At 50.5% G+C, this 57,089-nt stretch carries 56 protein-coding genes, 2 tRNA genes, 1 pseudogene and 1 riboswitch (2 of these 60 only partly in view); of the genes and pseudogenes, 23 read left to right on the top strand and 36 right to left on the bottom strand.

The window, feature by feature from the left end; translation table 11 throughout:
- From dctP to GQE98_RS05245, 4 genes are all read right to left on the bottom strand, one after another.
- Positions 1-944 carry the 5' portion of a TRAP transporter substrate-binding protein DctP gene (gene dctP, locus GQE98_RS05260; RefSeq protein ID WP_161314575.1) on the bottom strand. It extends 82 nt beyond the left edge of the window, so 944 of the gene's 1,026 nt are visible here — the first part of the coding sequence; its start codon is at positions 942-944; its stop codon lies beyond the left edge, outside the window.
- A 501-nt stretch (positions 945-1,445) separates the two neighbouring features.
- The gene (locus tag GQE98_RS05255; RefSeq protein WP_161314574.1) at positions 1,446-2,051 is read right to left on the bottom strand and encodes a TetR/AcrR family transcriptional regulator; all 606 of its coding nucleotides are present in this window, start codon (positions 2,049-2,051) and stop codon (positions 1,446-1,448) included.
- A gap of 2 nt (positions 2,052-2,053) precedes the next feature.
- The gene (locus tag GQE98_RS05250) at positions 2,054-2,698 is read right to left on the bottom strand and encodes a DsbA family oxidoreductase (RefSeq protein ID WP_161314573.1); all 645 of its coding nucleotides are present in this window, start codon (positions 2,696-2,698) and stop codon (positions 2,054-2,056) included.
- A gap of 289 nt (positions 2,699-2,987) precedes the next feature.
- Positions 2,988-3,551, bottom strand: a complete 564-nt coding sequence (locus GQE98_RS05245; protein WP_161314572.1) for a carboxymuconolactone decarboxylase family protein — start codon at positions 3,549-3,551, stop codon at positions 2,988-2,990.
- Between the two features lie 853 nt (positions 3,552-4,404).
- On the opposite strand from GQE98_RS05245, the gene GQE98_RS05240 reads away from it, so the two are divergent.
- Entirely contained in the window at positions 4,405-4,650 is a 246-nt protein-coding gene (locus GQE98_RS05240) for an FAD-dependent oxidoreductase (protein WP_161314571.1), read from the top strand.
- An 11-nt stretch (positions 4,651-4,661) separates the two neighbouring features.
- Here the strand turns inward: GQE98_RS05240 and GQE98_RS05235 are convergent, their stop codons facing one another.
- From GQE98_RS05235 to GQE98_RS05225, 4 genes and pseudogenes are all read right to left on the bottom strand, one after another.
- Complete coding sequence (locus tag GQE98_RS05235) at positions 4,662-5,369, bottom strand: IS6 family transposase (RefSeq protein WP_161314570.1); 708 nt, start codon at positions 5,367-5,369, stop codon at positions 4,662-4,664.
- Positions 5,366-6,214, bottom strand: coding sequence for a hypothetical protein (locus tag GQE98_RS05230; protein ID WP_161314569.1), 849 nt, complete (start codon positions 6,212-6,214; stop codon positions 5,366-5,368). The genes GQE98_RS05235 and GQE98_RS05230 overlap by 4 nt, the downstream gene beginning before the upstream one ends.
- Positions 6,215-6,238: 24 nt before the next feature.
- Positions 6,239-6,415, bottom strand: a pseudogene (locus GQE98_RS18520) (DUF6538 domain-containing protein); the annotation flags it as partial.
- Between the two features lie 142 nt (positions 6,416-6,557).
- Positions 6,558-6,647 (bottom strand) — tRNA-Ser (locus GQE98_RS05225).
- Positions 6,648-6,842: 195 nt separating this feature from the next.
- On the opposite strand from GQE98_RS05225, the gene GQE98_RS05220 reads away from it, so the two are divergent.
- The gene (locus tag GQE98_RS05220) at positions 6,843-7,160 is read left to right on the top strand and encodes a hypothetical protein (RefSeq protein ID WP_161314568.1); all 318 of its coding nucleotides are present in this window, start codon (positions 6,843-6,845) and stop codon (positions 7,158-7,160) included.
- On the opposite strand, the gene lepA is transcribed toward GQE98_RS05220, so the two are convergent.
- The 10 genes from lepA to GQE98_RS05170 form a co-directional block, all read right to left on the bottom strand.
- Complete coding sequence (lepA, locus tag GQE98_RS05215; protein WP_161314567.1) at positions 7,157-8,959, bottom strand: translation elongation factor 4; 1,803 nt, start codon at positions 8,957-8,959, stop codon at positions 7,157-7,159. The two genes, GQE98_RS05220 and lepA, sit on opposite strands and share 4 nt — an antisense overlap.
- Positions 8,960-9,023: 64 nt before the next feature.
- On the bottom strand, positions 9,024-9,473 hold the full coding sequence (locus GQE98_RS05210) for a PaaI family thioesterase (protein ID WP_161314566.1): 450 nt from the start codon (positions 9,471-9,473) through the stop codon (positions 9,024-9,026).
- Between the two features lie 69 nt (positions 9,474-9,542).
- Complete coding sequence (gene pheT / locus GQE98_RS05205; RefSeq protein ID WP_161314565.1) at positions 9,543-11,945, bottom strand: phenylalanine--tRNA ligase subunit beta; 2,403 nt, start codon at positions 11,943-11,945, stop codon at positions 9,543-9,545.
- A complete protein-coding gene (gene pheS, locus GQE98_RS05200; protein WP_161314564.1) occupies positions 11,942-13,018 on the bottom strand; it encodes a phenylalanine--tRNA ligase subunit alpha in 1,077 nt (358 codons plus the stop codon). The genes pheT and pheS overlap by 4 nt, the downstream gene beginning before the upstream one ends.
- 92 nt (positions 13,019-13,110) lie before the next feature.
- Positions 13,111-13,473: a 50S ribosomal protein L20 gene (gene rplT / locus GQE98_RS05195; RefSeq protein WP_161314563.1), complete on the bottom strand. Its 363-nt coding sequence runs from the start codon at positions 13,471-13,473 to the stop codon at positions 13,111-13,113.
- A 12-nt stretch (positions 13,474-13,485) separates the two neighbouring features.
- The gene (rpmI, locus tag GQE98_RS05190; RefSeq protein ID WP_161314562.1) at positions 13,486-13,683 is read right to left on the bottom strand and encodes a 50S ribosomal protein L35; all 198 of its coding nucleotides are present in this window, start codon (positions 13,681-13,683) and stop codon (positions 13,486-13,488) included.
- Positions 13,684-14,361: 678 nt separating this feature from the next.
- Positions 14,362-14,790 (bottom strand): Hsp20/alpha crystallin family protein, encoded by a 429-nt coding sequence (locus GQE98_RS05185; RefSeq protein WP_161314561.1) that lies wholly within the window; start codon positions 14,788-14,790, stop codon positions 14,362-14,364.
- A 174-nt stretch (positions 14,791-14,964) separates the two neighbouring features.
- Positions 14,965-15,501 carry a translation initiation factor IF-3 gene (infC, locus tag GQE98_RS05180; RefSeq protein ID WP_425501095.1) on the bottom strand — a complete coding sequence of 179 codons (537 nt, stop codon included), beginning with the start codon at positions 15,499-15,501 and terminating at the stop codon, positions 14,965-14,967.
- Between the two features lie 115 nt (positions 15,502-15,616).
- Positions 15,617-17,548, bottom strand: coding sequence for a threonine--tRNA ligase (thrS, locus tag GQE98_RS05175; RefSeq protein WP_161314559.1), 1,932 nt, complete (start codon positions 17,546-17,548; stop codon positions 15,617-15,619).
- Between the two features lie 150 nt (positions 17,549-17,698).
- Positions 17,699-18,880, bottom strand: coding sequence for a glycosyltransferase family 4 protein (locus GQE98_RS05170; RefSeq protein ID WP_202526089.1), 1,182 nt, complete (start codon positions 18,878-18,880; stop codon positions 17,699-17,701).
- A gap of 46 nt (positions 18,881-18,926) precedes the next feature.
- Here GQE98_RS05170 and GQE98_RS05165 point away from each other — a divergent pair, with 46 nt between their 5' ends.
- Entirely contained in the window at positions 18,927-19,661 is a 735-nt protein-coding gene (locus tag GQE98_RS05165; RefSeq protein ID WP_202526088.1) for an alpha/beta fold hydrolase, read from the top strand.
- A gap of 322 nt (positions 19,662-19,983) precedes the next feature.
- On the opposite strand, the gene GQE98_RS05160 is transcribed toward GQE98_RS05165, so the two are convergent.
- Entirely contained in the window at positions 19,984-20,202 is a 219-nt protein-coding gene (locus GQE98_RS05160; RefSeq protein ID WP_161314557.1) for a DUF2842 domain-containing protein, read from the bottom strand.
- 170 nt (positions 20,203-20,372) lie between these two features.
- Here GQE98_RS05160 and GQE98_RS05155 point away from each other — a divergent pair, with 170 nt between their 5' ends.
- From GQE98_RS05155 to GQE98_RS05135, 5 genes are all read left to right on the top strand, one after another.
- Positions 20,373-20,957 (top strand): bactofilin family protein, encoded by a 585-nt coding sequence (locus tag GQE98_RS05155; RefSeq protein WP_161314556.1) that lies wholly within the window; start codon positions 20,373-20,375, stop codon positions 20,955-20,957.
- A 128-nt stretch (positions 20,958-21,085) separates the two neighbouring features.
- Entirely contained in the window at positions 21,086-21,658 is a 573-nt protein-coding gene (locus GQE98_RS05150; RefSeq protein ID WP_161314811.1) for an RNA polymerase sigma factor, read from the top strand.
- A complete protein-coding gene (locus GQE98_RS05145) occupies positions 21,655-22,107 on the top strand; it encodes a hypothetical protein (RefSeq protein ID WP_161314555.1) in 453 nt (150 codons plus the stop codon). The genes GQE98_RS05150 and GQE98_RS05145 overlap by 4 nt, the downstream gene beginning before the upstream one ends.
- Positions 22,094-22,573 (top strand): periplasmic heavy metal sensor, encoded by a 480-nt coding sequence (locus tag GQE98_RS05140; RefSeq protein ID WP_161314554.1) that lies wholly within the window; start codon positions 22,094-22,096, stop codon positions 22,571-22,573. The genes GQE98_RS05145 and GQE98_RS05140 overlap by 14 nt, the downstream gene beginning before the upstream one ends.
- The gene (locus tag GQE98_RS05135; protein WP_161314553.1) at positions 22,570-23,193 is read left to right on the top strand and encodes a DUF938 domain-containing protein; all 624 of its coding nucleotides are present in this window, start codon (positions 22,570-22,572) and stop codon (positions 23,191-23,193) included. Before GQE98_RS05140 ends, GQE98_RS05135 begins: the two co-directional genes overlap by 4 nt.
- Before the next feature lie 106 nt (positions 23,194-23,299).
- Here GQE98_RS05135 and groL read toward each other — a convergent pair whose 3' ends face one another.
- Positions 23,300-24,949, bottom strand: a complete 1,650-nt coding sequence (gene groL, locus GQE98_RS05130) for a chaperonin GroEL (protein ID WP_161314552.1) — start codon at positions 24,947-24,949, stop codon at positions 23,300-23,302.
- Positions 24,950-24,979: 30 nt separating this feature from the next.
- Complete coding sequence (gene groES / locus GQE98_RS05125) at positions 24,980-25,267, bottom strand: co-chaperone GroES (RefSeq protein WP_161314551.1); 288 nt, start codon at positions 25,265-25,267, stop codon at positions 24,980-24,982.
- Between the two features lie 290 nt (positions 25,268-25,557).
- On the opposite strand from groES, the gene argS reads away from it, so the two are divergent.
- From argS to GQE98_RS05105, 4 genes are all read left to right on the top strand, one after another.
- Positions 25,558-27,327 carry an arginine--tRNA ligase gene (argS, locus tag GQE98_RS05120; RefSeq protein ID WP_202526086.1) on the top strand — a complete coding sequence of 590 codons (1,770 nt, stop codon included), beginning with the start codon at positions 25,558-25,560 and terminating at the stop codon, positions 27,325-27,327.
- Positions 27,328-27,411: 84 nt separating this feature from the next.
- Positions 27,412-28,482, top strand: coding sequence for a class II fructose-bisphosphate aldolase (gene fbaA / locus GQE98_RS05115; RefSeq protein WP_161314810.1), 1,071 nt, complete (start codon positions 27,412-27,414; stop codon positions 28,480-28,482).
- A 95-nt stretch (positions 28,483-28,577) separates the two neighbouring features.
- Positions 28,578-29,021 (top strand): MarR family winged helix-turn-helix transcriptional regulator, encoded by a 444-nt coding sequence (locus GQE98_RS05110; RefSeq protein ID WP_161314549.1) that lies wholly within the window; start codon positions 28,578-28,580, stop codon positions 29,019-29,021.
- A 9-nt stretch (positions 29,022-29,030) separates the two neighbouring features.
- Entirely contained in the window at positions 29,031-30,761 is a 1,731-nt protein-coding gene (locus GQE98_RS05105; protein WP_161314548.1) for a SulP family inorganic anion transporter, read from the top strand.
- Between the two features lie 28 nt (positions 30,762-30,789).
- Here the strand turns inward: GQE98_RS05105 and ggt are convergent, their stop codons facing one another.
- From ggt to GQE98_RS05090, 3 genes are all read right to left on the bottom strand, one after another.
- Positions 30,790-32,379: a gamma-glutamyltransferase gene (ggt, locus tag GQE98_RS05100; RefSeq protein ID WP_161314547.1), complete on the bottom strand. Its 1,590-nt coding sequence runs from the start codon at positions 32,377-32,379 to the stop codon at positions 30,790-30,792.
- Positions 32,380-32,498: 119 nt separating this feature from the next.
- The gene (locus tag GQE98_RS05095) at positions 32,499-32,714 is read right to left on the bottom strand and encodes a DUF4170 domain-containing protein (RefSeq protein ID WP_161314546.1); all 216 of its coding nucleotides are present in this window, start codon (positions 32,712-32,714) and stop codon (positions 32,499-32,501) included.
- A gap of 100 nt (positions 32,715-32,814) precedes the next feature.
- Positions 32,815-33,402: a hypothetical protein gene (locus tag GQE98_RS05090; RefSeq protein WP_161314545.1), complete on the bottom strand. Its 588-nt coding sequence runs from the start codon at positions 33,400-33,402 to the stop codon at positions 32,815-32,817.
- A 56-nt stretch (positions 33,403-33,458) separates the two neighbouring features.
- Between GQE98_RS05090 and GQE98_RS05085 the strand changes: the two genes are divergently transcribed.
- Positions 33,459-35,327, top strand: a complete 1,869-nt coding sequence (locus GQE98_RS05085) for an adenylate/guanylate cyclase domain-containing protein (protein ID WP_161314544.1) — start codon at positions 33,459-33,461, stop codon at positions 35,325-35,327.
- Between the two features lie 7 nt (positions 35,328-35,334).
- Here GQE98_RS05085 and GQE98_RS05080 read toward each other — a convergent pair whose 3' ends face one another.
- Positions 35,335-36,156 (bottom strand): NifU family protein, encoded by an 822-nt coding sequence (locus tag GQE98_RS05080; RefSeq protein ID WP_161314543.1) that lies wholly within the window; start codon positions 36,154-36,156, stop codon positions 35,335-35,337.
- A gap of 103 nt (positions 36,157-36,259) precedes the next feature.
- Between GQE98_RS05080 and GQE98_RS05075 the strand changes: the two genes are divergently transcribed.
- From GQE98_RS05075 to fumC, 4 genes are all read left to right on the top strand, one after another.
- Positions 36,260-37,030, top strand: a complete 771-nt coding sequence (locus tag GQE98_RS05075) for an enoyl-CoA hydratase (RefSeq protein WP_161314542.1) — start codon at positions 36,260-36,262, stop codon at positions 37,028-37,030.
- 104 nt (positions 37,031-37,134) lie between these two features.
- Positions 37,135-38,334 (top strand): diguanylate cyclase, encoded by a 1,200-nt coding sequence (locus tag GQE98_RS05070; RefSeq protein ID WP_161314541.1) that lies wholly within the window; start codon positions 37,135-37,137, stop codon positions 38,332-38,334.
- Positions 38,331-38,504 (top strand): hypothetical protein, encoded by a 174-nt coding sequence (locus GQE98_RS05065; RefSeq protein WP_161314540.1) that lies wholly within the window; start codon positions 38,331-38,333, stop codon positions 38,502-38,504. The genes GQE98_RS05070 and GQE98_RS05065 overlap by 4 nt, the downstream gene beginning before the upstream one ends.
- Before the next feature lie 42 nt (positions 38,505-38,546).
- Positions 38,547-39,935 carry a class II fumarate hydratase gene (gene fumC, locus GQE98_RS05060; protein ID WP_161314539.1) on the top strand — a complete coding sequence of 463 codons (1,389 nt, stop codon included), beginning with the start codon at positions 38,547-38,549 and terminating at the stop codon, positions 39,933-39,935.
- A 10-nt stretch (positions 39,936-39,945) separates the two neighbouring features.
- Here fumC and GQE98_RS05055 read toward each other — a convergent pair.
- Positions 39,946-40,019 (bottom strand) — tRNA-Gly (locus tag GQE98_RS05055).
- Positions 40,020-40,093: 74 nt separating this feature from the next.
- Positions 40,094-40,171, top strand: a riboswitch (SAM riboswitch).
- A gap of 42 nt (positions 40,172-40,213) precedes the next feature.
- Here GQE98_RS05055 and metZ point away from each other — a divergent pair.
- The 4 genes from metZ (at position 40,214) to GQE98_RS05035 (ending at position 44,064) form a co-directional block, all read left to right on the top strand.
- Positions 40,214-41,431: an O-succinylhomoserine sulfhydrylase gene (gene metZ / locus GQE98_RS05050; protein WP_202526084.1), complete on the top strand. Its 1,218-nt coding sequence runs from the start codon at positions 40,214-40,216 to the stop codon at positions 41,429-41,431.
- 136 nt (positions 41,432-41,567) lie between these two features.
- The gene (gene apaG / locus GQE98_RS05045; protein WP_214646487.1) at positions 41,568-41,975 is read left to right on the top strand and encodes a Co2+/Mg2+ efflux protein ApaG; all 408 of its coding nucleotides are present in this window, start codon (positions 41,568-41,570) and stop codon (positions 41,973-41,975) included.
- Between the two features lie 33 nt (positions 41,976-42,008).
- The gene (gene folE / locus GQE98_RS05040) at positions 42,009-42,599 is read left to right on the top strand and encodes a GTP cyclohydrolase I FolE (RefSeq protein WP_161314537.1); all 591 of its coding nucleotides are present in this window, start codon (positions 42,009-42,011) and stop codon (positions 42,597-42,599) included.
- Between the two features lie 58 nt (positions 42,600-42,657).
- Entirely contained in the window at positions 42,658-44,064 is a 1,407-nt protein-coding gene (locus tag GQE98_RS05035; protein ID WP_202526083.1) for a potassium transporter TrkG, read from the top strand.
- Here the strand turns inward: GQE98_RS05035 and GQE98_RS05030 are convergent.
- The 8 genes from GQE98_RS05030 to GQE98_RS04995 form a co-directional block, all read right to left on the bottom strand.
- Complete coding sequence (locus GQE98_RS05030) at positions 44,061-47,192, bottom strand: efflux RND transporter permease subunit (RefSeq protein WP_161314535.1); 3,132 nt, start codon at positions 47,190-47,192, stop codon at positions 44,061-44,063. The two genes, GQE98_RS05035 and GQE98_RS05030, sit on opposite strands and share 4 nt — an antisense overlap.
- Positions 47,192-48,433, bottom strand: a complete 1,242-nt coding sequence (locus GQE98_RS05025) for an efflux RND transporter periplasmic adaptor subunit (RefSeq protein ID WP_161314534.1) — start codon at positions 48,431-48,433, stop codon at positions 47,192-47,194. Before GQE98_RS05025 ends, GQE98_RS05030 begins: the two co-directional genes overlap by 1 nt.
- A gap of 4 nt (positions 48,434-48,437) precedes the next feature.
- Positions 48,438-49,109, bottom strand: a complete 672-nt coding sequence (locus tag GQE98_RS05020) for a CerR family C-terminal domain-containing protein (protein ID WP_161314533.1) — start codon at positions 49,107-49,109, stop codon at positions 48,438-48,440.
- 121 nt (positions 49,110-49,230) lie between these two features.
- Entirely contained in the window at positions 49,231-49,824 is a 594-nt protein-coding gene (locus GQE98_RS05015) for a hypothetical protein (protein WP_161314532.1), read from the bottom strand.
- A gap of 98 nt (positions 49,825-49,922) precedes the next feature.
- Positions 49,923-50,828, bottom strand: coding sequence for an Hsp33 family molecular chaperone HslO (locus tag GQE98_RS05010; protein ID WP_161314531.1), 906 nt, complete (start codon positions 50,826-50,828; stop codon positions 49,923-49,925).
- A gap of 28 nt (positions 50,829-50,856) precedes the next feature.
- Positions 50,857-51,783 carry an ornithine carbamoyltransferase gene (gene argF / locus GQE98_RS05005; protein WP_161314530.1) on the bottom strand — a complete coding sequence of 309 codons (927 nt, stop codon included), beginning with the start codon at positions 51,781-51,783 and terminating at the stop codon, positions 50,857-50,859.
- The gene (locus GQE98_RS05000; protein WP_161314529.1) at positions 51,776-52,951 is read right to left on the bottom strand and encodes an aspartate aminotransferase family protein; all 1,176 of its coding nucleotides are present in this window, start codon (positions 52,949-52,951) and stop codon (positions 51,776-51,778) included. The genes argF and GQE98_RS05000 overlap by 8 nt, the downstream gene beginning before the upstream one ends.
- Before the next feature lie 116 nt (positions 52,952-53,067).
- Complete coding sequence (locus tag GQE98_RS04995; protein ID WP_161314528.1) at positions 53,068-53,907, bottom strand: ABC transporter permease; 840 nt, start codon at positions 53,905-53,907, stop codon at positions 53,068-53,070.
- Between the two features lie 150 nt (positions 53,908-54,057).
- On the opposite strand from GQE98_RS04995, the gene arsC reads away from it, so the two are divergent.
- Both arsC and GQE98_RS04985 read left to right on the top strand, forming a co-directional pair.
- On the top strand, positions 54,058-54,405 hold the full coding sequence (arsC, locus tag GQE98_RS04990; protein WP_161314527.1) for an arsenate reductase (glutaredoxin): 348 nt from the start codon (positions 54,058-54,060) through the stop codon (positions 54,403-54,405).
- A 164-nt stretch (positions 54,406-54,569) separates the two neighbouring features.
- Positions 54,570-55,754 carry an acetyl-CoA C-acyltransferase gene (locus GQE98_RS04985; protein WP_161314526.1) on the top strand — a complete coding sequence of 395 codons (1,185 nt, stop codon included), beginning with the start codon at positions 54,570-54,572 and terminating at the stop codon, positions 55,752-55,754.
- Positions 55,755-55,867: 113 nt separating this feature from the next.
- Here GQE98_RS04985 and GQE98_RS04980 read toward each other — a convergent pair whose 3' ends face one another.
- Together GQE98_RS04980 and GQE98_RS04975 are read right to left on the bottom strand one after the other, a co-directional pair.
- On the bottom strand, positions 55,868-56,740 hold the full coding sequence (locus tag GQE98_RS04980; RefSeq protein ID WP_161314525.1) for a 3-hydroxybutyryl-CoA dehydrogenase: 873 nt from the start codon (positions 56,738-56,740) through the stop codon (positions 55,868-55,870).
- 64 nt (positions 56,741-56,804) lie between these two features.
- Positions 56,805-57,089, bottom strand: the end of a protein-coding gene (locus tag GQE98_RS04975; protein WP_161314524.1) for an electron transfer flavoprotein subunit alpha/FixB family protein. The gene runs 645 nt beyond the window's last position; the window shows 285 of its 930 coding nt (coding positions 646-930); its start codon lies beyond the right edge, outside the window — the gene reads right to left on this strand; it ends in the stop codon at positions 56,805-56,807.

Below are 57,089 nucleotides of genomic sequence, written 5' to 3'. Positions count from 1 at the left end.
CAAAGCTCAGCAGCAGCTTGTTCCATTTTTGCCCACTCCTCCGCAGAAATCACAGAAATTTCTACGCCTTGTTTTTCCATTTCCTGCATGGCCTGTGCATCTTTCATATCAGCCTGAGCGATATAATCAAAAGATGATGCCACAGCAGCCTCTTTCAGGATTTCCTTTATGTTGTCAGGAAGTGCGGACCATGCGGCTTCATTAACTGCAAAGAAATTATTTGGAACCGGCATCGGAGAAGGCTGCACATAGTATTTGGCAACTTCTTGATAGGAATTGTTCAAATTGCCAGAGGGGCTTGCCCAACGGGCGGCATCTAGTACGCCAGTTGCAAGGCCTGTATAAATTTCACCGCCACCCATGAAAACAGGTGTCGCTCCCATAGATTCATACCATTTGGCCTCCAGACCAAATGACCTTATTTTCAGCCCTTGGAAATCAGCCATGGATGTGATTGGCTTCTTGGACATAATATCCCAAGGTGGAGAAAGTTGCGGCCCGAGATAGAAAATACCATACGGCTTGTAAGCTTTCCGGGCGATATCAATAAAACCTTCTTTGTAGAAGAAATTATACCGTTCAATCGGTGTCCTTAGAGAACCGGGAACGCCGCTTTCCAAATTCGCTATTGGCCCCATTTTACCAGAATAGTAACCACCTGTTAAAACAGCCATTTCCGTCAAACCCGCGCCGACTGCTTCCAGGCCATCCGCAATCGGGAAAAGGGCGCCTACCGGGTAGATTTCAAATGAAATGTCACCCCCAGACATTTTTTCAGAAAGCTTTGCAAATTTTTCTTCCAATGCAATGTAACCTGGCTCGCCTGCATTCAAGTTACTCTGAATGCGCCAGACAACGGCATCATCTGCCAAAGCCAAGTTACCAAGGCTGAAAAAGGCTGCAAAACCTAGGGCCAAGCGCTTTATCGGTCTCATTCCTAACATATTTACCTCCGAGATAAGTTTCGAAAATTAAAACTTTGTATCTATTTTCGAAATAATGACACGGAAAAAACTGAGATGTCAAGTGAAGTACCGAGAAATTAGTACATCTTCTGAACTGTCCTCTACAGTTAGAATAAATATCTTCTTATATCATCATAAAGTTCGATGGGATTTCACCACGCAACCGTCGATTATTTTAGAAAGAGTTCGTATGTTGCTACAGTCGGAAGTTTTTCTGGGGTTTTGCTAAATTAACTTTTTAGCAAGAATATTTTTACGAATTTAGGCGCTGACAGACAAATGCTACCTCGTCTCCGTTTGCAAAAAATACCTTCATTTTGTCGGGCGAATTTTCTGTCATTCTGTCAGTGCGGCATTTCGTTGAGACCTAAAAACTTGTCGGCTAATTAGGCAACTATCACGGTTGAGGTTGTTATGGACTGATGCGTAAACAGAAACAAATTCCGTAAAGTTCCGGAAATCCGCCACTAACTGGATTGATCATGAAGTTGCCGTTACCCGCAATCCTTCAATTTCCAACGCCATATCCTCGGCCAACTGGGTAAAATCCTCAGCCCCCATCCCCTGATGCAAAGCCAATCGCAGCGCGGTGACATTAGCCTGAAAACGGTGGGCCAGACGATTGGGGTCTGCACTGTCTGCCAACTCGCCTGCAGTTTGTGCGGCTGAAAAGGCAGCCCTAAACTCGTTATGCATCGCTGAAAGATAATTTCGTGTCGCGGCTGCAATGGCCGGGTCGGTCGTACGCGTGTCAACCATGGTTTTGGTCAACATACAGGCTTTTCGAGACTTGTCATTCGGCGCCAGCCGCGCATAGGCCCGAAAATGATCAGCCAGAGCATCCAGCGGCGAAGCCGCGCGCACGATCTGGTTGCGAAACATTGCGCGGGATTTTTCAAAATAGCGTTCAAGCGCTAGCATGTAGAGGTGCTCTTTGCTGGTAAACGCCGCATAGATGCTGCCGGGTTTCATCTGTAAGGCAGCTTCTAGGTCCTTGAGCGAGGTCGCGTGAAACCCTTTCTCCCAAAACAGCTTCATAGCTGCATCGAGAGCAGTTTCACGATCATAAGGTGCGGAACGGGACATGCTCAGGTGGTCTCTTTAGTCAGCTGCGCAAGGATTTTTGTGTAATTTTCGACACCTTGTGCGCCAGTGACAAGGTGCTTTTGATCAAACACCATTGCCGGAACGCCGCGTATACCCTGTTGGATCCAGAAATTCTGCTCTTGCCTAACGTCAGACGCAAAGCGTTGGTCGTCCAGAACCGCCAGAGCTTCGGCACGATCCAGCCCAATTTCTCCGGCGACATCAGCCAGAACTGTCACGTCAGACAGGTTACGCCCCTCAGTGAAATGTGCGGTGAATAACGCCATTTTCAGGTCATTCTTGCGCCCCTGTTTGTCAGCCCAATGAAGCATCTGGTGGGCATTGAATGTGTTGTGCATGCGCATGTCTTCAGTGAACCGGAAATCAAAACCCAGATCGGCACCAAGCTTTGTCATTTGCGCCCGACTCTGCGCCGAGTGCTCGGGGGTAGAGCCATATTTTTCGATGATATGCTCGCGAGTATTCTGCCCTTCAGGTGGCATCTCTGGATTCAGTTCAAACGGGTGCCAGTGGATGTCATGCGCCGTAGCGGTGGCCTCAAGAGCTTGTGCTAACTGGCGATACCCGATGATGCACCAAGGGCACATCACATCGGACACAATGTCGATACGGAGTGGCGTTGTCATGTGAACTTCCTTTCTTCATCTTCCAGTACACTTTGGTCGACTTCCAACCATATTCGCAAATTAATGACGCCATAGACCAGCGAAATCAGTTTCGCCGTTAAAAGTAACATCAGATGGGTTTCCTAGGCGCCCGTTGCATTAGGCCGGGCCAGGACTGGGATCTTGCGACTAATGTTAAAAATTGTTGCCCGGAACAAGGCACAGCCACCTTTAGTGTTTAACGCATTCATGATTTGGTCTTCACAAAGGATTTGGGGCAGAGAACTCTCCGCCCCAAATTTTGATTTACTTAAGCGACTTGAGAAGTTCTCTCCCATGCGAATTTTTGAAATACCTGATCAATTGGCGTCTGGGCAAAGTGATTGGTATAGTTGGACATCAGTTTCTGAGCCGCGCCCAGAATAACTTCCAGGATGTTTGTCTGGCTAAACCCAGCTGCCAAAAAGGCTTGCGTGTCGGCCTCATCCACAAAACCGCGATTGCGAATAACCAATAAGGTGAAGTCGCGCAGCGCTTCCAGCTTAGCAGTCGGTAGTGGAGTTTCGTTGCGCAACGCCTCAGTGATCGCGTCATCAACTTTCATCATTTTAGCAATGCCAGTGTGCGCCGGGACGCAGTAATGGCAATCCTGTTCGACATTCACAGTTTGCCAAACGACAGTTTTTTCCTCGTCAGTCAGGCTTGTGGCCATGAATTGTTGATGGGCAAAATTATAGGTAGCCAACAGACCCGGAGCATCAGCCATGATAGCATGAAGCCCAGGAATACGACCGTTGTTCTTCAGCGATGTTTCCAGATGTGGCTTAGAAGCTTCCGGGGCTGTTTCAATAGTGTGTTTGACGAAGTCAGTCATTTTCTTTCCTTTAAGTTTTCAGTTTATTTTATTCAGTTTCATGCGGGATTGATGCCAGAGGTACCCTCGGTGATCACTAGCCAGTCACCGCATTTCTGTTTCAACACCATCGTTTGGTATCCTTCACTACGTTGCGCTAGAGGAGAGATAATCTTATTTGAGCAATTACTCAATAGCGTATTTGAGTGATCACTCAAATGTGATGTCGACTTAAATTCCTGTAGAGAATTCCTGAGCTAACCCGCTAATGTGACTATAACCCACTGATCATGCCGCGTTCTTAGGTAGCGTACCCTGCCATCAAACAACAAGAGATCGACCTGAAATGTTCCCCTAATCGAACGCTATCCGATTACACAAACTCACACTAATAAATGGAATTGTTTTATGAAAAACATCGAGCCTCGTTCATAAATAAGGGTTCCGAAATTTCGAAGCGAGAGGGGGAAAATTAGACACACAACATTCCTACCAGGCGGATAATCTCGGATGACGTTATAAAAGAGCGAAACGAGTTCGAATTTTTGAGTCTCGCCCATGGTAAGAACACTGATTTATGCAGTCTGGACAAACTAACCTATTTAGCTGTTTGCCAGTAAAAGAAAGACCCTGGAAAGTATCTCTTCTTTGCAATTTATACGTACAAAAAAGGAGCACAAAAGCGGGTGTTAATCGAAGTATTTTCTTGGTTTTTAATTGTACTTTTTGACCAATTATACTATAAAAATCAAATTGATGAGCGAATTTGTAGCAACAGAATAAACCGGCCTAAGCTTACACCATTCCGCTTGGGTATTTGCTCTATTTTGTTTTGAAAATTATCACCTAATAATAATCGATTGGTGTAGTAAAAATGCTTAAGAATGAACTAGGCACCATCATTATCGGTGCAGGAATGGCAGCGGCTATACTTGCTAAAACCCTTCGCGATCTCGGCGATGAACGCTCAATCACAATTTTAGGAGACGAACCTTTCCCGCCCTATGATCGCCCGCCGTTATCGAAAGAAGTCTTAACCTCAAAATTAGAGCCCAAACCAGACTATAAGGTGCTGTCAGACGAATACGACCGCGTCTCCGTTTGGCGTAAAATGACATAATAGTGCCACTATCATGCCGCGCTGAGTTGCTGCCACTCGGCCAGTGCGGCATTTCTTTGAAGCTTGAATATTTTCCGCTTGGTTAAGTGACGCTCATGATTGAAATGATTGTGGACGGATGCGTGAATAAATACGAATTTTTGCAAACTTCGCAGGCGCCTGAATTTCAGCATCGCCTGCTCTCTTCGTCGAAATGGTAGATGGGAGTTTTCACAGCGATTGTTCTTCCACCGGCCAGCCTCTTGAACCTCGGCATTTCCGATGGTCTTCATAGCGGCACGATATGACCGTAATCTATCCGTTACTATTTCATTTGGTTTTCCATGCCGCTTCATAAGTTTCTTAAGGAACACCAAGGCTGCCTTGCGATCGCGGCGTTTAGAAACATAGACTTCCAGGACTTCTCCTTCATGATCAACCGCACGCCACAGGTAATGTGTTTCACCATTGATCTTCACAAATACTTCGTCCAAATGCCATCGCCAGTTGGAATAATTCTGGGAAGGAAAATTACGTTTCTTCCGGATCTCGCGCGCAAACAGTGGACCAAACCGGTTCCACCAATAGCGTACAGTCTCATGGCAAATGTCGATACCGCGCTCATGAAGAAGGTCTTCAACATTGCGAAGTGAAAGCGGAAATCGGACATACATCATCACCGCCAGCCGGATGATCTCAGGTGACGTCTTGAAATAACGAAATGAGTTCTGTTTTATCATGCTCGGAAGCTAGTCGACGAGCAAATGACCATCAAGCAATTTTCTTCTGACAGTGCCGAAGGGAGATATTCCTCCTCAACACACCAGTTTAAAAAGCCTTTCAGGGTTTTGAAGTATTTATCTGATGTTTTTGGGCTAATTTGGTTTCCCTCTACAAGTGCTTCCGCCGCCTGCAGGACATTCATGCCCGCATAATCTTTCTTTTTCTCGAAGCTACTGGGGACTCTCATCATCAGGTTCCGAAACTTTTCCACATTGCCCTTGGTGATGGAGCTTATGGATAAATCAGGACCAACGAGCAACTTAAACCAGTTCAGAACTCTTATATTATCCGCCGCTGTCTTCTTTACCCATTCATTACTACCAGACTTGAGTTTGATAAATTTATCTACCAATTCCCCGACCGTGATCTCTGATCCGACAAAGTTCGCCTTTTGCTCATAGGTTCCGTAGGCAGGTGCTTTGAAGAGGACATCCTTGGGCTCAATCTGATCATAGTCACCCGATAACATGGCGGCATATATTCGGCTTTGTTCAATTTTTGCTCGAAGAATTCCTTCACAAAGATCATCGAAACTGTCGGTTCCCTTTTTTGGAAAAAGATATCCGGAGTTTTCCGTCGCACCCTCCGCAATACCAATTGTCCCTAGCTGAAAATTTCGGCTTGCGAGTTCTAATTTCAGGGATTTCAGGAATTTATCGGTCCCAATGAGTTCTTGCGCAACATCAATGCCGGGATTGGGGCCACCAACACCATCTTTGACGATTTCCCGCACTTCCTGCATCGCGGTCGCGAAATACTCTTTAATGATTTTATCAATCACATTTGCTGGAAGTTCAGACATAAGCCCGCAATAGTCAAAAAACCGTTCGAAAACATTTGAAATTATCCGGCACCGCCTCCTTGCGATGTCCGGTTGGTTCGTTCGCAACGATAGCTTGATTTCTGATTTATTCAAATAGGGAATGACCACGGAAGGGATTGCCCTTCGGAAGTAAAACTGACGGCCTCGCCGAACCAGATAAACAAGTCGATATTCGCCCATGATCAGACCTTCCCTGTACCAGTTTTCTGTACTAGAGGCCCGCCAGCCGCGTTTTATACGCGATCAGGGTTTTGAGCTAAAACCAAAATTGATATAATTACCAACAGGTTAGGTAACTTAAATTCTTAACCTGAAGAAAAAGTGGCGGAGGGAGGGGGATTCGAACCCCCGATACGGTTCCCCGTATACACACTTTCCAGGCGTGCGCCTTCAGCCACTCGGCCACCCCTCCGCAGGGTGCGCCCCGCACAATCGGAGGCGCGCGGCGAATATACTTGAGAGTCGGGAGAATGCAAGGGGTCAAACCCCTCAGAAGGCAAATTTAATTACATTGCTATGACATTCAGCTGAAGAAGAGAGAGATGCTTTGAACTCCCCGCAGTTTAAACGTAACATATCCCAATCAAGCAACGGGGTAGACTAAAAAGTGATCATTGGACGTATTTTCGGCTGGATCCTGATCGGAAGCGCTTTTCTGGTTGTGGGCCATGACCTACTGCAATATCTAAACAACATGGTCTGGCATTCCATTTTGCTCGGTGAGCTCTGGTTTATTGTCAATCCGGAGGGGCTGAACCTGATGCAGGCTATTGTCCAGCGCTACATCTCGCCCACGCTCTGGGATCCGTTTATTCTCTCGCTTTTACTCTGGCCGGCCTGGATGGTCTTTCTTGTGCCCGGCATTACTCTTGCCATCCTATTCCGCAAAAGAAAGAAGAAGGAGGGACGGGGCTTTTTGGCCTAGTCATCCCCCATCTTAAGAGCTGCGAGAAAAGCTTCCTGCGGAATATCCACATTTCCGACAGAGCGCATCCGCTTCTTGCCTTTCTTCTGCTTTTCCAGAAGTTTCTTTTTACGAGTGATGTCGCCGCCGTAGCATTTCGCCGTCACGTCTTTTCGCAAGGCGGAAATAGTCTCGCGCGCGACAACTTTCCCGCCAATGGCCGCCTGCAAAGCAATCTTGAAAAGCTGACGCGGGATAAGGTCCTTCAGGCGCTCGCACAATTGACGGCCTCGCGCCTCCGCCTGGTCACGATGGACGACCATTGCCAGCGCATCAACAGGCTCGGAATTGACAAGAATAGACAGTTTTACAAGGTCACTCTCGATATAGCTGTCCATTTCATAGTCAAAGCTGGCATAGCCGCGCGTTACCGATTTAAGCCGGTCATAAAAATCAAAAACAACTTCGTTGAGCGGTAATTTATAGACAACCATCGCCCGGGAACCGGCATAGGTGAGATCCGCCTGCACACCGCGCTTATCTTCACAGAGTTTCAGGACCTGACCGAGATATTCGTCCGGCACCATGATCGTCGCCTTGATCCAGGGCTCTTCAATCCGGTCGATCTGCATGACATCTGGCATGTCCGCCGGGTTATGCATTTCAACCATCGTGCCATTACGCATGTAAAGATGGTACACGACCGACGGTGCTGTGGTGATCAGATCAAGGTCGAACTCCCGCTCCAACCGCTCCTGAACTATCTCAAGATGCAGAAGGCCGAGAAAGCCGCAGCGGAATCCAAAGCCGAGCGCAGCGGAAGTCTCCGCTTCAAAAGAAAAGCTTGCGTCATTCAGGCGGAGTTTGCCAAGGCTCGATTTCAATTCAGTGAAATCAGCGGCATCAATCGGAAAGAGACCACAGAAAACAACTGGCTGGTTCGGTTTGAACCCGGGAAGTGGTTCGGTCGCAGGCTTGCGGTCGTCTGTGATGGTATCTCCGACTTTCGTGTCCGCAACTTCCTTGATCGCCGCTGTCATGAAGCCGATTTCACCGGGGCCCAATTCGTCGACGATCAATCCCTTTGGCGTAAATACGCCGACACGATCGACAAGATAGCTTGCTCCCGTCTCCATCATGCGGATCTTTTGCCCCTTCTTGATAACGCCTTCGCGCACCCGGAACAGAACCACAACACCAAGATAGGCATCATACCAACTATCAATGAGAAGACCGCGCAACGGAGCGTTACGATCGCCCTTGGGCGGCGGGATATGAGCGACAACCGCTTCAAGCACTTCATCCACGCCCTTGCCGGTTTTTGCAGAAATCGGGATTGCGCCGCTGGCGTCAATGCCGATAACTTCTTCAATCTGCTCCACAACGCGATCCACGTCGGCCGCGGGCAAGTCGACCTTGTTCAGAACCGGTACAATCTCGTGATTAACCTCGATTGCCTGATAGACATTGGCAAGCGTCTGGGCTTCCACGCCCTGACTGGCATCAACGACAAGTACCGACCCTTCGCAGGCGGAAAGCGAACGGTTCACCTCATAGGCAAAATCGACATGACCTGGCGTATCAATCAGGTTTAAAGTATAGGTTTCCCCGTCCTTCGCCGTATAGAGCAGCCGAACCGTCTGCGCCTTGATGGTAATGCCGCGCTCCCGCTCGATATCCATGCTATCCAGCACCTGCTGATGCATCTCGCGATCATCAAGTCCGCCGCACATCTGAATCAGGCGGTCCGCCAGAGTCGATTTCCCATGGTCGATATGGGCGATAATCGAGAAATTGCGAATTTTATCGAGTTCGGTCATGGATGCTCTTTTAATTCTAGAATTCTGATCTTCCAACTAGCAGGTTTGCCGGTAATTTCAATCGCTAACTTTTCGATGGCAGCACAACATTGGAAAAGCTGCCTTTGCCTGAAGGAATCTTCATGATTCCTGAGCAGCTAAAAACCGTCTTGTCGTCAGCCGTCAGGATACAATTTGCAAATATCAAGGACCGGGTTTGCTTGACGAGCTGCGTCCGGCCCTCCAGCCAGGCACCAATCGGCGCCGGCGCGACAAAGTCACAAGACATCTGGACAGTCGGTAAAAACATCCGAAAACCGGCCAGGGCCTGCGCGCCGACCCCCAATTGCATATCCGCAAAAGTCATCAACATACCGCCATGACAGATATTTGCCGGATTGCAATGTCTTGGCTCGATCCGAAGACCAAGATAAGCGTCACTATCCATTTTCTTGATCATTAAGGGTCCGGTGATTTCGACAAACCCCATCGAGCCGGGAAACTCCCTAAATCCTTCTGGTACATTCATTGTCATTTCTTTTTCTCCAGAAACAGAACAAGGGGAGCAATTTCAGCTCCCCTTTTAAACTGACACTAATGCAGGCTATTGTCGCAAACTGCCACCCGTAGCTTTCTCAATACTCCCAATGACTTTTGCCGCCACGGCGTCAATCTCTTCCTCGGTCAAGGTTCGGTCTGTTGGCTGCAGGCGGACAGAAAAGGCAACGGATTTCTTACCCGCGGTGATCTTTTCCCCTTGGTAAATATCAAAAATTGACACGTCCGCAATCAGCTTCTTGTCACTTCCCCGTGCTGCGCGGATAATCGTGTCAGCGGTAATATCCACATCGACTTCAAAGGCGAAATCCCGCTCAACGGATTGATAATCAGAAACGGCTAACGGTGGCCGCGCGGTTTCTTTCGACTTGGGAAGCGGTATATTGTCGAGATAGATCTCAAACCCAACGATTGGGCCTTTCACCTTCATGGCTTCCAGTACACGCGGATGAATTTCACCAAAAGCCGCAAGCCGGTTCTTCGGGCCAAGCTGCATCACACCTGATCGGCCAGGATGATACCAATCCGGCGCGCCTGCTACAACCTGAACAGAGTTGGCCGGACCGCCCACAGCTTCAAGCAATGCCAGTGCGTCCGCCTTCGCATCATAAGCGTCAAACTTGCGACCACCTCCGGCCCAATGCCGCGAAGACGTTTGCCCTCCGCGAATACCGCCAGCCACCATGACCTGTCCTTCGGGCTGGTCGGAGTGATACTCGGAACCCACCTCGAAAAGGGAAATATCGGCAAAGCCGCGCGCATGGTTCCGCCCGGCCGCCGCAATTAGGTTCGGCAAAAGTGATGGACGCATCGCATCAAGATCCGCGCTGATCGGATTGACAAGAACGATTTCATCCGGAACGCCACCAAAAAGATCGGCATGGGCGCGCGGCAGGAAGGACCATGTTACCGCCTCCATCATACCGCGGTCGGCCAGCGCTCTTTTCGCGATCCGGACCCGGCGCTGTTTTGCGTTCACTGCCGGTTTTGCGACAACATTCTCCAGTGGCAGTGGAACAGGCTCAATATTGTCATATCCATAGATACGAAGAACCTCCTCGACCAGATCCGCCTCACCATCGATATCCATGCGCCAGGAAGGAACGTTTGTTCGGATTGCCTCTCCCATTTCTTCAGGCGCAAACCCAAGCTTGTTGAGAATTGTCATCATCTCAGCCACGGGAACGTCAATACCGCCAAGGTCCTTAACGCGGGACTTGCGAAGCTCAACAGTTTTATGCCAGTCAGGGCCCTCACCTGCGATCACAACCTCGCTTGGATCGCCTCCACACAGATCAAGGATCAGCCGCGTTGCAATTTCAACGGCGGGCTCAACAAAGGCCGGATCGACACCCCGTTCAAAGCGATAGCGGGCATCTGATTCAATCCCGAGCTTACGTCCGGTCGTCGCGATCCGTACCGGATCGAACAGCGCCGTCTCGATAAAGACATTGACCGTTTCCTCTGAACAGCCGCTCAATTCTCCGCCCATGATACCGCCAAGGCCAAGCGCATGCGTATCATCGGCAATGACGCAAGCGTCGCTATCAAGCTTGTATTCCTCGCCGTCTAGCGCGAGGAGCGTTTCCCCGTCCCTGGCCAGGCGAGCCTGAATATCGCCATTAACCTTGTCCGCATCGAACACATGAAGCGGACGGGCTAGATCAAAGGTGACAAGATTTGTGATATCGACCAGCGCAGAAATAGGACGCAACCCAATGGCAATCAGCTTTTTCTGCAGCCATTTCGGGCTTGGCCCATTCTTGACGCCGCGTATATACCGCCCGGCGAATTTGGAGCAGGGCAAAGGGTCAACATCGGTGAAATTCAAGTGAACCGAAATGGGGCTTTCGAAGGTTCCCGCAATTGCTGTCGTATTAAGCGGCTTCAGCGTTCCGAACCCACTTGCAGCCAGGTCCCGCGCGATACCATAAACACCGAGTGCATCCTGATGATTAGGAGTAATCGCTATCTCGATCATCGGGTCATCCAGCCCGGCGAGATGAACAAAAGAAGCTCCGATCTCTGCATCCTCCGGCATCTCAATGATACCGTCATGTTCATCCGAAATGCCCATCTCCCGTTCAGAGACCAACATACCGTTACTTTCAACACCGCGAATCTTCGTCGGCTTCAACAACAGGTCAGTCCCGGGAACGTAAGAACCAGAGGGGGCAAATACACCCTTCATCCCTGTTCTTGCATTCGGCGCGCCACAGACAACCTGCACCACTTCATTACCCGTATCGACCTTACAGACGCGCAGACGATCCGCATCCGGGTGCGGCACGGCTTCGATCACATGGGCGACACGAAAAGCGTCCAGCGTTTTGGAATGATCGAGGATGTCTTCAACTTCGAGACCTATGGATGTGAGCTTATCTGACAGCTCTTCGAGCGATGCGTCATAATCAAGATGTTCTTTCAGCCAGGATACCGTGAATTTCATCGTGATAACCCTCCGCCCAGCGTCGGAACATCCATCGGGACAAATCCATAATGTTTAAGCCAGCGTAAATCTGAGTCAAAGAAGGCACGCAAATCCGGAATGCCATATTTCAGCATGGCAATCCGGTCGATACCCATGCCCCAGGCAAACCCCTGATACTCCGCCGGGTCGAGACCGCAATGCGCCAGAACGCGAGGGTTGACCATGCCACAGCCGAGAATCTCCAGCCAGTCATCGCCCTCGCCGACCTTCACATGATCACCTGCGAAAGTGCAGCGAATATCCATCTCCGCCGACGGTTCAGTGAAGGGAAAATAGGATGGCCGGAAGCGCATCGTGACTTCATCAAGTTCGAAAAACGCCTTGCAGAACTCTGCAAGCACCCCTTTTAAATGGCCCATGTGACTTGTCTTGTCGATGACCAATCCTTCAATCTGGTGGAACATCGGGGTATGTGTCTGGTCAGAATCACTTCGGAACGTTCTGCCGGGTACGACAATACGATGCGGCGGTTTTTCCGAAAGCATCGTGCGGATCTGCACAGTCGATGTATGCGTGCGCAAAAGCTGCCGCGAGCCATCTTCCTTTTCTGGCAGGTAAAAGGTGTCGTGCATTTGACGCGCCGGATGCTCTGGCGGGATATTCAAAGCCGTAAAGTTATTAAAATCATTTTCTATATCCGGGCCTTCTGCAACATCGAACCCCATGCCCGCGAAAATCTCTGTTATTTCATCCATAACCTGGCTTATCGGATGGATACGTCCCGTTGTTTCCGGTCGCACCGGCAAGGTGATATCAATTCGCTCTTCCGCCAGCTTTGCATCAAGCGCCGCCGCATGAAGAGACGCTTTAGCTCTTTCAACAGCCTCGCCGACAGTGTTTTTCAACTTATTAAGTTTCGGCGCAACGGTCTGGCGCTCAGCCGGGTCCATCTGGCCCAGGCCGCGCATCATCAGGCTAACGCTGCCTTTCTTGCCAAGCGCGGAAATACGAAGTGATTCCAACGCGTCCAGATCGGTTACATTGCCAATCTCTATCAGCAATTCCTGTTCAAGCTTTTCAATATCCTGCATCACAACTCGCAAATAAAAAGGGGGCCACAAACTGGGCCCCCTTTTAATAAAGTGGTCTACGAAAATGTCTAGGTTTTCGAGGGCCCGGATTATCAGGCTTTGGCAGCAGCCTGTTGCGCTGCATCAACCAATGCCTTGAAGGCCTCAGGCTCGCGTACGGCAATATCGGCAAGAACCTTGCGGTCTACTTCAATGCCGGCCAGCTTGAGACCGTGCATAAAGTTTCCGTATGTCATGCCAAGTTCGCGCGAGGCTGCGTTAATGCGCTGGATCCACAAGCCGCGGAAATTCCGCTTCTTGGTCCGACGATCCCGGTAAGCGTACTGGCCAGCTTTTTCAACTGCCTGAACCGCAACGCGGAATGTATTCTTACGGCGGCCATAGTAGCCTTTGGCTGCCTTGATAACTTTTCTGTGGCGGGCGTGCGTTGTCACGCCGCGTTTTACACGTGCCATGGATCTCTCTCCTTAGCCGTAAGGCATGAATTTTTTGACGATGCGGGCATCCTGATCAGCAAGAATAGTCGTACCACGCTGATTGCGGATCTGCTTGTTGGTTCGCTTGATCATACCATGCTGCTTATTAGCCTGGTTGGCGCGAACCTTCCCGGACGCCGTGAGAGAGAAACGCTTTTTCACGCTGCTCTTGGTTTTTAACTTGGGCATTTTGGCTTCCTCTAAAATAACCGTTGAAGCGATTGAGCAAACTCGGCAGCCCCAATTGGCCGGAATGCTCAGCGAAGCGAGGGTTATACCTTCGCTTTCCGGCAAATTCAAGCCCTTTGAATGGCTTTATTTCAGCCGTTGTCACAAATGAGTTTCCCCGTCGCCTCCCATGCACTCAAGCAACCTTTTTCAAGCAGCAGAATTAACAGAAAAACGAGGAGAAGATGAGGATTATTTTATCGAAATTTGGCTGCTATGTGACTATTGCCAGTCTAGCCTTCCTGATGCTCGCCAACGCACACAGACGCGAGGGACAGGGCAAATCTGATCTGGCTGGACAGCGCCTTTGCCGAGGCCGCAAGAATTGGCGCTACCGCAATAGTCATCGCGACCCAAGCCGATGTAACGCGTCATAAATATCAGGCATCCCGCACGACGCAAGTTTGTCAGAAATGCAACGCATTCACTACATTTAGCCCGCGCCTAATAAATTTATCGGCGAAATATGCGAAGCCCGTTCTCCTGATGCATGGAGATACCAACACCCTTCCATTTCACCTCCCTTAGGGAAAAGAGCCCCATGACCGTGTTTGTTAATCTGGATATGATGCCTGTGATCTCGCATATAAAAAGGGCCGCCCTGAAATCTACTTCGAGGCGGCCCTGACACTTAACAATTCAACTTTTCTTGCTGATTGGGATTTTTTTTGTCGAACTGGCCGACCCTTTTAACTTCGGTATTTTAATCTGCAAAACCCCGTCCTCAAAATGCGCTTCAATAGCTTCGGCCTTGACCTCCGTCGGCAATCGAAAAGTTCTCTGGAAAGATCCATAAGTTCTTTCCGAAAAATATCTAGTTTCGTCTTTTTCTTCCTTTTTCGAATACTTCTCCCCTTTGATTGTAAGCATGTTGTCATCAAGAGAAATATCCACATCCTTTTCCTTAACGCCCGGCAACTCAATGGAAATATCATACCCATCTTCAGTCAAGCCAGCCTCTACCGTTGGAGAAAAGAAGTCACGAACCCGATAACCAAATGAGCGGAAGGGTTCATAAATATCTGTCCACCAATCACCATTATGCGATACTGGAACTTTACTAGACATATTGCACCTCCTCAGTTTGAATCAGCTATGAGTAGCGTGCAAAAAAATAAATTCTTTCAGTCAAATTTCAATGACTTCGATCAATCGCAGAAATAATATGCATATTTCAGCCACAAAAAAACCTGCGTTTGTTCAGAGAACCACGCAGGCTTTGATAATATAATTATTTCTAGTTTATTTCGTTGGCGCGATAACCATCGTCATCTGGCGGCCTTCCATTTTCGGGTGCTGCTCAACTTTCGCCAACTCTTCTGTCTCATCACGAACTTTATGCAGTAGTTTCATACCAAGTTCCTGATGGGCCATTTCCCGGCCACGAAAGCGCATGGTGACTTTTACCTTGTCGCCTGCTTCCAAAAACTTGTTCACTGCCCGCATTTTGACTTCATAGTCATGCTGGTCGATATTCGGCCGCATCTTGATTTCTTTGATCTCGAAGGTTTTCTGCTTTTTGCGAGCCTTGGCCGCTTTTTTCTGGGCTTCGAACCGGGCGCGGCCGAAGTCCATAAGCTTACAAACCGGTGTCTCTCCAGGGGAAACTTCCACCAGGTCCAAACCGGCTTCATCTGCTAAACCAAATGCAGCCTGAATGCTCACCAAACCAATATTGTCACCGTCGTCATTGATCAAACGGACATTAGCGACATTGATATCTTCATTGGTACGCGGCCCATCCTTCGTGGGCATCGTATTTCTTTGTGGTCGAGCTATTTACTTTCTCCTTAAATGATTGATCCAGTTTCCCTCCTCGATAGAGGGTTCAAGTATGATATTTTATATTTTTTAATGATTTATTGCCACAGCTAGTTTTAGCAATGGCTACAATTCATTGTCCTGGCACCTTCGCTTCCGCAACGAGCGCGGCAATTGCCTCATCAAGCGGCAGGACTTTCTGATGTTTTTCCCCTAACCGACGGACAGAGATAGTCTTCTCCTCCGCTTCGCGTTTTCCGGCGACCAGTAACGCAGGCACTTTCGCAAGACTGTGCTCCCGGACCTTGTAATTGATTTTTTCATTTCGCAGATCAAGGCTTGCACGAATCCCGTTGGCCTTCAACTCAGCCAACACTTTGCGGGCATAATCATCTGCCTCGTCTGTAATAGTCGCAACCACAACCTGCTCCGGTGAGAGCCACAACGGGAATCGGCCCGCATATTCTTCGATCAGAATGCCAATAAATCGCTCCATCGAACCAAAAATTGCCCGATGCAGCATAACAGGGCGATGCTTTGCGCCATCCTCGCCGATGTAATTTGCATTCAATCGCTCTGGCAGCACGAAATCGACCTGCAGTGTTCCGCATTGCCAATCCCGGCCAATGGCATCGGTTAACACAAACTCCAGTTTCGGGCCATAAAAGGCGCCTTCTCCGGGGTTCATGGTATAGTCAATGTTGGTCGCCTCGATCGCCTCCCGAAGGGCTCCTTCTGCTTTATCCCAGATCGCGTCCTCGCCTGCCCGAACATCCGGGCGATCGGAGAACTTAACCTTCACCTCCCTAAAGCCAAAATCTTTGTATATGTCGAGCAGAAGCTCACAGAAGACTTCCGTCTCCGACATAATCTGATCTTCGGTACAGAATATATGGGCATCATCCTGCGTGAATCCGCGGACGCGCATGATGCCATGGAGGGCACCTGAAGGTTCATAGCGGTGACAGGAGCCAAACTCCGCCATACGAAGCGGCAAATCCCGGTAGCTGGTAATGCCCTGATTGAAAATCTGCACATGACAGGGGCAATTCATCGGCTTGAGCGCGAAGGTCCGCTCTTCCGATTCGGTGGTGTACATATGTTCCCCGAATTTTTCCCAATGTCCAGAAGCCTCCCAAAGCTTGCGATCCACAAGCTGCGGTGTTTTTACTTCCTTGTAGTCGGCATTCTCCAGCTTAAAACGAATATAATTTTCCAGCGTGCGATAGAGTGTCCAGCCTTTCTCATGCCAGAACACCATGCCAACGGCTTCTTCCTGCAAATGGAAAAGATCCATTTCACGGCCGAGCTTACGATGATCTCGCCGCTCAGCCTCCTCCAGCCGATGGAGATACGCCTTCAATTCCTTTTCATTGCGCCAGGCGGTTCCGTAAATCCGCTGCAGCATCTCATTGCGAGAATCGCCACGCCAATAAGCGCCAGCAAGCTTCATCAGCTTGAACCCATGGCCCAGCTTTTTCGTCGACGGCAGGTGAGGCCCCCTGCACAGATCTTGAAAGTCGCCCTGGCGGTAAATACCAATTGGCTGGTCTTCGGGAATCGCGTGGATAATATCTGCCTTGTAATGTTCGCCACTGTTCTTAAAAAACTCGACGGCATCATTGCGAGACCATTCTTCCCGGATAATTTCCTCATCCCGGTCAACGATTTCATGCATCCGCTTCTCGATTTTCTCAAGATCATCCGGAGTGAAGGCTTCTTCGCGCGCAAAATCGTAGTAAAACCCGTTTTCGATAGCCGGACCAATCGTAACCTGGGTTTCTGGATAAAGTTCCTTCACAGCTTCCGCCATCACATGCGCGGCGTCGTGACGCAGCAGTTCAAGAACCGCATCATCCTCATCGCGAACCGTAATAATTTCGACGGCAGTATCTTGATCAAGGACCGTTTTGAGGTCCTTCATTTCGCCGTCTATACGAAGTGCCAGAGCTGCTTTTGCGAGGCCGGGACCAATATCCTGCGCCAACTCCGCGCCTGAGATCGGTTTATCAAATTCTCTCTTGCTTCCGTCGGGGAGCGTAATTTGTACTTGTCCGTTTACCATTCAATACCATCCATTCCATGACCGGCCCCGAACAACACCCTGTCCTGGATCCACAATCATGGCCGGAATGTAGAAAACTGACGGGTCATGTCAAGCGATAGACGCCCTAATGGAGAAATTAGCTTCCCTGACTTCATTTTTCGCGATTAATTAATGCCCGAGGATATCTTCATACAACGCAATTGTTGCGTTACACATATGCTCCACAGCGAAGTGAGTCATGACATGCTCTCTCGCATGAAGCGCAACCGCTTCGCGTTCATCGGTGGTGAGGTTTATCGCAGCGGCAAGGGCGTCCGACATTGTCTCGGCATCATCCACCGGCACTAGCCAGCCTGTCTGGCCATCAATAATCGTTTCCATGGACCCCCCATGAGCGGTGGCGATCACCGGACGCCCCATAGCCTGCGCTTCAACGGCAATGCGGCCAAATCCTTCTGGCACAGTCGTTGCCGATACGACAACGTCAGAGAGCATCAACGCCACCGCCATATCATCGCAATGTCCCTTTATCTGAACCCGGCCTTCAAGGCCATTGTCTTTCACAAGGTCGTTTAACTCTGCGCAATAGGCATCCCGTCCTTCGGTGCTGCCCACAAGCAAGGCTAAAAATTCCATGTCCTTAATCCGGGCCAGCGCCTTAATAAACGTTTGATGCCCCTTCAATCGGGTCAACCTGCCCGGGAGCATGATCACGGGGATTCCATCCGGCAATCCCCAATTACGCGCCATTTCAATGATCCGCTCCGCATGGATTGCGGCCGGATTGAATTTCCGGCAATCCACGCCGCGCGGGATGGTGACGACATTTCCTGGCGGAACATCATAATGACGGTGAATATGATCAGCGATAAAATCTGAAATAGCGATCACACGCTCGCCTTTGGTCATGATTGCATTATAGGCATTCTTGAAAAACCCACCGCGATTATATGCCGCATGAAAGGTCGTGATGAAATGCGCGCCGGTCTTTTTTGCAGCAAAATAACTACTCCAAGCGGGTGCCCGGCTGCGCGCATGGAGGATATCGACATCATACTCCCGTACAATTGCGGCAAGCCGCGCAATATTACGCCGCATCACGAAAGGGTTTTTCGAATCAACGGGCAAGGTGAGGTGACGGACCCCAATTCGTTTCAGTTCATGGATCATGATCCCACCCGAGGAGACGACAATCGGCGTCCATCCCTTTTCTTTCAGGGCAGAAGCCATCTCGATCGTGCCCCGCTCGACACCACCACCATGCAAACCCGGAAGGATCTGTAAAACAGTCGGATGACGCCTTTCGTTTAACGGTGAAGGAGTGCTATGCTCAGGATCCATATTATTCATCAACGGCTTCTACTATTCAAATATGACTTCGACTGACACACCTAGTATGCTGGCTCGGCCCGATGGTCAATCCCTCGCCTATCACCACACAGCCGGCTTTTCTCCCGGCGTGATTTTCTGCTCAGGGTTCATGTCCGATATGGAAGGGACCAAGGCGACAATCCTCGAAAAGGCAATGATCGATCGCCATCGTAGCTATACACGATTTGACTATCTTGGACACGGGCAATCGACAGGGAACTTTTCTGACGGCACCATCAGCCGCTGGACTGATGATGCATTGGCAATACTTGATAACTGCACGGCCGGACCACAAATCATCGTTGGTTCCTCTATGGGAGGCTGGATCGGATTGCGTATGGCGCTTCTCCGACCCGAACGTGTTGCTGGATTTATTGGAATTGCTGCTGCGCCCGATTTCACCGCGCGCATGTGGGACGACATGCCACAGGATGGAAAGGACGCCATCGAATCCAAAGGGTTTTGGGAACAGCCTTCCGAATATTCTGACGAGCCCTACATCATTTCCAGAAAGCTGCTTGATGATGGGCCACGTAACTTTCTTCTGGACGGCCCCATAAACGTAACCTGCCCCGTACATCTGTTGCAGGGGATGAAAGATGACAGTGTGCCCTGGCAAACCGCCCTGAAAATTCAGGAGGCCCTGGTCGGCGAGGATGTGACCGTCTCACTGATCAAAAACGGGGATCATCGCTTATCTGAGCCGGATGATATTACCCGCCTGATCCTGGCGACCGAGCGCATTGGTAATATGCTGTAGTTTACGGGGAAATCTGCATAATCTGCCGTAAAACGGTCATATTTTTCTAATATTAAAGAGACTATGCACTAACGGCTACTTGGCAGCTAACATATTATATTTTAGTCATTTTTTCTATTCTTGGCGATTCGGCCCAGCAGGCAAGAGCCGAACATGTAAAAAGAGTGATATTGATCACTGGAAATTATTAAAAAAAGCACCAGATAGGATGTATAGCTTAGTACAGACGCTATAAATCTTTTGCTGATCCTTGGGAAAGTCCCCCTCTCCCATTGAAAGGCAATGTAAAGCCGGATCGATCCCCCCTCTCGATCCGGCTTTTTTATTCCAGCTTTTCTTTATCCAAAGGCATCTGCATCCATTTGATAATTTTCGCCGCCGGGAAAATCCAGATGATACCTGCGAACGGATAAAATACCAGTTGCGCCACCTTATTGTCCGGCAGGAACTGAACAGCAATAAAGACGCAAATCGCGCAGTAAATTGTCAAAAGCGATAGTAGTCCGATTAGGCCAATTATTTTTCGAGAAGGTGTCATCATTTCACAAAATTTGCAGTTTTCGTTTCAAGAGATATGTTAAAGTTAGTGGTAGCCTATAAAAAGAAAACACACGGTTATTGCCATAGTTTTGACAAAATACCAACTCATGCCGGACACTATTCTATGGCCAACTCCGGCAAATTACGACTTTAGTACTATTGGGGAAAAATATGTTTCAAAAGAAACCGAAATTATCCGATGCACCGGAAACCAAAAAGGATACTCCCTCTCCTTCTGATCAAAAACTTGAAAGCAGAGTAAAACCAATGACAACAACTGGCGGAACAAGAAGCTTTGGTATTGATAACAACATGCGTTCGAAGCCTGCAACTTACGGCGGCGCGGCTGAGGCGAAAAAAGAAGGCAGTAAACTTCACGTTGGCGCAGATATCCACTTGAAGGGCGAAATTACAGCCTGTGATCGGTTGATCGTCGAGGGGAAGGTCGAAGCGTCAATGACCAGTAAGGAAATCGAGATCAGCGAAAGCGGGATGTTCAATGGGACCGTTGATATAGATACGGCCGACATTTCCGGTAAATTCGACGGCACAATGAAAGCTCGCAAACGTCTCGTGATACGCAAAACCGGTTGCGTGACGGGCACAATTAGCTATGGCGACATCGAGATTGAGCCGGGCGGAGAGATTGGTGGCAGCATGCAGAAGATTGCAGGAGAGCAGCCAAATCTGCTGACCGAAATGGAAAAAGAAAAGGATAAGGCCGAAGACGCCAAAGCCGAAAAAGAATCGGTCTAGCCACCAGACCTATTTCCCTATTTATAGTCGTAAAATAATTTATTGCGACGGAATCAGTCACGCCCTCCGTATAAGTAATAGTTGTGACGGATGGCGGACTGCCGTTCCTAAGGATCCATCGGGTGATAATGCATAAACCAGGCGAGATCGAAAAAGACGCTAAGCTTATGCAGGAAGTCGCCGATGGCAATGCTTCTGCAAGCCGTGTTGTTGCCGACCTGTATCTGGATCGGTCATATCGGTTGGCGTTTCGTATCCTGGGGGACAAAAGCCTTGCCGAAGATATAGCTCAGGAAGCCTTTATCAAGCTTTGGAAGCAGGCTCCGAAATGGCAAGCCAAAGCACAGATCAAAACCTGGCTGCATCGCGTCACACATAATTTATGTGTCGATTATTTGCGTTCGCAGAGGCGTTATAGTGATGAAGAAGTCCCGGATCTGGCAGATCCAAGCCCAGATGTTCTGGAAATAAAGGCACAACGGCAACTTGGTGACAAGGTCAACGAAGCCTTGCAAAACCTGCCATCTCGCCAACGCATCGCTATTTCTTTGGTGCATTTTGAGGAATGTGGAAATATAGAAGCAGCTGCCGTTATGGATATTTCAGTCGATGCGCTTGAGTCTTTACTTGCACGTGGTCGACGAAAATTAAAGAAATTGCTGATACCAGCCCGGCGGTTAATGGATGGAGAAGAGCTATGAAGGAAATCTTGTCAGCAGAGCTTGAACGGTTCAAGGAAGTCGTCGAAGCCTATGGCGCCCGCGAGGAGGCCTGGCCAGTGAAAGACGTTCAGATGATGAAAAGATTGCAGGCTTCTTCGGATGTCGCCCGCAGTCTGCTGCGCCAAGAACAGAAATTTGATCAGCTTCTTGATGATCTTGCCCAACCTGCGACCTATTCATCCGATTTATTGGGCCGGGTACTGGTAAGTTCCGAGGATATTAATCCAGGTCCCTTCCTCAAAAGCCTCTGGCCTTTTGGGTCAATCTGGCAACCTGCTGCAGGAATGGCGATGGCCGCCTGCCTTGGAATTCTACTTGGATTTTCAAGCCCTAATATAATAGACAATAGTGACGAGTATGCACTGACTGAAACATTTTTCACCGGGGGTACCATGAGTGATTTGGGAAGTGACTATGAAAATCTCTAGGCATAAAATCCTCTCCGCAGCCTTGGTTCTGTCTGTGGCCGTTAATATCATTGTTGGCGGCTTCTTCATCACACAATGGATTGACCGTGGTGCGGGCAAGCGGCACCCGGACAGATTTCATTTTGACCGCCGCGCTGCAGTTACCGTTCTGGACGAAAGCCAGCAGGAAGAGCTTGAAGACTTCTGGAAGAAACGCCGCAAAAGCATTCGGCCCTATTTCAAGGAATTTCATGATTATCGACGTAAACTGTCAGACCTGTTCAGCGCTGATAAGCTTGATCTTATCGCAATTAACCAGACATATGCAGATATGATCGCGAAGCAACTCCAGATCGAAAGTTATTTTCAGGCGTCCATGCTGGAACTTGCCAAGAAACTTCCAGAAGACAAACGCGCAGCTTTCTTCAAGGAAGGTTTCTTCCCACCAAGGAAACATTCAAACCCTAAAAAGCCGGATGACGAATGACGGACAGACGCCAATTTGCCCCTGCGACCGAACGTAACCGGACGCCAATTCTTGAAACACTCAAGGCTTGGCTGCCGGAATCGGGGACTGTGCTCGAAGTTGCAAGTGGAAGCGGCGAACATGCTGTCTTTTTGGCGCCCAATGTCAAACCACTTAAGTGGCAACCAAGTAACTTTGATCCGGAACAGGTCAATAGTGTAACTGATTGGATTGCTCATAGCCCCTCGGAAAATCTGTTGCCACCGGTCCGGCTGGATGTGACAGCTGCAGTTTGGCCCGTTGAGGCGGCTGATTATATGGATCACCCCATTACCGCAATTTTCAACGCCAATATGATTCATATTTCCCCCTGGCGGACAGCTGAAGGGTTGATGGCGGGAGCAGGTCGGATATTATCGGAAGGCGGTCGTCTTTATCTCTACGGCCCTTTTAAGATTGATGGTGAGCATACCGCCGCGAGCAATATAAAGTTTGAAGCTTGGCTGAAGTCACTCGACCCCGAATTTGGCGTTCGCGACATTGAAGCCGTGCGCACCGAAGCCGCCAAACACAACCTTCTTCACAAAGCTACCAAGCCGATGCCTGCCAATAATTTTATGCATATGTTCGAAAAAGCCTGATTGCCAGCCTCTCGCACGTAGTATTTCTGACCTCTCCTCTATTTCCAAAAAAAAGGGCTGCCCCGAAAGGCAGCCCGATTTTCGAACCTTACAGATGGTGTCAGGCTTAGAAGCCCATGCCACCCATGCCGCCCATGCCGCCCATATCAGGCATTGCAGGAGCGCCACCGGATTCTTTTGCTGGCAGATCAGCGATCATAGCTTCTGTTGTGATCAGCAAGCTGGCGATCGACGCAGCATCTTCTAATGCAGCGCGAACAACCTTGGCCGGATCGATAACACCGTCTTTAGGCAAATCAGTGTATTTGCCTGACTGAGCATTAAAGCCGAAAGTAGCGCTTTCCTGTTCCAGCAACTTGCCAACAACAACCGCTCCGTCGGAACCGGCGTTTTCAGCGATCTGGCGGCAAGGAGCCTGAAGAGCGCGACGAACGATCTTGATACCAACATTCTGGTCTTCATTATCGCCTGTGAGGCCGTCTAGCGCACGTGATGCATAAAGAAGGGCAACACCACCACCGGCAACGATACCTTCTTCGACAGCGGCACGGGTTGCGTGCAGCGCATCATCAACGCGGTCTTTGCGTTCCTTCACTTCAGTTTCCGTTGCGCCGCCAACCTTGATCACGGCAACACCACCGGCCAGCTTGGCAAGACGTTCCTGAAGTTTTTCGCGGTCATAGTCAGAAGATGTTTCTTCAACCTGCGCACGGATCTGGTTACAACGACCTTCGATGTCCGCTTTTTCACCGGCACCGTCGATGATTGTCGTTTCTTCCTTGGAGATGGTAACGGATTTCGCCGTACCCAGCATATCAAGGCCAACATTTTCAAGCTTGATGCCCAAATCATCGGAGATTACCTGACCACCAGTCAGGATTGCGATATCTTCAAGCATTGCTTTGCGACGATCACCAAAGCCCGGAGCTTTAACAGCAGCGATCTTCAGGCCACCGCGGAGCTTGTTGACGACGAGAGTGGCGAGTGCTTCGCCTTCGATGTCTTCTGCGATGATGAGAAGCGGCTTACCAGCCTGAACAACAGCTTCAAGAAGCGGCAGCATCGGCTGCAGGTTGGTCAGTTTCTTTTCGTGAAGCAGGATGTAGGGGTTGTCCATATCGGCAACCATTTTTTCTGCATTTGTCACGAAGTAAGGTGAGAGATAACCGCGGTCGAACTGCATACCCTCAACAACGTCCAGCTCAGTTGCGAGGCCTTTGGCTTCTTCAACGGTGATGACGCCTTCATTACCAACGCGCTGCATTGCTTCGGAAATGATGCTGCCAATTTCAGCTTCGCCGTTTGCAGAGATCGTGCCGACCTGAGCGATTTCTTCCTGGCCGGAAACCGGCTTGGACATGTCCTTGATAGACTCGACTGCTTTGGCAACCGCAAGATCAATACCGCGTTTCAGGTCCATCGGGTTCATTGCAGCCGCAACAGCTTTCAGGCCTTCCTGAATGATGGACTGAGCCAGAACGGTTGCCGTTGTCGTACCGTCACCAGCGACATCATTAGTCTTGGAAGCAACTTCCTTGACCATCTGTGCGCCCATGTTTTCAAACTTATCTTCAAGTTCGATTTCCTTGGCAACACTCACACCATCTTTGGTGATGCGCGGAGAACCGAAGGATTTGTCGATTACGACGTTCCGGCCTTTGGGGCCAAGGGTTACTTTTACAGCGTCAGCCAGAATGTTCACGCCTTTCAGCATGCGCCGGCGAGCGTCTGTATTAAATTTGACTTCTTTTGCCATGTCTTTATTCCTCAATCACAAGTGTGTTGATTAGGCCAATATGCCCATGATGTCTGATTCTTTCATGATCAAGACGTCTTCACCGTCGACCTTGATCTCGGTTCCGGACCATTTGCCGAAAACAACCTTGTCCCCGACTTTTACGTCGAGCGGCCGAACAGTGCCATCTTCGGCGATTGCGCCGTTACCAACGGCAAGAACGTCGCCCTGCGACGGTTTTTCCTGCGCGCTGTCTACGAGAATAATGCCGCCAGCTGTTTTTTCTTCAGCTTCAATACGCTTGACCACTATGCGATCATGCAATGGACGAAAATTCATTAAAGTCTCCCTCATCTCAGATAAGTAACTGGTTGGAATTTTTTTAGCACTCTATTGGATCGAGTGCTAACAAACTCGCTTCGGATGTAATGATAAGCAGCTCAGCTGTCAAGATAGGAGATCAAAATTTCAGGACCCGGATGAATATTTTGGCCGATCACAGGCCTCTTTCCCCAAACTTCTTGGCCCCACCCCGATTTTCCAGTAGATAAAGCCACAGGATGTCTTTCCCAGATAAGATCAAGGGAACATCTATACAAGGCAAGAATTTCAAAAGATCAGGAAGCTTCGTGACTACATCGTTATTAAACCAGTTGAGCCAAATTGTCGGCCAAGCCTTTTCCACCATCGGCATAGACGCTTCTTTTGGCAGAACGTCCCTGTCGCAGCGTCGGGAACTGGGACAGTTTCAGTGTAACGGCGCGTTGGGGGCTGCCAAACAGGTAGGCCGAAATCCAAGGGAAATTGCAGAACAGGTTATAGTCGAGCTTGAAAAATCCGGCCTGTTTTCTGAGTTGAGCATTGCCGGCCCTGGCTTCATTAACATCCGCCTGAGTGATGATTTTCTCCTAGGTCATATCAGTGATCTTGCCGAAGAAGCACATTTTGGCTGTCGCAGCGCGCATCAATCCCAAAAAGTCATCCTTGATTATGGAGGACCTAATGTCGCCAAGGCGATGCATGTTGGCCATTTGCGAGCGACCATTATCGGTGAAAGCTTGCGCCGTCTGCGCGAGTTCATAGGTGATGAGGTCATCAGTGATGTTCATTTCGGTGACTGGGGCCTGCCGATGGGCCTCTTGATCAAGGAGATTGAGCGAGCACAGCCGGAGCTTCCCTACTTCAATGTGGACTTTACCGGTCCTTTTCCAGAAATGTCTCCCGTCACGGTCGAGGAGTTGCAGGAACTGTATCCTGCTGCTTCCGCCCGCTCCAAGGAGGATCCCGCTTTTCTTGAAGAGGCCCGCATCGCCACCTTCGAATTGCAGAAAGGCCGCGCCGGATATCGCGCGCTTTGGCAGCACATGCGCGATATCTCCATTGCGGAAACCCGCACCGATTTCGATCTGCTCGGCGCCCAGTTCACCGAATGGAACGGCGAAGCCGATACGAATGACTATATTCCGAGGATGATGGTGCGCCTGAAGGAGGAAGGATACTCTGAAGTTTCCGAGGGCGCCGTTGTTGTCGAGGTGGCGGAAGATGGCGACAAGAAAAAGATGCCGCCACTGATTCTGGAAAAATCTGATGGTGCCGTAATGTATGGCACTACGGATCTTGCGACCATTGAGATGCGGCAGGATCAACATAACCCGGATACGATTCTTTATGTTGTCGATGCTCGCCAGAGCCTTCATTTCGAGCAGGTCTTCCGTGCAGCCCGTAAATGCCACAGCATCAGGCCGGATTGCCATCTGGAGCATATCGGTTTCGGCACCGTCAACGGAAAAGACGGCAAACCACTTAAAACGCGGGATGGCGGCGTGGTTCGTCTACGCAGCTTGATTGAGGATGCCATTGAGGAAGCCCGGAAAACCGTAACGGAATCAGGCATGTCTGAGCGGTTCGATACGGCGGAACTTGGCGATATCGCCACAAAGGTCGGCATTGCCGCGATCAAGTATGCAGATCTGTCTAACCAGCGCATGTCGAATTATGTTTTTGACTTGGAAAGATTCACCAAATTTGAGGGACGCACCGGTCCTTACCAGATGTATGCTGCGGTACGGATCAAATCCATGCTCCGCAAGGCCAAAGAACAAGGGCTTAACGAAGGTCGCCTGATTGCAACGCATGACACAGAGAGGAACCTTATACTTGCTCTCTCCTCCCTGCCTGAGGCCGTCAAGGGTGCCACAGAGAAGAATGCGCCTAATATTCTTTGCGATCATGTCTACAGTCTGAGTCAGGAATTCAACGCATTCTATCATGAATGCCAAGTGTTGGGCGAACCAGATGAAGCGATCCGCGCATCGCGCCTCCGGCTCTGCGCCATCACGCTCCGCCAGATGGAACAGGTACTTTATATTCTGGGCATTGACGTGCCGGAACGAATGTAAAGAATTTTAAACATTTGTCTCCTATCTTTTCGCGCAAAACACGAAATCAGTAAAAGCAAGAGGAATTAAGACGTGCAAGAGGAAATCAAGAAGCTGAAACCGGGTGTTGTGACCGGTAGTGACTATCTCACCCTTGTCAAAAACTGCAAGGCCCAGGGCTTTGCCCTGCCCGCCATTAATGTCACCAGCACCAATACGCTCAATGCGGCGCTCGAAGGAGCGATGCTCAGCAAATCTGACATCATTATTCAGCTCTCCAACGGCGGGGCACAATTCTTCGCGGGAAAGGGCATCAAGGACGTGGATGAAGCCCGGGTTATCGGCGCCGTCTCCGCTGCCCGTCACGCACATACGATTGCCAAGGCCTATGGTATCTGTGTCGTCCTGCATACGGACCACGCAAACAAAGGGCTTATTCCCTGGGTTGAGAGCATGATCGACGCCAGCGAGGATGAGTTTAACACTACAGGTAAACCGCTTTTCAGCTCTCACATGCTCGACCTTTCCGAGGAGCCGATTGAAGAGAACCTCGCGGAATGTGAACGACTGCTTAAACGTCTCGCGAAAATCGACATGAGTCTCGAAATTGAACTGGGCGTTACCGGTGGTGAGGAAGATGGTGTTGGCAGCGATGTCGATGTCATGGACAATAGCAAACTCTATACCCAACCCGAGGAGGTCCTTCAGGCTTACGAACGGCTCTCTCCAATCGGGCATTTCTCTGTCGCGGCCGCCTTTGGCAATGTTCATGGTGTTTACAAGCCGGGCAATGTCCAGTTACGCCCGGAAATTCTTCAGGCATCTCAGAAGCATGTCCAGAGTATCTATGACACCAAGGAAAAACCTCTGGATTTTGTTTTTCACGGTGGCTCCGGTTCCAGCGCTGAGGAAATTGCTGAGGCTGTCAGCTATGGCGTCTTCAAGATGAATGTCGACACGGATACGCAGTTCGCCTTCTCCAAGCCTGTCGGCGACTATGTTGAGGCAAATCCAAAAGCATTCAAATATCAGATCGACCCGGAGGATGGCACGCCGTTCAAGAAGCAATATGACCCCCGCGCCTGGTTGCGGGAATGCGAAAAATCCATGGCGGAGCGAATTCAGCAGGCTTGTAATGAGCTCGGCGCGACCGGAAAATCCATCGCCGAAGCCTAAAGTTCAATAAATATCATCCTGAAAGGCCGTATTTTCGATACGGCCTTTTTTGTTGTCTTGCCAACTATTGCCATAGCAACTATAATGGATTTATCATGTTAAGCAAAAAAGATAACACTCTTGGCACGCTGGTCCATGAGGTCGCGCATCTGCTCAGAACACATATCGATCGTCGGGTTGAGCCCTATAACCTGACGCGAGCTAAATGGCTTGCGCTGGGCGTTCTTGATCGGCGCGAAGGTATTACCCAAACCGAGCTTGCAGACTATCTCGAACTCGATAAATCGACAATCGGCCGCCTTCTTGACCGTTTGGAGGAAAGAGGGTTTATCCGGCGCGAGAAGGATCCCGATGACAGACGGATTCTCCGGGTATTTATAGCCGAGACCGCTCATCCGGTTTTGTCCGAACTCGAACAGGTCGCGGACGATGTCCGTCAGCAGGCACTTTCAGGCCTTTCAAAAGCAGAACAAACACAATTGCTGACCTTGTTGGGTAAAGTTAAAGCAAATCTCGTTTCGGTTCGTGAAAATTCATGAAACACAAAAATGCATGATCGTAACCTGCTGAGCGAGGATACCTCAAAGCGCCCGTTTGAATGGCATCTCTTTGTGCCCAAATTTTATACGGTCCTCCGACAGGGATATTCCTGGACTGATTTGCGCCATGACGCCATTGCCGGCCTTACGGTTGCTATTGTCGCTCTTCCCCTTGCCATGGCTTTGGCGATTGCATCCGGCGCTACGCCCGATAAAGGGCTGATTACAGCCATCATTGCAGGCTTTCTGATTTCTGCGCTTGGAGGCAGCCGGTTCCAGATTGGCGGGCCGACAGGTGCCTTTGTTGTCGTAGTTTTCGATGTCATCAGCCGGCATGGATATGATGGGTTGATCGTCGCGACGATAATTGCGGGCTTCCTGCTTATCATCGCCGGATTCCTGCGGCTTGGAACTTTCATTAAATATATTCCGCAACCGGTTGTCACCGGCTTTACGACCGGGATCGCCGTTATCATTTTCTCCAGCCAGATGAATGCGTTTTTCGGATTTGGCATTGAGGGACTATCGGCAGATGTATTAGGGGAATGGCAAACATATTTTGCCAATTTGGACCGCATAGATCCGACCACTCTTGCGCTAGCTGCGGGAACACTGGCCCTCATTATAATCTTGCGAATTTATGCACCTAAGGCTCCCGGTTTCCTGATCGCCCTGACAATGGGGGCAGGAATAGCGACCCTCTTTGGCGTTCAGGTAGCCACCATTGGATCGCAGTTTGGTGAGCTGCCACATTTTTTGCCAATGCCATCTCTTCCCGAATTCAATATTTCCGAAATTCCGGAGTTATTACCCAGCGCACTAACAATCGCTTTTCTGGCTGGTGTGGAGTCTCTCCTATCCGCAGTTGTTGCCGATGGCATGACAGGTCGGCGCCATCGATCCAACTGTGAACTGGTTGCGCAAGGGATAGCTAACATGACCTCTGGCTTTTTTGGCGGACTCCCCGCCACCGGGGCAATTGCTCGGACTGCGACGAACATCAAATCCGGAGGTCGAACACCTGTTTCAGGCATGCTGCACGCCGTATTCCTACTCCTGATAATGCTCCTGTTTGCACCGCTTGCTGTATATATCCCCCTTGCCTGTCTTGCGGCTGTCTTGGTGATCGTCGCCTGGAATATGAGTGAACTGGACCGATTCGTACAATTCTTATCAGCCCCGATTGGTGATCGGTTGGTATTGGTCAGTACATTTTTACTAACGATTCTCGTGGATCTGACTGTCGCCATCGAAGTTGGCGTCGTTATGGCCGCTCTCATCTTTATGCATCGGATGGCAGGCGCAGTGAAAGTGGCCACACATATATCCCTGATTGAGGAGGATCATGATGATTTATCAGATCCTTCTGCCAAGAACTATACCCCCGGTCATGGACTTCCAGAAGAAATCGAGACCTATGAGATAACGGGGCCATTCTTCTTTGGAACGGTCTCGCTTCTCATTGATGTACTGGAACGTATTGATGTCACCTCGAAGGTTATAATTCTGAGAATGCGCAATGTCCCAATGATTGACGCGACCGGGATGGCCGCCCTTTCGGACTTCATAACCCGAAGTCACAGCAAAGGGAGGGTTGTCATCCTGTCCGAACCACAACCCTCAACCCTAAAACTGCTCAATCAATTGAAGAAGGAAAAAGCAGGAACCCCTCTTTATTTCACGGCTCGCTTCGAAGAGGCGAAGAACCTTGCTTTGGACAACCTTTCTGGCCTGCCCTGATCATTCTTCACCCCTTACGTGAATGCCCCTAATATGCCAGGGCGCAACCGTCCTTCCGGGACTCAGAGCCGCCGGATAGAACACCAGTATCCGGATCAATTGCAATAAATTGCGCACCACCGAGCGGCATTGAAGTATCCGCCAGCTGATAGCCCATTGCAGTTAATTCGGCGCGAACAGGCGCGGGAACGCCCTCTTCCACTTCAAGAACACCGGCGTTATAAAATGCGCGCGGGCAATCAATGGCTTCCTGAACATCCATTCCGTAATTCCAGATATTGGTCAGGACATGGGCATGACCAACCGGTTGATAGCCGCCGCCCATAACACCATAGCTGAGTGCGGCTTTTCCATCCTTCGTAACCATTCCCGGAATAATCGTATGCATCGGGCGTTTGCCCGGTGCGATGCAGTTCGGGTGGTTCGGATCAACGACAAAGCCGTAACCACGGTTCTGGAAAATTACGCCGGTTTTCGAACAGGCAATACCCGATCCAAAATCCTGGAATAACGAGTTTATGAACGAGACTGCGTTCCGGTCTTTGTCAACCACCGTGATGTAAACTGTATCGCGGTGCCGCTCAAGTGCGTTGGCTCCAGTCGGGTCACCCGCCTTGCCGACTTCAATATAACCACAAAGGTGATCTGCAAACTCATCCGATAGCAGCATTTCAATCGGGACATCAGATTTCGTAGGGTCCGCGACATATTTGTTTCGGGCGAGATAGGCGAGCCGTGCCGCTTCTGCCTCCAGATGCAAGCGTTGCGCACCATTTGGATCCAGCCCTTCAAGATCAAACCGTTTCAGGATATTGAGCATAATCAGTGCCGTAATACCCTGTCCATTAGGTGGAATTTGATGCACGCGATGGCCTTGATACTCGGTATGAATGGGAGTTACGAAATCAGCCCCGGTTGCAGCGAAATCCTCGACTTCATGCAAGCCACCTGCTGCCTTCAGGCTTTCCGTCATTTGCGCCGCAATATCGCCCTTATAAAAAGCGTCCCGCCCATTTTTCGCGACCGCCTTCAAGGTCGCCGCTAATTTCGGCAGGCGCCACACTGTTCCGGCCGCCGGCGGCTTACCATTGTTCAGGAAAATTTCGGTTGCCGACTTGTTTTTCAAAAGCTTCTCAACTGCCCGCGCCCAATCAACAGAGGTGCGTTGCGTGACGACGAAACCATTTTCCGCATAATCAATTGCGGGCTTTAGAATATCAGCAAATTCCATGCTGCCGTATTTTTCATGAAGCCTTGTCCAGGCATCTATCGCCCCTGGAATAGTGACCGAATGGATATTCGTCGGATCCATTTTATCCTGACCATTGGACAAGAGGTAGTCCGCAGTCAACGCCATAGGCGCCTTACCAGACCCGTTTAGCCCCTCGATCTGGCTCCCGCCGCCCATGGCGACAAGCGAGAAACAGTCTCCGCCAATGCCCGTCTGCATCGGATCTACAACGCATTGAACAGCGCAGGCCGCAATTGCGGCATCCATTGCGTTTCCACCCGATTTCAGAATGCTCAGCGCCGCTTGCGACGCTTGCGTATTGGAAGTTGCGACAGCACCTGTCAAGCCATAGGTTACAGAACGACCGGCATTATAAAAATTGCGCACGGGAAATCCTCTTTTGAATTAATGATTGCGGAATATGGACAATAAGCCAAGTTATGCCGATAAACAAAATTATACCATATGAGATGGAGATTTTTCTACGGAGTAGAATGAACGCACTTTTACCAGAGCCGAACAATGACGTATTTGGTAAATGCGTCATCGACCTTCATCTGGCTGGCAGCCCGCCAAGCGGCCAGTGCCGCATCATAAGAATCATAGAAGCCTTGGACATCCATTTCCTTGGGGTCCACGAAATCCTTACCTCGAGTATCTGTCACCTTGCCGCCGAAGACAACAAACAATCCCTTCGTTACCTTTGAACTTGCTTCTGACATAACATTCCTTCATTCAGTATGCTAGCTAAGCACTTTATAAGTTGGTTATACCGAGATTGCCAAAAGAAGCAATATATTGCAACGCAATATAGGATTTGGATTATTCCCAGTCGTCCCGGGATGCGGCCAACCCGAAGGAAACCACCGCGAGCGAGACCAATACGTGATAGATATTCAACGGATCCATGCCAGTATTCAGCGCCAACCATTTCACAGCGATTTTCGAGAGGACAAGGCAGACTACTCCCAAAATCAAGTATATCGCGAGCATCCCGGCAGAAAGCAACCTTACCAACCCGACCAGGAAAATAACGCCGACGAGCCCCATCTGGATATTTGATGAAAACCGCCAATGTCCAAAAAGCAGCGCAGCGCACAGAACGGCAAGAAGAACCAGCAATATCCACCAGTAAAACCGGGCAAAAAAATCGGCAAAAAGACCAGCCAGCGCCCCAAGTACAAAGGCGGCGATGCCAATTGATCCGGCAAAATGTTTTGCCGTCGTGTGATAGGTCTCTACCGCCCCAAAACCGGCGAATTTAAAACCGCCAAGTGCCGCCGTTATACCGATACAAGCCGCCCCGAATGCCCAAAACAGGCTTGCCGGAAAGAAGGCCTGCCGCGCCAGATTTAGTGAAATCAGGCAACATACAACCAATATTGCTTCAAACGCGACAACCAGATTCATGAACTAAGTATACCGCCTTGCGTGGTTTTGTCTACAAACCCATATAGCATAAGTCTTTGATCATTTTCCGGCTTCATGCTATCGGAAACAACCATAAATTCAGGAGGGATCCGATTAACAAGCCGCTACGTAAGCCCGTCAAATCCCTGCCAATTGCCACTGTTTTGGCTCTTAGTTTTGGAACGTTGGTCGTAATTACCGTCGTCATTGTTCTTGGGATCAGCCTTATTTCTGGTCTTACCAACACAAGGGACCTTCTGATTGACAAGGCAAGCGCAGCAATGTCTGCGACGCAAAATGATTTTATAGAACTTCTTAATCCGGCCGCGTATGAGGCCGTCTATATGGCGGAATTGATCAACGCGGGCAGGGTTGACGTTAACAATCGCGAACAGCTTAATGATTTTCTTTTAGGCGCCATCTCTGGCACACCCCAAATCAACACTCTTGCTTTTGTATCGCCAGATTTACAAGTAACGGGAGTACATCGGCAAAGCAAAGAAATCCTGTCGTTCGATGAAAGCAAAGACCCAGTTGCACAAATGGGTATTGCCGATCTCGCAACCCGGAAGAAAGGCAGCTGGGGCCCTCTTGTTTATGTGCCGACGCTTCGTCAAACAGTTCTGAATTTCAGGGAACCGGCATTTCAAGATGGAAAGTTTATAGGCGCGTTAATCGCGTCAATTACTGTGTCCACAGTAAACACCCGAATGAATGCAGCACCCTCGCTGAAAAACAGCAAGCGGTTTATATTGTATGGCAAGGACCGCGTCATGATGGAACAAGGGGTAAACGCCTCACATGAGACGATGGGCCTCAATATCACGGATGCGGTTCCAAAGCTTGATGAAATTGAAGATCCGGTTTTGCGCGCAATATGGTCCGATAAAGCCGAGAAGCTGGCGTTGCTGGGTGAGCAGACCACATTCAACAGCCATTACCTGGAGGTGAATGGGCAGGGCTATATTTATGTTTACAAAGAAATTACAGGATATGCCGACAAGCCTTTCACGATAGGTTACTGGCTCCTCAATGACGAGGTTTCCACTGAGCTATGGCGATTGCTAATGGCAGGACTGGCTGGGCTCGGCATTATGTTGTTGAGCACCGTAGTCGCCATCGTTATTGGACGAAAGATTTCGCGCCCCGTTCTTGCCCTGTCTACAGCATCACGGCAAATATCCCTACTTGATTTCAACACCGTCAAAGCGTTACCCGCAAGCCGATTCACTGAAGTAAATGAAGCTAACAACGCCTATAACAGCATGCTACGGGGTCTCGCCTGGTTTGAAACTTATGTACCGAAATCTCTTGTCCGCAAGCTTATGGAAAGTGGAGAAGCCCGTTCGGAAGAGCGGGTCGTGACCGTCATGTTTACCGATATCGTGGGTTTTACACCCCAAGCAGAAGACATGAAAACAGAAGAGGTCGCAGACTTTCTCAACCATCATTTCGAGCTTGTCACCGCCTGTATCGAGGCAGAGGGCGGAACCGTCGATAAGTTTATCGGCGACGCTGTTATGGCTTTCTGGGGCGCACCAGAGCGGCAGGAAGATCATGCCGCCCGCGCCTGCCGCGCCGCCAAGGCGATAAAAAAGGCAATCATGTCTGATAATGAGAAACGCCACGAAGCAGGCCTGAGTGAAGTCCATATGCGTATCGGCATACATACAGGAGCCTTAATTGTCGGCAATATCGGAGCTGCGGGCCGACTCAACTATACCGTCGTTGGGGATACCGTAAATATCGCCCAGCGCATGGAACAATTTGGTAAGACTTTATCGTCCGATCGAACCGATGAAGTCTTCACCCTGATGACATCAACTACTTTTGACGCTAGCCCGGATACGAACGCAACGAAAATTGGCGACTACCAACTCAAAGGTCGGCATGACCCTGTAACAATCTACCGATTGGAGGATTAGATATTCATCATGACGGCTGGTAGTAGGGATTGGTTCCGTCCGCGTGATCCGTCACATCCAGCACTTCGGCAATGGACGGGACCAGTTTCTGTATCTCCACCGCGACGCCCTGCTTCAATGTTACATCCGCCATGCCACAGCCCTGACAGCCGCCATCCAGACGAACGTACGCACGCTCCTTCTGCAGATCAACAAGGGTAATCCGTCCGCCATGGGCAGCAATTGAAGGGTTGACCTTCTCTTCCAGCAGTTTTTGAATGGCGATCCCTTCCGGCGTATTCAGCCCGGGTTTTGGCAGTGACTCCCGATAATCAAGGACAGCCGTAATTTCAGGGATATAGTGCCGCAGCATATTCTGTATGCCCGTCAGCATGGAAAAGGCGGGTCCCTGGAATTTCAGGAAAAGCTTCCCGCTTTTATAACTGTGAAACGAGACGTCCCCGCCTGATTGGGTCACCGCTGGCACAATCCGCGTTGAGAGCAGATCCTTGATCTGGTCAATAATCTCTGCATCAAATTCACCAGGCGCCGTTTCATCTGCAGCCTCGCTCACCGCTGGATCGCCACTTTTAAAATGCGCCACTATTGCACCGAAAACTTCTGTCCGCAGCGACGACCAATCACGCGCATCTGACTTTGCAATAACAATGCTATCCGCCGTCAAACTTACAGCCGCGACCCCGTCTATCTCGTAAAGACGCGCCGCGAGCGGGGATTTCTCGGCTGCCTCTTCGCGCGTTACGGCAAGCGGGCCGTTTTCATAGACCCGTTCAGCGGGAAAGAATTCAAGTTCGGTAGCATTTTCGCCTGGCTTCGTCTGGATAAACATCAATTTGTCTCTATTGTCACTAATGTGAAGACTGACTGCTGTGAAAATGCCATAAAGGCCAAATCCACACAGTTCTAAATTAATAATAAAAACGGAGAAAACAATGGCGAAGTTTATCATCACCGATCTTGAAGATAAACCGGAAGGTAAAGTCGCGCGTGTAACGATCGATAATCAGCGGAAACTCAACACGTTAAACTCTGTCATAGTTGCCGAGTTAAATGAAACGCTTACGCAGCTCGACAAGGATAAAGACATTGCCGTTCTTATTCTGACAGGCGCCGGAAACAAAAGCTTTATTGGCGGGGCTGATATCTCCGAGATGGCCGGGCTCACCCCGGATACCGCCCGTACATTTATCACGAACTTACATCACGTCTGCCATAAAGTGCGTTATTTCCATGCACCAGTTATAGCTCGTGTCAACGGGCTCTCCCTCGGGGGCGGAATGGAAATCGCAGCGGCCTGCGATATGATTGTCGCTGGTAAGAGTGTCCAGTTCGCAATGCCGGAAGTCCGCGTCGGCATCCCTTCTGTTATTGATGCAGCACTTCTCCCAAGAATTCTGGGCGTCAATCTTGCCCGCGATCTGGTTCTGACGGGCCGAAGCCTGAGTGCCACCGAAGCGAAAGAGGTAGGATTTGTTCAGCGCCTTGTCGAAGATGATAAGCTGGATGATGAAACCAACAAGGTCATTACAGAGATTCTTGAGGGCGGCAGAAATGCCATGGCTATCCAGAAGCAGCTTTGCAACGACTGGGAGAATAACCCGCTACGCGACGGCATCCAACTCGGGATAGAAGCCTTTTCCCATGCCTATGAATGCGATGAGCCCCGACAGATGATGGAGAAGTTCCTCAATAGACCACGCTAGCATTTAGGCCCCACCCACTAACTTCACGCAAATTCATTACCTTTAACGGCAATTATTTGCTATGAAGGAGCGATATTTCATGCCGCGTCGGGGGTGGGCAGCCAGTGTTGGTTTACTTATATGATGTGTTTTCGGGAGGCGGCCGCCAATCACTATCGGTTGAAGGGCTGGACCGCCTTTTTTCCAATGAAAGCCATTCCCCGCTGTTAAAACGTCGCAGGGCCCGCGTGATCCTGTCGCGGGTCCGCTTTTTGAGCCTTCTATGCGTGGTTGCCTTTCCGCTTGGCTTCCTTTTGGATTTGACAACCTTTGATTTTGAAAGCTATGTCACTCTCGGGATCACCCGTGTCCTGATGGCCGTCCTCTTCCTGGCCCTTTTTTTCGGGATAAGCGGCGGAGAAACCATGCGGGATGCCTATCGGGCACTCGGCATCTTTTTTGCGATCCTGCTTACTTTTCAGACGATGTATCAGCCTCTGCTGGATATCGTTGACATTTTCGCAGTTACCAACCTTGCCGCTGCCGGATATCTGTTGTTTCCGTTCCTGATTGTTGGGTGCATCGCCATCTTCCCGCTCACCGTCAAGGAAGCCGTGCTCACGCTGGTACTCTTCTTCGTCGTGCAGATGCTGATCCTTATCCTGATGCCAGAAAATGCCGACCCGCATCAACGCCTTGGTATTCTGCTCATTCTGACGGTGACTGGCTTTCTCTGTGCTTTCGCCGCCATCAGCCAGCTTCTTTATATGTCACTGCTTATTGATCAGGCGTCCATTGACTCCCTGACACGTTGCTACAGCCGCAATAGTGGGGAAGAAATTATCGATGTACAGTTCAAAATATCAAAACGCCAGAATACGCCCTTTTCGCTGGTCTTTATCGATCTGGACAGATTCAAATCCGTGAATGACCGCTATGGGCATGAGGCCGGCGATCGCGTCCTCGCCAGTGCGGCGACAAACATCCGCCGCAATGCTCGCGGATCGGATGTCATTGTCCGCTGGGGAGGGGAGGAATTTGTGATCCTTTTGCCCAATACGGACGCCAAGGGGGCGCATAAATCCATCCGAAGGCTTCGTAACATCGGCCTCGGCACACGCCCGGACGGCACGATGGTTACGGCCAGCTTCGGCATTGTCGATAGGCAAAGCGCTAATGTCGGGGACTGGTCCGCACTAGTCGATATTGCGGATAATCAAATGTATGAGGTAAAGTCGAGAGGGGGAAATGACATTTCTGTTTATGTCCCAACGGACGACATGACGGCAGATACCGATAAGGACGATCTGGCGGTCGCCAAATGATCCTGAAAATACTTTTAGTCGCTTTTGTTATCCTGTTTATTGCCCGAGTTCTGTTCGCGAAAAAACTTAAAGAAATGGGTAAGGCTGCCGATCGCACGCTCAATCTCTTCCTGATTGCTATTGCCATTTATCTCGGGCTTCAGATGCTGGTTGTTTATGGAATGTCGTGACACACATTAAAGACGATTGAGCTTTCAAAAGGGAGATTGAACATGTCCGGCACGCGCAACGAAAGTGATAGCATGGGCGAAATCGCTGTCCCGGCGGATCGGTACTGGGGGGCGCAAACCCAGCGTTCTCTTGAAAACTTTAAAATCGGTAGAGAGCATCTTCCCCCCGCCCTTATCCGTGCGATGGGCCTTCAGAAGAAAGCAGCGGCCCTCAGTAACCAGATACTGGGGCATCTCGATACCCGGCTCGCAGATGCCATTATCCTGGCTGCGAATGACGTAATAGACGGTGCCCTCATGGATCATTTTCCACTGGTAATCTGGCAGACCGGCTCTGGCACCCAGAGCAACATGAATGTCAATGAAGTGATCGCCAACCGCGCAAATGAAATTCTGAGCGCCCCGCTCGGCCAACAAAAGCCTGTCCACCCCAATGATCATGTCAATATGGGCCAAAGCTCTAACGACAGCTTTCCTACGGCCATGTCAATCGCCGCAGTGGAGCAAATTACACATCACCTGCTTCCGGCTCTTGCTCATTTTCATCAGGCCTTGCGCGAAAAATCCGCAGCCTTTTCTGATATTATCAAGATCGGCCGAACCCATACGCAAGACGCAGTACCCATCACACTCGGCCAGGAATTTTCTGGATATGCCCGACAGGCGGAGCTTGGGATTGCGCGTGTAAAAGATACCCTTCCGCGGGTGATGGAACTTGCGCAGGGCGGCACTGCCGTCGGCACAGGATTAAATGCCGCACCGGGTTTCGCCGATATGTTTGTCTCGATCCTTCGCGAGTTAACCGACCTTCCCTATACCACCGCCGAAAACAAGTTTGAGGCGATTGCCGCTCATGATGCACTGGTCGAGCTGTCCGGAGTTCTCAATATTCTCGCAACCAGCGCCATGAAAATCGCCAACGATATCCGTTTTCTGGCAAGCGGGCCGAGAAGTGGTCTTGGCGAACTGATCCTGCCCGCGAACGAGCCTGGCTCCTCCATCATGCCGGGGAAAGTCAACCCGACTCAATGCGAGGCCGTAACGCAGGTTTGCGCGCAAGTGATGGGCAATCACGTCACTGTCACCATTGCCGGGTCAAACGGCCATTTTGAACTGAACGCCTTCAAGCCGGTTATTATCTATAATGTCCTGCAATCTACCCGGCTGCTTGGCGATGCATTTCGGAGTTTCACTGATAACTGCATTGTCGGGATCGAGGCCAATAGTGCCCGGATTGATGAGTTGATGGCGCAATCCCTGATGCTAGTGACCGCGCTTAATCCCCATATCGGCTATGACAACGCAGCGAAAATCGCCAAAAAAGCCTATGCGGAAAACAGCAGCCTGAAGGAGGCGGCAATAGCGCTCGAATTCCTAACGGCGGAACAGTTTGACGACTGGGTACGCCCGGAAAACATGGTGGGAGAATAACGGGAACGATTGGAGCGGGCGAAGGGAATCGAACCCTCGTCGTAAGCTTGGGAAGCTTCTGCTCTGCCATTGAGCTACGCCCGCGCGCCTTTTGTAACTACAGAAAGAACCCTGCCACCGCAACAGAAATTCTTGACAGTCTGCGTCCATCTCGATAAAGATTTTGGCGTGGTGATTTGTGCCGACCGGCTTGCGGCCACGTAAAAGAAACGCTAAAAGGTCGGGGCTCACAGGAACCCTGATCGATGGTCGGGGTTTTTTTATGCCTCGAGGACGAAATGACAACTGAAAAAGAAACGGTGCAAACCCGCACCAAAGACTACCGAACCGCCACCAAACTTGTTCGTGGCGGCACAAAACGCTCCCAGTTTAACGAAACAAGCGAAGCCATTTTCATGAACTCTGGCTTCGTCTATGACAGCGCGGAGCAGGCCGCTGGCCGCTTCAAGGGCGAGAACGAAGGTTTTATCTACTCCCGCTACGCAAACCCGACCCTTTCCATGTTCGAAGAGCGGATGATCCTTCTCGAAGAAGGGGCTGTCGCCGCACGTGCCACCGCAAGTGGGATGGCCGCGGTGAACGGCGCGCTAATGTCCCAGCTAAAGGCCGGGGATCATGTGGTGGCGCCCAAGGCGCTCTTTGGTTCTTGCCTGTATATTATTGAGACGATCCTACCCAGGTTCGGTGTCAACGTCACCTTGATTGACGGGACTGACCTTGATCAGTGGCGCGCGGCTCTCAAGAAAGAAACCGCCTGTGTTTTCTTAGAAACACCGTCCAACCCGGCGCTTGAGATCATGGATATCGCGGCAATATCCGATCTTGCCCATAAAGTTGGCGCGAAAGTCATTGTTGATAACGTCTTTGCCACACCAATATTGCAACACCCGATCACACTGGGGGCCGATATCGTGGTGTATTCCGCGACCAAGCATATTGATGGACAGGGACGGTGCCTTGGCGGGATTGTTCTGGGATCAGAGGAATTTGTCGAGGACACCCTCGCCCCTTACCTCAAGCATACCGGCCCCGCCCTCAGTCCCTTCAATGCCTGGAATTTGCTGAAGGGGTTGGAAACCCTTGAGCTGCGCGTACATAAGCAGTGCGATAACGCAGAAAAGATTGCTGCGTTCCTGGATGGTCATCCGGCAATTAGCCGCGTTATTTTTCCCGGAAGCGACTCGCACCCGCAACATGCCTTGGCAGCGCAACAAATGGCCCGCGGCGGCACGCTCGTCACGTTTGAAATCGCCGGTGATCAAGAGGCAGCCTTCTCCGCGCTCAATCGCCTGTCACTGATCGATATCAGTAATAATCTTGGCGACGCAAAATCTCTGATTACCCATCCGACAACCACGACACACTCGAGTGTTGATGATGCCATCAAGCGGGAACTTGGCATCACCGAAAGCATGGTGCGTATGTCGGTCGGGCTTGAAGATGTTGATGATCTGATCGAGGATTTGGGTTACGCGCTGAGTGGCCAAAGCGACTGATAAGGTTAGCGGTGAAAATGTCTGTTTCATCGCCGGCTTTCCAATGGTCTTACCGATTTACTGGACAAAGTGACCCTATGGCGCAATATTCAGGGGAATTAAGCCAATCGGAATAACAAGGCAGACGGTACAGGATATGATGGAGGCTGGCGCCTATAACAAGATTACGAAAAATATTCAGGTTTCGGTGACACCTGTCTATCTGAGTGATCGATCCCGCCCTGAAGATGGGCTTTATGTCTGGGCCTATCAGGTCAGGATTGAGAATCAGGGGACACACACAGTAACCCTTAAATATCGGCACTGGCGCATTACCAACGCGGAAGGTCATACGGAGACGGTTGACGGCGAGGGCGTTGTGGGAGAACAACCGGTTCTTGCCCCGGGCGATATTTACGAATATACCAGCGGAACACCACTTTCCACGCCATCGGGCATTATGGTCGGATCCTACGATATGCAATCAGAAGGAGGGAAATTGTTCGCAGTCGACATTCCGGCTTTCTCTCTGGACAGCCCTGACGCCATTTCTTCTCTTCACTAAAAGGCGGCGCAGCCCCCAGGAAATTACTCAGATATGAACAGACATAGTCATCCAACGAAACCAACGAAAGAACAAGCCGAAGAGGCCGTACGGACCTTGATCCGCTGGGCCGGGGATGATCCGGGTCGCGAAGGACTGCTTGGGACACCGGATCGCGTGACCCGGTCATACCTGGAGTTTTTCGCCGGATACAACGAAGATCCCGATACCTATCTCGCCCGTACTTTTGAGGAAGTAAATGGCTATGACGAGATGGTGGTGCTGAAGGATATCCGTGTCGAGAGCTATTGCGAGCATCATATGGTGCCCATTATCGGTGTTGCCCATGTGGCTTATATACCAAGCAATCGGGTTGTCGGCATTTCGAAGCTCGCGCGTGTTGTCGATGCCTATGCCAAGCGACTGCAGATTCAGGAAAAACTCACCCGGCAGATTGCCGAGACGATCGAGAGGACCCTGCAGCCAAAAGGAGTGGCGGTAATTATCGAAAGCGCCCATCAATGCATGACAACACGGGGCGTCCATAAAGACGGCGTCACGATGGTGACGAGTACGATGCTCGGAATATTCCGCCGGTCCGATATCACGCGCCGCGAGCTGCTCTCCTTTATCGATAAAGGCTGAGTGCGGCACCGCCGTGTTAAATTTTCGCCTGATTTTAGCCGTCAATGGAATCCTCCTTGTGTTTATCGGACTCGCCATGCTCGTGCCGGCGATGGTGGACCTGATAGACGGAAATAAGGACTGGCAGGTTTTCCTTGTTTCGGCAGCAGTCGCAATTTTCATCGGCGGCGGATTGTACCTTTCCAATCGCGGAAGCGGCATGGAACTGGAGCGGCGGCAGGCTTTTATTCTGACCACGGCGGTCTGGATTATCCTGCCTGCGGCGGCGGCAATGCCGTTCACCTTCAGCGAGATGGACATTCCCTACACCGATGCCTTTTTTGAGGCGATGAGTGGTCTGACAACCACCGGGTCGACAGTTCTTACAGGCCTTGATACGGCGCCACCCGGTATCCTGATGTGGCGGGCGTTGTTGCAATGGACCGGTGGTATCGGCATTATTGTGACGGCGATTGCCATCATGCCGCTGCTCCGGATTGGTGGCATGCAGCTCTTCCGCATGGAGACCTCGGAAGCTACCTCGGAGAAAGCGCTGCCGCGAGTCGCTGATATCGTCAAAGCCATAGGGTATATGTATCTCTTTCTCAGTCTGATTTGCACGATTGCACTCTGGATGACCGGGATGAGCCTGTTCGATGCGGTTACTCACGCCATGACGACAATCTCTACAGGTGGATTTTCTACGTCTGACCAGTCAGCGAGTAATTTTGAAAGCCCACTCGTCGAAAGCATCATGGTTGTTTTCATGATTATGGGAGCGCTGCCCTTCCTGATGTATCTCCATATTCTCAAGGGAAACCCCGGCAGTTTTCTGATGGATAGCCAGATCAGGTGGTTTCTTTCGATCATCCTGATCGGGGTTGTGGCTATGACCTTCTGGCAAATACGGCACGATGAAATCTCATTCTGGATTGCCCTGAGGCACTCCATGTTCAATGTGACTTCAATTATCACCGGGACAGGCTATGCAACTGCTGACTACAGCAGCTGGGGAAGCTTTGGCATAACTGCCTTTTTCTTTTTTATGTTTGTTGGGGGTTGCGCAGGATCGACGTCCTGCAGCATCAAAATATTTCGCGTTCAAATACTTATTGAAACTGCCCGCTGCCAGTTAATGCAGATGATACGGCCGAACGGGATATATAAGCCTCGGTATAACGGTCGGCCCCTGCCGGACGAAACCATAGCATCGGTGACAAGCTTTGTTTTCCTCTTTCTCGTAATTTTTGCATTGCTGACCATTGCGCTTGGCCTCACCGGTCTGGATTTCCTGACAGCAATCTCAAGTGCTGCAACCGCCATTACCAATGTTGGCCCTGGCCTTGGGGAAACGGTTGGTCCCTCGGGAACCTTCAAAACCCTCTCCGATCCGGCAAAGTGGCTGATGTCACTTGGCATGTTGTTGGGACGACTGGAACTTTTTACCGTTCTCGTTCTTTTCTCTCGGCGCTTTTGGCAGCGCTAAACCTTCCCCTTCCCTGCATTTGGGAAGTAGAGCGCCTTTAGCCCACGTGCCATACGACCAAAATCATCCTGCATTATAAGCAGAGCTGGCACCAGGAACAGGACAAGGAAAGTAGCCGCCATCAAGCCGAAGACCAGAGTAATAGCCATCGGAATCAAGAATTGCGCCTGGAGGCTCGTTTCGAAAAGTAGCGGCGTTAAGCCGCCAATCGTTGTCAACGATGTCAGTAATACGGCGCGCAATCGATCACATGTCCCGCCAATTACTGCTTCGATATACGCTTCACCCTTGGAAAGCCGTTCGTCAATCACACTAACCAGGATAATTGAGTTATTCACCAGTATTCCTGAAAGGCCCAAAAGCGCAATCAGCGAAAGAATGGTCAGATTATACCCCAGTGCGTAATGGCCTAGAATAGCGCCAACCAGACCGAAAGGGATGATAGACATTACCACCACCGGACGCCAATAGGAGGAAAATACCCAGGCCAGAATAAGATAAATCGCGGAAAGGCCAATCGTCGCCCCGAACTTCATATCCGCAATGGTATCCGCCTGCTCCTCCGATTTGCCCGCGAACCGATATTTCAGGTCATATGCCGCGGAGATCGCCTCCAGCCCCTCCTCAGGCAACGCGAACAGCACTTGGTCTGATGACGTGAGATTTTCGTCAATTTCCGCTGTTATGGCAACTTCACGCACTCCGTCTTCGCGCTTAATTCGGGCAAAACCAACCTGGGTGCGCTCTGTAACCACTGCGGACAACGGCACCTCAAGGCCTGATGCGCTCTTCAGATAGAAATCCCGCAAGGCTTCGGCGGCAATCTGATCACGCGGGAGCTGCACCCGGATCGTTACTTCTTCATCTCCACGGGCAAACTTACGGGCAATCACTCCTTCAAACCCGGCGCGCACCTGAGTGGCAATGTCCTCGGTTGTAAATCCAAGCGCTCGGCCGCGCGGGGTCAGCTCAAGAATGATTTCCTGTTTTCCAACAGGCAGATCATCCTCAATATCTGAAACACCACGGAACTGTTTCAGGAGTTCCTTGACTTCCTCCGCAGCGGATTTCAGTGCGTCAACATTATCGCCTTTCAGGCGAATATCAAGTTCGCGGCCCGGCGGGCCACCAATCCTCTCAGTCAGCGCAATTCGCTGAATCCCCGGCATTTCCCTGATTTCTTTCCGCCAGGTCGTGACGAAATCCGCAGTTCGGACATTTCGAAGATCCGAAGAAATGAGCTCCACCATCATACCGCCGCGATTATCGCCCGCAACGGAACTGAACTGATCGCCCGTACTAATGCCAATCTTGCCCAATGACATAACAATCAGGCCGCCGTCACCGTCCGTCAGATCATTCTCAGCCTTATAAAGTGCGCGTTCCAGTTCCTTGACCATAGCTTCCGTGTCGCTACGAACGCTACCGGGTGCAAATACGACATTCGCATTCACGACGTTGGCCTCCGGCGAGGGGAAAAAATTAAACCCGATCCGACCTCCCAGAAAAAAGCCGACGGAAATGATCAGCATCGCAACCGCCGCAGCAAGTGTCGCATAGCGCCAATTTACCGTAAGCTCCACTACCCGCCTAAATTGGTGAGTCTGAAAATAGCTGAATTTTTCATCAAAACTTCTGCGGAGACCGCTGGTACTGTTTCCTTGATAACGGAGCGCGTGGCGCATGTGGCCCGGCAAAATAAGGAAACACTCAATCAGGCTGGCAATCAAAACTGATACGACTACCGCCGGAATTGCCCGGATTATCTGCCCAATGACATCGCCAATCAAGAAGATCGGCAAAAACGCAGCGATTGTCGTCAGGCTCGAAGCAAAAACCGGGGCCAGCATTCGAAGCGCACCCCTCTCCGCGGCGTCAACCGCAGACAACCCTGTCGAGCGCAAATATGATGCGTGTTCCCCGACAACGATGGCATCATCGACGATAATGCCCAGTGACATAATAATGGCAAACAGGCTAATCATATTAATCGACTGCCCGGTCAGCAGCATGACGCCTGCAGTCGCGAGAATTGCTACCGGAATGCCCGCAGCTACCCAAAAGGCCACTCGGACATTAAGGAAGATAAACAGGATAATCAGAACAAGTATCAAGCCGCTGGCGCCATTATTTATCAACAACCGAATCCGGTCTTCAATCAGCTTCGCCTGCACGTCATACTGCTTTATTTCCAACTCGGGTGGCCAGCGTTCCTTTTCACGCTCGAAATAGCCGGACACTATCTTTTCCGCTTTCAGGGCATCGGTTGACTGCGCGCGCTGAATGCTGATTTCGATTGCGGCGCTACCTTTATGCCAACCGGTCGATCCATTCTCGGAAAACTCATCTTGGACATCCGCAATATCACGCAGATATATCTTTTGCCCATCATCGAAAGACTTGATTTCCAGTGCCCCAAGAGACTTGGCATTCGTCTTTTGCTCAAGCGATCTCAATTGGCGTTCGTAGGTTCCGGAAACCGTTCCGAGCGGCACATCCTGCGAATTATTTCGAATAATCCCGGCGATGTCTGTAAGACTGAGATTAAGCCTGCGTAAATCCCGCCTCTCTACATCGACCCAGATCTCCTCATTCCGCGCACCAAACAACGTGATCTTGTCAATGCCGAGATCAAGCAGATCATCGCGCATGGTTTTCGCAATTCGCTTCAGCGCATCTTCGGAATAGGGACCGGATACTGATAGACGGGCAATCGGATCATAGATCACAACCCTCTTCACATTGGGCGTTTCAATGGTTTCGGGGAAGGTGGTGATTTGCGTCACTCCCTGCTCAACGTCAGATAGAGCCGCCTGCATATCCGTTTCCGGTTCGAATTCCACAACAATAACGCTGCTGCCCTCAACGGAATAGGATGTCACCCGCTTGACCCCGTTCAGAAAACGAACTTCGGGCAGAATTGCAGTTGTGATATTGCTGTCGACATCTTCTGCGCTGGCTCCCGGCCAAACAATGCTAGTGGTGATTACTTCTGTTCCAAAATCCGGAAAAAATTGGGTGTTCAGCCGGTATATCGATGCAATACCTATAACAATCATCATCAACATCAGGAGATTGGCAGCATTTTTGTGGCGGACAAAAATCTTGACGAGGCGGCCAAGGTCCATCAGCGCACCTCTACCTTGAGGTTGGGCCCAATTTCTGGAAGTCGGGTTGTGACGACAAGCTCACCCCCCACCAAATCCCCCCGCACGAGTACATCACTCCCATTTTGCGCGACAATTTCAATTGTACGAGGCTCCAGCCGTCCATCCTTGACAACATAAACCTTGGTATTCTCGAAAATACTGCTGTCAGGAAGTTTCGCGACATTCAAATAACGATTTCCTAACAAGACCACTTCAACGAAAGCACCAGGACGAAGGAGCGAGGTATACTCGCTGGTGTCCAGAATGGCAAAAACCTCAAGCCCTCCGGTCTCCGAACTGATTTCCGGGCTAAGACGGGCTACTTGCCCATTAAATACAAGCTCGGTATCCCCGGATTCCCAGGAGACGGTGACTGGACGGCCAACTATGTCGACACTACTGCCAAGAAGGAGCCCATACTGGCTGTCGGAAAGCAGAAAACGAGCCTCCATCTGCGCTGCGTCTATTACCCGCGCAACTTTATCGCTCGCCCCGATATTCTTGCCGAATTCCGCCGACACTTCTGTGACATACCCTCTAAAGGGCGCGCGCAGGCTGGTATTCGCAAGGTCTCGTTCCGCGCGGCGAACCCCTACATCCAGTCGGTCAATGACGGCTCGTTGCTGGCCAATGCGAGGTTTGAGAATATCAAGCTGGGCTTCACGCGATTCCACCGTTTGGCGCTGTCGGCTTAAGGTTGACCTAGCATCATCAAGAGACTTTACCGAGATATTGCCACGCTTGGCGAGGCTCTCCGATCTTTCGACATTGCGCACTTCCCGCTCAAGTACTTCGCGTTCGCGATCCAGTGCTATCTCCTCGGATTTCTGGATTGCCACCAGTTCATTTAGGCGAGCACGGGCTTCGAGCAGGGCGGCCTCTTTTTCACTAAGCTGGGATTCAAAGTCGAAAGGGTCAACACGAACCAGCAGTTCGCCTTTTTCCAGAAGCGCTCCTTCGCGAAAATTATCTCCCACCTCGACCACTTCACCGCCAACCAGCGACCTGAGTTCTACATCGCGCACAGCCTTCAGTGATCCGAATAGATTAAGATCGACAGATTGATCCTTAAACTCAACAGGAATGGCAGCTACGGTCCAGACCCGTTCCTCAACGAGTTCCGGCTCAATTACCGGCTTCGTTGCTACCATGTAGACAGCCAACGCAACTCCCATACCCAAAATAATCAGTGGCAAAATTATCTTGAGTAGGAGTCTCACCCGGCTATCCCTCCCCTGTGAAGTTGCAATATTCCCCTAGATTAACAGAACGCAGTATCATTTCTGTCGTTACTTCTTTTATTTTCTGAATTTCAGGGGGGCCAATTGAAGACCAGCCCATGCGAGACTTCACCAGTTCTTCATTCAGCGCGTATTGCATGCAAAGGGAAAAAATAGCATTGGCTTCGAGCCGTGTTTTCTCGCTTAAGGGTGATGTCCCCAAGATCTTGGCGATCAAAATCCCCAGCAGATCATGAATAACGTCGATATGTCCTTCCATCAATATTTGAAAACAATCCGTGGGCATTTCTGTTTCGCGTTTAATCAACCGCATGCGCCACCTCGTCGACGGAGAAAACGCACCATCGACAATTCGGGAAACAAAAGCAGCGAGAAAATCCGCATAGGCCTTTCGATCATTCTGGGCCGCCGTCAGTTGAGTCTCCAGCAGGATCGCGAGCTCAACCCGAACAAGTTTCAAGTCCCGGACAATTTTCTTGAATATTGCTCGATAAAGACCCTCTTTATTGTCAAAATGATAGGAAATAGCAGAAAGATTGACACCGGCCGCCGCCGCGATTTCCCGGGTCGAAACAGAGTCAAAGGACCTTTCGGCAAAGAGCTTTCCTGCCGCTTCTATCATCCGATCGGACGCCGATATTTCTGTCACTGACATTTGATTAGGTCAATCGATTGAACTTTTCGCAAAAACTACGCCAATTAGTGGCGCTGCACAAGTGCATCAACTTCTAAAAAAGAGTAGGCACAACCAAATTATAATCCGCGAATTGTACGAATTAACGCAAATAAGCCCCCATAAAGGTACGGATACTTTTCTCCATTTCCTGGTCAAACGCCCGCATCAGAGACTCAACCTGAGTGAAATACGTTTTTTCCCGCTGATTAAGCGTAATCCCTTCAGGCACCGATTTCGTCCGCGTCGCTTCCGCCGTTACAAAAGCGGAAGAGCCGGATATCTCTGTGATTTTAAGCTCCACCAGAAGGTGAAATACATAAAGCTCCGACTGGTTCTTGGTGATCAGGCCTTTCAGGCCGCTATCCTTTTCCAGACCCTGTTCAACGGCACTTGCATCCTTAATGGTAATTGTCGCAACCGCGCCACTGTTGCCCGTCGTCCGCAGGCGGTCCCGCACCCAGTTACGCACCGACTGATCAATCGAGACCGGTAGTTCATGCTCTACATGCGGATGCTTGAGCGGCGGCGTAAACTCGTCGACAATCTTGATCTCACCGACGTTCAGATACAGAGGGTTCAGATGTTGAAAGGTTATTTCCGGATAGACCGGATTGGGCGGCGGTGCCACGCAACCCAAAAGAGCGGTCGTCATCAGAAGGGATAGGATTGTCAGAAGACGACGAAGGCTTGCCATGTTATTCTCATCTTTGCAAAGAAATGAACTAATCTCACTCTATTACGGACTTTGGACGAAATTCAAGCTTCCGTTAGAGGCATTTCATAAAATTCGCCCTAACTCAGATCCTCAACCTGTATTTCATATTTACTCGAGCAGAACTGGCAATCCGCCGTGATCACACCATCCTTCGCCATATCCTGCAAATCCTCCCCACCGAAGGTTTTAAGGGTGCTCATCACCCGCTCGGCACTGCAGCTGCATCTATCGAGTAGTTCCTGAGGGTCATAAAGCCAAACCCCGTCTTCATGAAACAGCTTGTAGAGCAGCTCGGACGATTTTAGAATTGGGCTTGTGAGTTCTTTATGTGTAATCGTTCCGGCCAGGGCCTGGGCATTACGCCAGTTTTCATCCTCTTGATCCTGGTTCATTTCTGTCGCATTTTCATCCGGCAACCGCTGTATCATTAGGCCACCGGCGCGCCATTTACCGTCAATTTTGTCCACTGCAACGCGCAAGAGCGTGTCAATCTGTTCCGACTTATCGAAATAGTTTTCCATACAGTCGGCGAGGCTGTCTCCATCAAGATCAACAATTCCCTGATATCTTTTATGCTCTTCGCCCGCATCGATGGTAAACGCGGCATATCCCTTTCCAAGGTAATTTTCGACAGTCTTCTCCACATTTCCTGAGGCGATGAGGTTCAGTTTCTCTTCATCGAAAGAGGCATAACCGCGCATATCTCCCGGGGTTGTCATATCCGCAGCAAGCATGCTTATAGCGCCATCACCTTTGGTCTGGACCGTGAAAATTCCGTCGAACTTGAGCGCGCCGCCCAGCATCGCGGCAAGCACGATCCCTTCGCCGAGAAAACCCGCCACGGCGTCTGGGTAACCATGCCGGTTCAGGATCGTATCGACCACATTTCCCATCCGCACTAACCGCCCGCGCACTCCGGCCTTCGCCATCTGGAAAGGCTGAATAAGATTGTCAGTGATTATTTTTTGACCTTCGTCGGCCATAGGTATTCTCGCACTAATTTGAGGAGTATCAGGCGCCGAGGCACCAGCGAAGTACTGCTTTTTGCGCATGCAGGCGGTTTTCCGCCTCATCAAAAATCACGGACTGCGGACCATCCATAACGGCCGCAGTCGCCTCCTCGTCCCTATGGGCAGGCAGGCAATGCATGAAGATTGCGTCAGATGCCGCGCTCGCCATCAGAGCTTCATTTACCTGATAAGGCATCAGCAGGTTATGGCGGTTGGCAACATCATCTCCCATGGAAACCCAGGTATCCGCGACTATGCAATGAGCGCCTGCCGCTGCTTCTGCCGCACTACGGGTCACATGGATATTTGCACCCATTTCCCTGGCCCAGGCCAGCACTTTTGGATCAGGAGACAGTTCTTCGGGGCAAGCGACGCGAAATTCGAAATCAAACAGGCCCGCCGCATGGATCCAGGACGTCACCATATTATTTCCGTCACCACACCAGGTGATAATCTTGTCCTTGATCGGGCCGCGATGCTCTTCGAAAGTCATGACATCCGCCATCAATTGGCAAGGATGACTGCCATTCGTCAGGCCGTTGATGACCGGCACGGTCGCATATTCAGCAAGCTCGAGCAGTTTGGCATGTTCATCAGTACGGATCATAATGGCGTCAACATAGCGTGACAGTACGCGCGCAGTATCAGCAATTGTCTCTCCGCGGCCAAGCTGCATATCATTCCCGTTAAGGACAATCGTATGACCGCCAAGTTGCCGCATTGCCATATCAAAGGAAACGCGGGTCCGGGTCGAGGGAAACTCGAATATCGCGGCGAGCGTCAGGCCGGCAAGCGGTGTTTCCTTGTCCGCCGTACCTTTTGGCATGCTGGCACGCTGTTGTTTAAGCGTAATCCCATCATCGATAATATGCCGTAGATCCGATTTTGACAGTTCGTTCAAATCGAGAAAATGTCGTAGTTCAGCCATTTTCAAGCTCCGTGCAGGCTTCGTCCAGAAGACTGATAAATTCTGATATCTGCGTATCTTCAATAATGAGCGGCGGCAGAAGTCGCACGACATTGTCGCCGCCCTTTGCCGTAAGTACGCCAAGTTCAAGCAGTTTGTTACTAACCTGCGTATTCTCAACTTTGCATTTCAAACCCAGATGCAGGCCGATGCCACGAATTTCCTCAAGAATATCCGGATGACGATCAACAACACCAGAAAGGCCTTGCTTGAGATGATTACCCATCTTGGCGACATGATCAAGAAAGCCATCTTCCGTAATCACATCAACAACAGCCCCCGCCACAGCCATGGCGAGTGGGTTACCGCCGTAGGTCGATCCGTGGCTGCCAACCGTCATGGCCTTCGCAACTTTTTCAACGGCAAGGCAGGCACCAACAGGAAACCCGCCGCCGAGCGCCTTTGCTGACGTCAGGATATCAGGCGTGATTCCCGCATGTTCATAGGCGAAAAGCTTTCCCGTACGTCCCATGCCTGTCTGGATTTCATCCAACATCAGCAGCAGGCCATGCTCATCACACAGATTGCGGAGCGCACGCATAAATTCCGGTTCAACAACCTGGATACCGCCTTCGCCAAGAACCGGTTCGATCAGGACAGCCGCAGTCTCATCCGTAATCGCCGCCTTAACTTTCTCAATATCGCCGACGGATACATGATCAAAGCCCTCAACCGCTGGTCCAAACCCATCAAGAAGTTTTTCCTGACCGGCCGCCGCAATGGTGGCAAGTGTGCGTCCATGAAACGAGTTTTCGAAAGCGATTATCCGGTATTTTTCCGGGTGTCCATTCGTACTGAAATATTTTCGCACCATCTTGATGCCACACTCATTGGCTTCCGCCCCCGAGTTACAGAAATAGACAGCATCCGCAAAGGTAGCCTTCACTAACTTCTCAGCAAGCTCTTCCTGCCCGGGAATACGAAATAGATTGGATACATGCCAAACCTTCGATGCCTGATTTGTCAGAGCCTCAACCAGCTTCGGATGCGCATGACCCAATCCGCTGACCGCAATACCGGCCGCGAAATCGAGATATCGTCGGCCATCATTCGCATAGAGATACATGCCTTCCCCTTTTTCAAAGGAAAGGTCAGCAGGAGCATAATTTGATAATAACGCAGGAATCATATGCTTTCTCCACGAAACGACAGGGCAAACGGCCAATTTCCGCTGCCAGAAAGCGCGGAAGTATTGACAGGAGACCGGTTTCTGTCAATCAAACTCTTGTGCCAAAGACAATATTTTCAGGCTTTCAGGCGATATCCGCTTTTTATGAGTGCCCAAACCGCGATATAGAGCAAAATGTCCAGCGCCGCGATCGACACGGCACCGACCCAAATACTGCTGTCTGACGTCCCGATAAAGCCATATCGAAACCCGTCAATCATATAGAAAAATGGGTTCAGGTGGCTGATCTGGTACCAGACGCCTGTGAGCCGGTCGATTGAATAGAAAGTACCAGATAGAAATGATAGCGGCATGATAACAAAGTTTGTCATTGCGGCCATATGATCAAATTTTTCTGACAAGATCCCCGCGATCATTCCCAGCAAAGACAGCATCAGACCCGCACTGATCACATAATAGATTACTGCCACCCAGGAATGAATCGAAATATCGATAAGCAGCCACATGACAATCCCGACAACCATTGCCACCGTCAGCCCCCGCGCGAGACCCGACAGAACATACGCCAGCGTTAATTCCGCGGCCGACAGCGGCGGCATCAGAATATCGACGATATTTCCCTGAACTTTGGAAATCAGAATAGAAGAAGAGGTGTTGGCAAACGAATTCTGAATAACCGCCATCATGATGAGGCCAGGCGCCAGAAAACTCGCGTAGGAAACCTCTCCCACATAGCGCTCGCTGCCACCAAAGGCGAGAGTGAAGATCGCCAGGAACAGGATTGTCGTCATCATTGGTGCCAGCACGGTTTGCAGCGGTACTTTCAAAAACCGGCGCACCTCTTTCCAGAGCAGAGTAATGAATCCGAGCCAATTCACGAGGCCGATCCTGGAGCCAATCCGCGTTAGAACGCCCGGCTTCTGCAGGCTGCTATTGGTTGTCGTGTAAATAGTCATGGGGCTTAAATATGCAATTGACCGCGCGCAGGCAAGCACTCAATTGTGAAACCGGTTTTCCTATCATTCATCGGCTAGCTTCCCGATTGCCTCTGCGCTAGGATTAAGGGCATTATTGTATTCCCCACCTAAATCCGGAGTTAAAAAGAAATGCCTGTTGAGATCTTCCATAACCCACGTTGCAGCAAATCCAGACAAACCCTGGCCCTGTTGCGAGAAAACGGGGTTGAGCCGGTAGTTGTTGAGTATCTTTCCACCCCCCCTACCAAGGAGCAGCTTACTGAAGCGCTGAGATTACTGGATATGGCACCACGGGACCTCATGCGCAAAGGGGAAGCGGAGTACAAAGACAACAACCTTGGCGATGCATCCCTCAGCGAGGATGCTCTCCTTCAGGCAATGGTGGACCATCCGAAACTGATTGAACGCCCTATTGTATTTGCCAACGGCAAGGCACGTATAGGCCGGCCACCAGAATCGGTTCTTGAAATTCTTTAAACCTTATTAAAATTCCTGCGATCTGGTGAGAATATTATGATCATTACAGGCTCATTCAGATTCGGCCTTTTCATTGGGAAGTACTCTATATAGAATTGTTGATAATTCCCACCTCAGGCTAACAGGCAGGGGCGCATAATAAATAACAATTGAGGAGAATTCTTATGGCAGACGCCGTTATTGTTTCCACCGCTAGAACCCCCATCGGCAAAGCCTATCGCGGTGCTTTCAACAATACCCATGGTGCCGACATGGGCGGTCACGTGATCAAACATGCAGTTGAACGCGCAGGTGTAGATCCTGCAGAAGTGGAAGATGTCATTTTCGGCGTCGCCAACCCAGAAGGGGCAACCGGCGGCAACATTGCGCGGCAGGCATTGCTCCGGGCAGGTCTGCCGATTACAAGTTCTGGTACAACGGTCAACCGGTTCTGTTCTTCCGGTCTGCAGACTATTTCAATGGCGGCGCAACGTGTGCTTGTCGATAAGGTTCCTATTATGGCAGCGGGCGGAATGGATAGCATCAGCCTTGTCGTGAATGAACATATGAACCGCTATCATGCGCAAAATGAATGGCTATTGGAGAATAAACCCGCCATTTATGACCCAATGCTGAAAACGGCGGAAACAGTCGCGACCCGTTATGGCATCACCCGTGAGCAGATGGACGAGTATAGCTATCAGAGCCAGATGCGGACAGCTGCAGCTCAGGAAGCGGGCCGGTTCGACAAGGAAATCGTTCCGATGACCACGACCAAAGTAATGGTGAACAAGGAAACCGGGGAAACCCTGGAAGAAGAAGTCACCCTTATGCAGGATGAAGGCAATCGGGCAAGCACAACTCTGGAAGGGCTTGCCAGCCTTAAGCCGGTTCTGGGAGAAGATTGCTTCATCACCGCTGGAAACGCGAGCCAGCTTTCTGATGGGGCGTCCGCCTGTGTGGTCATGGACGGCAAGCTGGCCGAGCAGCGTAATATTGAGCCGCTTGGTATTTATCGGGGTCTTGTTGTCGCAGGTTGTGAGCCCGATGAAATGGGCATCGGCCCGGTCTTTGCGATCCCGAAACTGCTTGAACGCAATGGCCTCAAAATGGATGACATCGGCCTTTGGGAATTGAACGAAGCGTTTGCGGTACAGGTGCTTTACTGCCGTGACAAACTCGGCATTCCAAATGACCTCCTCAATGTCGATGGCGGTGCCATCTCCATCGGGCATCCTTTCGGTATGTCAGGCGCCCGCCTGACCGGCCATGCCTTGATTGAAGGCAAGCGCCGGGGCGCAAAATATGTTGTCGTCACAATGTGCATCGGCGGCGGCATGGGCGCAGCGGGATTGTTCGAAGTCGCCTAAACGGGCCAACAACCAATAATAAAACCCCGGGAATCCTGATAGATTTCCGGGATTTTTTAGCACAAAAAAAAGGCCCTGCGTAAACGGGCCTTTTTCAATTTATATAAAGAAGCTTAACGCGTTGGGATGGGTTCATCACCCGAATAGTCATAGAAGCCACGCCCTGATTTCCGACCAAGCCAGCCCGCCTCGACATACTTAACAAGAAGCGGACAAGGACGGTACTTTGTATCGGCAAGCCCTTCATACAGCACCTGCATAATCGCAAGGCAAACGTCCAGACCGATAAAGTCCGCGAGTTGAAGCGGACCCATCGGATGGTTGGCGCCAAGACGCATGGCCGTGTCGATAGCCCGTACCGAACCAACACCTTCATAAAGCGTGTAAACGGCTTCATTGATCATTGGCAACAGGATACGATTTACGATAAAGGCCGGAAAATCTTCCGCTGGCGTTGGCGTTTTATCCAGTCGAAGCGTAAGATCTTTAATTGTGTCGAAAGTTTCCTCATTCGTAGCAATACCACGGATCAGCTCGACAAGCTGCATGACCGGCACCGGGTTCATAAAATGCATCCCGATGAATTGTTCCGGCCGATCCGTAATTGCGGCAAGACGGGTTACGGAGATCGAGGAGGTATTGGTCGCAATTATTGCCTCCGGCTTCAGCTGCGGACCGAGAGCGGAGAGAATCTTCTTCTTGATCTCTTCATTCTCGGTTGCGGCCTCGATCACCAGGTCTACTTCAGATAGGTGATCGTCATTGGTCACTGGTTGGATATGGGCCAGCGCTTTCAGTATGTCGCCCTCAGAGAGGGCACCCCGGCCAACCTGGCGTCGCAAATTACGTTCGATCGTTTTCAGGGCCTTTCCAAGTTGCTCCTCGGAAATATCCTTAAGAAATACATCAATACCTGCAATCGCCAGAACATGGGCAATACCATTTCCCATCTGACCGGCGCCAATCACACTTACTTTATTTATCATTGCCTACTTCCAAGCATTTAGGTGAGCGCGACTATTACGCCAAAAACTTGACCCATCCACACCATTACAGAGCTTCATCCAACTCAGGCAATGCCTTGAACAGATCCGCGACAAGCCCATAGTCAGCAACCTGGAAAATCGGTGCTTCCTCGTCCTTGTTAATCGCCACGATAACCTTGCTGTCTTTCATGCCGGCAAGATGCTGAATAGCGCCGGAAATGCCAACGGCAATATAAAGCTGCGGTGCAACGACTTTACCGGTTTGCCCAACCTGGTAGTCGTTGGGAACAAAACCCGCATCAACCGCAGCACGACTTGCGCCAACAGCGGCACCAAGCTTGTCAGCCAC

The organism is Sneathiella litorea (assembly GCF_009882915.1).
Taxonomy (GTDB): Bacteria; Pseudomonadota; Alphaproteobacteria; order Sneathiellales; family Sneathiellaceae; genus Sneathiella; species Sneathiella litorea.
This window is presented reverse-complemented; position numbering and strand designations above follow the sequence as displayed.

What these genes read in the sequence shown, in the direction of transcription:
- GQE98_RS05255 (WP_161314574.1), bottom strand. Translation starts at nt 2,051, where the DNA reads ATGTCCCGTTCCGCACCTTATGATCGTGAAACTGCTCTCGATGCAGCT.
- GQE98_RS05250 (WP_161314573.1), bottom strand. Translation starts at nt 2,698, where the DNA reads ATGACAACGCCACTCCGTATCGACATTGTGTCCGATGTGATGTGCCCT.
- GQE98_RS05245 (WP_161314572.1), bottom strand. Translation starts at nt 3,551, where the DNA reads ATGACTGACTTCGTCAAACACACTATTGAAACAGCCCCGGAAGCTTCT.
- GQE98_RS05240 (WP_161314571.1), top strand. Translation starts at nt 4,405, where the DNA reads ATGCTTAAGAATGAACTAGGCACCATCATTATCGGTGCAGGAATGGCA.
- GQE98_RS05235 (WP_161314570.1), bottom strand. Translation starts at nt 5,369, where the DNA reads ATGATAAAACAGAACTCATTTCGTTATTTCAAGACGTCACCTGAGATC.
- GQE98_RS05230 (WP_161314569.1), bottom strand. Translation starts at nt 6,214, where the DNA reads ATGTCTGAACTTCCAGCAAATGTGATTGATAAAATCATTAAAGAGTAT.
- lepA (WP_161314567.1), bottom strand. Translation starts at nt 8,959, where the DNA reads ATGACCGAACTCGATAAAATTCGCAATTTCTCGATTATCGCCCATATC.
- GQE98_RS05210 (WP_161314566.1), bottom strand. Translation starts at nt 9,473, where the DNA reads ATGACAATGAATGTACCAGAAGGATTTAGGGAGTTTCCCGGCTCGATG.
- pheT (WP_161314565.1), bottom strand. Translation starts at nt 11,945, where the DNA reads ATGAAATTCACGGTATCCTGGCTGAAAGAACATCTTGATTATGACGCA.
- pheS (WP_161314564.1), bottom strand. Translation starts at nt 13,018, where the DNA reads ATGCAGGATATTGAAAAGCTTGAACAGGAATTGCTGATAGAGATTGGC.
- rplT (WP_161314563.1), bottom strand. Translation starts at nt 13,473, where the DNA reads ATGGCACGTGTAAAACGCGGCGTGACAACGCACGCCCGCCACAGAAAA.
- rpmI (WP_161314562.1), bottom strand. Translation starts at nt 13,683, where the DNA reads ATGCCCAAGTTAAAAACCAAGAGCAGCGTGAAAAAGCGTTTCTCTCTC.
- GQE98_RS05185 (WP_161314561.1), bottom strand. Translation starts at nt 14,790, where the DNA reads ATGTCTAGTAAAGTTCCAGTATCGCATAATGGTGATTGGTGGACAGAT.
- thrS (WP_161314559.1), bottom strand. Translation starts at nt 17,548, where the DNA reads ATGGTAAACGGACAAGTACAAATTACGCTCCCCGACGGAAGCAAGAGA.
- GQE98_RS05170 (WP_202526089.1), bottom strand. Translation starts at nt 18,880, where the DNA reads ATGAATAATATGGATCCTGAGCATAGCACTCCTTCACCGTTAAACGAA.
- GQE98_RS05165 (WP_202526088.1), top strand. Translation starts at nt 18,927, where the DNA reads ATGCTGGCTCGGCCCGATGGTCAATCCCTCGCCTATCACCACACAGCC.
- GQE98_RS05160 (WP_161314557.1), bottom strand. Translation starts at nt 20,202, where the DNA reads ATGATGACACCTTCTCGAAAAATAATTGGCCTAATCGGACTACTATCG.
- GQE98_RS05155 (WP_161314556.1), top strand. Translation starts at nt 20,373, where the DNA reads ATGTTTCAAAAGAAACCGAAATTATCCGATGCACCGGAAACCAAAAAG.
- GQE98_RS05150 (WP_161314811.1), top strand. Translation starts at nt 21,086, where the DNA reads ATGCATAAACCAGGCGAGATCGAAAAAGACGCTAAGCTTATGCAGGAA.
- GQE98_RS05145 (WP_161314555.1), top strand. Translation starts at nt 21,655, where the DNA reads ATGAAGGAAATCTTGTCAGCAGAGCTTGAACGGTTCAAGGAAGTCGTC.
- GQE98_RS05140 (WP_161314554.1), top strand. Translation starts at nt 22,094, where the DNA reads ATGAAAATCTCTAGGCATAAAATCCTCTCCGCAGCCTTGGTTCTGTCT.
- GQE98_RS05135 (WP_161314553.1), top strand. Translation starts at nt 22,570, where the DNA reads ATGACGGACAGACGCCAATTTGCCCCTGCGACCGAACGTAACCGGACG.
- groL (WP_161314552.1), bottom strand. Translation starts at nt 24,949, where the DNA reads ATGGCAAAAGAAGTCAAATTTAATACAGACGCTCGCCGGCGCATGCTG.
- groES (WP_161314551.1), bottom strand. Translation starts at nt 25,267, where the DNA reads ATGAATTTTCGTCCATTGCATGATCGCATAGTGGTCAAGCGTATTGAA.
- GQE98_RS05110 (WP_161314549.1), top strand. Translation starts at nt 28,578, where the DNA reads ATGTTAAGCAAAAAAGATAACACTCTTGGCACGCTGGTCCATGAGGTC.
- GQE98_RS05105 (WP_161314548.1), top strand. Translation starts at nt 29,031, where the DNA reads ATGCATGATCGTAACCTGCTGAGCGAGGATACCTCAAAGCGCCCGTTT.
- GQE98_RS05095 (WP_161314546.1), bottom strand. Translation starts at nt 32,714, where the DNA reads ATGTCAGAAGCAAGTTCAAAGGTAACGAAGGGATTGTTTGTTGTCTTC.
- GQE98_RS05090 (WP_161314545.1), bottom strand. Translation starts at nt 33,402, where the DNA reads ATGAATCTGGTTGTCGCGTTTGAAGCAATATTGGTTGTATGTTGCCTG.
- GQE98_RS05080 (WP_161314543.1), bottom strand. Translation starts at nt 36,156, where the DNA reads ATGTTTATCCAGACGAAGCCAGGCGAAAATGCTACCGAACTTGAATTC.
- GQE98_RS05075 (WP_161314542.1), top strand. Translation starts at nt 36,260, where the DNA reads ATGGCGAAGTTTATCATCACCGATCTTGAAGATAAACCGGAAGGTAAA.
- GQE98_RS05065 (WP_161314540.1), top strand. Translation starts at nt 38,331, where the DNA reads ATGATCCTGAAAATACTTTTAGTCGCTTTTGTTATCCTGTTTATTGCC.
- fumC (WP_161314539.1), top strand. Translation starts at nt 38,547, where the DNA reads ATGTCCGGCACGCGCAACGAAAGTGATAGCATGGGCGAAATCGCTGTC.
- metZ (WP_202526084.1), top strand. Translation starts at nt 40,214, where the DNA reads ATGACAACTGAAAAAGAAACGGTGCAAACCCGCACCAAAGACTACCGA.
- apaG (WP_214646487.1), top strand. Translation starts at nt 41,568, where the DNA reads ATGATGGAGGCTGGCGCCTATAACAAGATTACGAAAAATATTCAGGTT.
- folE (WP_161314537.1), top strand. Translation starts at nt 42,009, where the DNA reads ATGAACAGACATAGTCATCCAACGAAACCAACGAAAGAACAAGCCGAA.
- GQE98_RS05030 (WP_161314535.1), bottom strand. Translation starts at nt 47,192, where the DNA reads ATGGACCTTGGCCGCCTCGTCAAGATTTTTGTCCGCCACAAAAATGCT.
- GQE98_RS05020 (WP_161314533.1), bottom strand. Translation starts at nt 49,109, where the DNA reads ATGTCAGTGACAGAAATATCGGCGTCCGATCGGATGATAGAAGCGGCA.
- GQE98_RS05015 (WP_161314532.1), bottom strand. Translation starts at nt 49,824, where the DNA reads ATGGCAAGCCTTCGTCGTCTTCTGACAATCCTATCCCTTCTGATGACG.
- GQE98_RS05010 (WP_161314531.1), bottom strand. Translation starts at nt 50,828, where the DNA reads ATGGCCGACGAAGGTCAAAAAATAATCACTGACAATCTTATTCAGCCT.
- argF (WP_161314530.1), bottom strand. Translation starts at nt 51,783, where the DNA reads ATGGCTGAACTACGACATTTTCTCGATTTGAACGAACTGTCAAAATCG.
- GQE98_RS05000 (WP_161314529.1), bottom strand. Translation starts at nt 52,951, where the DNA reads ATGATTCCTGCGTTATTATCAAATTATGCTCCTGCTGACCTTTCCTTT.
- GQE98_RS04995 (WP_161314528.1), bottom strand. Translation starts at nt 53,907, where the DNA reads ATGACTATTTACACGACAACCAATAGCAGCCTGCAGAAGCCGGGCGTT.
- arsC (WP_161314527.1), top strand. Translation starts at nt 54,058, where the DNA reads ATGCCTGTTGAGATCTTCCATAACCCACGTTGCAGCAAATCCAGACAA.
- GQE98_RS04985 (WP_161314526.1), top strand. Translation starts at nt 54,570, where the DNA reads ATGGCAGACGCCGTTATTGTTTCCACCGCTAGAACCCCCATCGGCAAA.
- GQE98_RS04980 (WP_161314525.1), bottom strand. Translation starts at nt 56,740, where the DNA reads ATGATAAATAAAGTAAGTGTGATTGGCGCCGGTCAGATGGGAAATGGT.